This is a genomic window from Roseateles puraquae, assembly GCF_002205845.1.
GTDB classification, from domain to species: Bacteria; Pseudomonadota; Gammaproteobacteria; order Burkholderiales; family Burkholderiaceae_C; genus Pelomonas; species Pelomonas puraquae.
On sequence record NZ_NISI01000019.1, the window covers coordinates 1 to 57,313 of the forward strand.

The 57,313-nt window shown below is 64.8% G+C and carries 53 protein-coding genes and 3 pseudogenes; 18 read left to right on the forward strand and 38 right to left on the reverse strand.

What is annotated here, in order from left to right; translation table 11 throughout:
• The 10 genes and pseudogenes from CDO81_RS27855 to CDO81_RS27865 all read right to left on the reverse strand — a co-directional run.
• Nucleotides 1-154: helix-turn-helix domain-containing protein (locus CDO81_RS27855; RefSeq protein ID WP_144397409.1), on the reverse strand; the 154-nt coding region annotated here is incomplete at its 3' end.
• A 114-nt stretch (nt 155-268) separates the two neighbouring features.
• Nucleotides 269-2,527 (reverse strand): annotated as a pseudogene (locus CDO81_RS29340) (IS3 family transposase).
• A gap of 214 nt (nt 2,528-2,741) precedes the next feature.
• Nucleotides 2,742-2,999: pseudogene (locus tag CDO81_RS25740) on the reverse strand (transposase); the annotation flags it as partial.
• Between the two features lie 575 nt (nt 3,000-3,574).
• Nucleotides 3,575-3,961 (reverse strand): annotated as a pseudogene (locus CDO81_RS25745) (ATP-binding protein); the annotation flags it as partial.
• Nucleotides 3,958-5,472 (reverse strand): IS21 family transposase, encoded by a 1,515-nt coding sequence (gene istA, locus CDO81_RS25750; RefSeq protein WP_088486185.1) that lies wholly within the window; start codon nt 5,470-5,472, stop codon nt 3,958-3,960. The gene istA and the pseudogene CDO81_RS25745, both read right to left, overlap by 4 nt.
• Before the next feature lie 93 nt (nt 5,473-5,565).
• Nucleotides 5,566-5,790 (reverse strand): hypothetical protein, encoded by a 225-nt coding sequence (locus CDO81_RS25755; RefSeq protein ID WP_158218434.1) that lies wholly within the window; start codon nt 5,788-5,790, stop codon nt 5,566-5,568.
• 235 nt (nt 5,791-6,025) lie between these two features.
• Nucleotides 6,026-9,199, reverse strand: a complete 3,174-nt coding sequence (locus CDO81_RS25760; RefSeq protein ID WP_088486130.1) for an efflux RND transporter permease subunit — start codon at nt 9,197-9,199, stop codon at nt 6,026-6,028.
• An 11-nt stretch (nt 9,200-9,210) separates the two neighbouring features.
• Nucleotides 9,211-10,836 carry an efflux RND transporter periplasmic adaptor subunit gene (locus CDO81_RS25765; protein ID WP_088486131.1) on the reverse strand — a complete coding sequence of 542 codons (1,626 nt, stop codon included), beginning with the start codon at nt 10,834-10,836 and terminating at the stop codon, nt 9,211-9,213.
• A complete protein-coding gene (locus CDO81_RS25770; protein ID WP_241517162.1) occupies nt 10,833-12,170 on the reverse strand; it encodes a TolC family protein in 1,338 nt (445 codons plus the stop codon). The genes CDO81_RS25765 and CDO81_RS25770 overlap by 4 nt, the downstream gene beginning before the upstream one ends.
• Before the next feature lie 165 nt (nt 12,171-12,335).
• Nucleotides 12,336-12,794 (reverse strand): hypothetical protein, encoded by a 459-nt coding sequence (locus CDO81_RS27865; protein WP_144397410.1) that lies wholly within the window; start codon nt 12,792-12,794, stop codon nt 12,336-12,338.
• A gap of 177 nt (nt 12,795-12,971) precedes the next feature.
• Between CDO81_RS27865 and CDO81_RS25775 the strand changes: the two genes are divergently transcribed.
• Entirely contained in the window at nt 12,972-13,208 is a 237-nt protein-coding gene (locus tag CDO81_RS25775; RefSeq protein ID WP_088486133.1) for a DUF2789 domain-containing protein, read from the forward strand.
• A gap of 59 nt (nt 13,209-13,267) precedes the next feature.
• Here CDO81_RS25775 and CDO81_RS25780 read toward each other — a convergent pair whose 3' ends face one another.
• Complete coding sequence (locus CDO81_RS25780) at nt 13,268-13,720, reverse strand: MerR family transcriptional regulator (RefSeq protein ID WP_088486186.1); 453 nt, start codon at nt 13,718-13,720, stop codon at nt 13,268-13,270.
• 142 nt (nt 13,721-13,862) lie between these two features.
• Here CDO81_RS25780 and CDO81_RS25785 point away from each other — a divergent pair, with 142 nt between their 5' ends.
• From CDO81_RS25785 to CDO81_RS25865, 17 genes are all read left to right on the forward strand, one after another.
• Entirely contained in the window at nt 13,863-14,264 is a 402-nt protein-coding gene (locus CDO81_RS25785; protein ID WP_144397411.1) for a hypothetical protein, read from the forward strand.
• Between the two features lie 151 nt (nt 14,265-14,415).
• Entirely contained in the window at nt 14,416-14,817 is a 402-nt protein-coding gene (locus CDO81_RS25790; RefSeq protein WP_088486135.1) for a hypothetical protein, read from the forward strand.
• Between the two features lie 80 nt (nt 14,818-14,897).
• Nucleotides 14,898-15,083 (forward strand): DUF2933 domain-containing protein, encoded by a 186-nt coding sequence (locus tag CDO81_RS29000; RefSeq protein ID WP_277596081.1) that lies wholly within the window; start codon nt 14,898-14,900, stop codon nt 15,081-15,083.
• Nucleotides 15,080-15,730, forward strand: coding sequence for a methyltransferase family protein (locus CDO81_RS25800; protein WP_088486137.1), 651 nt, complete (start codon nt 15,080-15,082; stop codon nt 15,728-15,730). The genes CDO81_RS29000 and CDO81_RS25800 overlap by 4 nt, the downstream gene beginning before the upstream one ends.
• A 185-nt stretch (nt 15,731-15,915) precedes the next feature.
• Nucleotides 15,916-16,758, forward strand: a complete 843-nt coding sequence (ppk2, locus tag CDO81_RS25805; protein WP_088486138.1) for a polyphosphate kinase 2 — start codon at nt 15,916-15,918, stop codon at nt 16,756-16,758.
• Nucleotides 16,759-16,779: 21 nt separating this feature from the next.
• Nucleotides 16,780-19,227 (forward strand): heavy metal translocating P-type ATPase, encoded by a 2,448-nt coding sequence (locus CDO81_RS25810; protein WP_088486139.1) that lies wholly within the window; start codon nt 16,780-16,782, stop codon nt 19,225-19,227.
• Nucleotides 19,228-19,255: 28 nt separating this feature from the next.
• On the forward strand, nt 19,256-20,560 hold the full coding sequence (locus CDO81_RS25815; RefSeq protein WP_088486140.1) for an MFS transporter: 1,305 nt from the start codon (nt 19,256-19,258) through the stop codon (nt 20,558-20,560).
• Complete coding sequence (locus tag CDO81_RS25820; RefSeq protein ID WP_088486141.1) at nt 20,557-21,168, forward strand: LemA family protein; 612 nt, start codon at nt 20,557-20,559, stop codon at nt 21,166-21,168. The genes CDO81_RS25815 and CDO81_RS25820 overlap by 4 nt, the downstream gene beginning before the upstream one ends.
• A gap of 2 nt (nt 21,169-21,170) precedes the next feature.
• Nucleotides 21,171-22,055, forward strand: coding sequence for a TPM domain-containing protein (locus CDO81_RS25825; protein ID WP_088486142.1), 885 nt, complete (start codon nt 21,171-21,173; stop codon nt 22,053-22,055).
• Between the two features lies 1 nt (nt 22,056).
• Nucleotides 22,057-22,554, forward strand: a complete 498-nt coding sequence (locus tag CDO81_RS25830) for a TPM domain-containing protein (protein ID WP_088486143.1) — start codon at nt 22,057-22,059, stop codon at nt 22,552-22,554.
• 12 nt (nt 22,555-22,566) lie between these two features.
• Nucleotides 22,567-23,925: an MBL fold metallo-hydrolase RNA specificity domain-containing protein gene (locus CDO81_RS25835; protein ID WP_088486144.1), complete on the forward strand. Its 1,359-nt coding sequence runs from the start codon at nt 22,567-22,569 to the stop codon at nt 23,923-23,925.
• Between the two features lie 20 nt (nt 23,926-23,945).
• Nucleotides 23,946-25,466 (forward strand): thymidine phosphorylase family protein, encoded by a 1,521-nt coding sequence (locus tag CDO81_RS25840; RefSeq protein ID WP_241517164.1) that lies wholly within the window; start codon nt 23,946-23,948, stop codon nt 25,464-25,466.
• Nucleotides 25,463-26,353, forward strand: coding sequence for a ribose-phosphate pyrophosphokinase (locus tag CDO81_RS25845; RefSeq protein WP_088486146.1), 891 nt, complete (start codon nt 25,463-25,465; stop codon nt 26,351-26,353). Before CDO81_RS25840 ends, CDO81_RS25845 begins: the two co-directional genes overlap by 4 nt.
• Before the next feature lie 5 nt (nt 26,354-26,358).
• The gene (locus CDO81_RS25850) at nt 26,359-27,534 is read left to right on the forward strand and encodes a S1C family serine protease (protein WP_088486187.1); all 1,176 of its coding nucleotides are present in this window, start codon (nt 26,359-26,361) and stop codon (nt 27,532-27,534) included.
• 10 nt (nt 27,535-27,544) lie between these two features.
• Entirely contained in the window at nt 27,545-28,141 is a 597-nt protein-coding gene (locus tag CDO81_RS25855) for a VTT domain-containing protein (protein WP_088486147.1), read from the forward strand.
• Nucleotides 28,141-28,782 carry a DUF6629 family protein gene (locus CDO81_RS25860; RefSeq protein ID WP_088486148.1) on the forward strand — a complete coding sequence of 214 codons (642 nt, stop codon included), beginning with the start codon at nt 28,141-28,143 and terminating at the stop codon, nt 28,780-28,782. Before CDO81_RS25855 ends, CDO81_RS25860 begins: the two co-directional genes overlap by 1 nt.
• Before the next feature lie 199 nt (nt 28,783-28,981).
• Nucleotides 28,982-30,334 (forward strand): cytochrome C, encoded by a 1,353-nt coding sequence (locus tag CDO81_RS25865; protein ID WP_206602179.1) that lies wholly within the window; start codon nt 28,982-28,984, stop codon nt 30,332-30,334.
• Nucleotides 30,335-30,412: 78 nt separating this feature from the next.
• On the opposite strand, the gene CDO81_RS25870 is transcribed toward CDO81_RS25865, so the two are convergent.
• From CDO81_RS25870 to CDO81_RS27875, 27 genes are all read right to left on the reverse strand, one after another.
• The gene (locus tag CDO81_RS25870; protein ID WP_088486189.1) at nt 30,413-30,754 is read right to left on the reverse strand and encodes a CzcE family metal-binding protein; all 342 of its coding nucleotides are present in this window, start codon (nt 30,752-30,754) and stop codon (nt 30,413-30,415) included.
• 127 nt (nt 30,755-30,881) lie between these two features.
• Nucleotides 30,882-31,997 carry a hypothetical protein gene (locus CDO81_RS25875; protein WP_158218435.1) on the reverse strand — a complete coding sequence of 372 codons (1,116 nt, stop codon included), beginning with the start codon at nt 31,995-31,997 and terminating at the stop codon, nt 30,882-30,884.
• Between the two features lie 32 nt (nt 31,998-32,029).
• Entirely contained in the window at nt 32,030-34,531 is a 2,502-nt protein-coding gene (locus CDO81_RS25880) for an ABC transporter permease (protein ID WP_088486150.1), read from the reverse strand.
• Nucleotides 34,528-35,241 (reverse strand): ABC transporter ATP-binding protein, encoded by a 714-nt coding sequence (locus CDO81_RS25885; protein WP_241517165.1) that lies wholly within the window; start codon nt 35,239-35,241, stop codon nt 34,528-34,530. The genes CDO81_RS25880 and CDO81_RS25885 overlap by 4 nt, the downstream gene beginning before the upstream one ends.
• Nucleotides 35,238-37,667: a phosphoketolase family protein gene (locus CDO81_RS25890; RefSeq protein ID WP_088486191.1), complete on the reverse strand. Its 2,430-nt coding sequence runs from the start codon at nt 37,665-37,667 to the stop codon at nt 35,238-35,240. Before CDO81_RS25890 ends, CDO81_RS25885 begins: the two co-directional genes overlap by 4 nt.
• Before the next feature lie 108 nt (nt 37,668-37,775).
• Nucleotides 37,776-38,222: a hypothetical protein gene (locus CDO81_RS25895; protein ID WP_241517166.1), complete on the reverse strand. Its 447-nt coding sequence runs from the start codon at nt 38,220-38,222 to the stop codon at nt 37,776-37,778.
• Nucleotides 38,219-38,983: an outer membrane lipoprotein-sorting protein gene (locus CDO81_RS25900; protein ID WP_088486151.1), complete on the reverse strand. Its 765-nt coding sequence runs from the start codon at nt 38,981-38,983 to the stop codon at nt 38,219-38,221. The genes CDO81_RS25895 and CDO81_RS25900 overlap by 4 nt, the downstream gene beginning before the upstream one ends.
• A complete protein-coding gene (gene ftsH, locus CDO81_RS25905) occupies nt 38,980-40,854 on the reverse strand; it encodes an ATP-dependent zinc metalloprotease FtsH (RefSeq protein ID WP_206602180.1) in 1,875 nt (624 codons plus the stop codon). Before ftsH ends, CDO81_RS25900 begins: the two co-directional genes overlap by 4 nt.
• A 128-nt stretch (nt 40,855-40,982) precedes the next feature.
• Complete coding sequence (locus CDO81_RS25910; RefSeq protein WP_088486153.1) at nt 40,983-42,569, reverse strand: oleate hydratase; 1,587 nt, start codon at nt 42,567-42,569, stop codon at nt 40,983-40,985.
• A gap of 46 nt (nt 42,570-42,615) precedes the next feature.
• Nucleotides 42,616-43,746, reverse strand: coding sequence for an acetate/propionate family kinase (locus CDO81_RS25915; RefSeq protein ID WP_168928277.1), 1,131 nt, complete (start codon nt 43,744-43,746; stop codon nt 42,616-42,618).
• Nucleotides 43,747-43,757: 11 nt separating this feature from the next.
• Nucleotides 43,758-44,537 carry an enoyl-ACP reductase FabI gene (gene fabI, locus CDO81_RS25920; RefSeq protein WP_088486155.1) on the reverse strand — a complete coding sequence of 260 codons (780 nt, stop codon included), beginning with the start codon at nt 44,535-44,537 and terminating at the stop codon, nt 43,758-43,760.
• 10 nt (nt 44,538-44,547) lie between these two features.
• Nucleotides 44,548-44,766 carry a hypothetical protein gene (locus CDO81_RS27870; RefSeq protein ID WP_144397413.1) on the reverse strand — a complete coding sequence of 73 codons (219 nt, stop codon included), beginning with the start codon at nt 44,764-44,766 and terminating at the stop codon, nt 44,548-44,550.
• A 14-nt stretch (nt 44,767-44,780) separates the two neighbouring features.
• Complete coding sequence (locus CDO81_RS25925; protein ID WP_241517167.1) at nt 44,781-45,266, reverse strand: hypothetical protein; 486 nt, start codon at nt 45,264-45,266, stop codon at nt 44,781-44,783.
• On the reverse strand, nt 45,263-46,966 hold the full coding sequence (locus tag CDO81_RS25930) for a DUF3141 domain-containing protein (protein WP_241517168.1): 1,704 nt from the start codon (nt 46,964-46,966) through the stop codon (nt 45,263-45,265). The genes CDO81_RS25925 and CDO81_RS25930 overlap by 4 nt, the downstream gene beginning before the upstream one ends.
• A gap of 9 nt (nt 46,967-46,975) precedes the next feature.
• The gene (locus CDO81_RS25935) at nt 46,976-47,284 is read right to left on the reverse strand and encodes a heavy-metal-associated domain-containing protein (RefSeq protein WP_088486195.1); all 309 of its coding nucleotides are present in this window, start codon (nt 47,282-47,284) and stop codon (nt 46,976-46,978) included.
• 19 nt (nt 47,285-47,303) lie between these two features.
• A complete protein-coding gene (locus tag CDO81_RS25940) occupies nt 47,304-47,636 on the reverse strand; it encodes a DUF2933 domain-containing protein (protein ID WP_088486156.1) in 333 nt (110 codons plus the stop codon).
• A gap of 24 nt (nt 47,637-47,660) precedes the next feature.
• Nucleotides 47,661-47,945 (reverse strand): hypothetical protein, encoded by a 285-nt coding sequence (locus tag CDO81_RS25945; RefSeq protein WP_144397414.1) that lies wholly within the window; start codon nt 47,943-47,945, stop codon nt 47,661-47,663.
• Between the two features lie 789 nt (nt 47,946-48,734).
• The gene (locus tag CDO81_RS25950; protein ID WP_088486158.1) at nt 48,735-50,024 is read right to left on the reverse strand and encodes a phospholipase D-like domain-containing protein; all 1,290 of its coding nucleotides are present in this window, start codon (nt 50,022-50,024) and stop codon (nt 48,735-48,737) included.
• A 3-nt stretch (nt 50,025-50,027) separates the two neighbouring features.
• A complete protein-coding gene (locus tag CDO81_RS25955) occupies nt 50,028-51,290 on the reverse strand; it encodes an MgtC/SapB family protein (RefSeq protein WP_088486159.1) in 1,263 nt (420 codons plus the stop codon).
• On the reverse strand, nt 51,287-52,105 hold the full coding sequence (locus CDO81_RS25960; protein ID WP_088486160.1) for an alpha/beta fold hydrolase: 819 nt from the start codon (nt 52,103-52,105) through the stop codon (nt 51,287-51,289). The genes CDO81_RS25955 and CDO81_RS25960 overlap by 4 nt, the downstream gene beginning before the upstream one ends.
• A 15-nt stretch (nt 52,106-52,120) precedes the next feature.
• Entirely contained in the window at nt 52,121-52,501 is a 381-nt protein-coding gene (locus CDO81_RS25965; RefSeq protein ID WP_088486161.1) for a hypothetical protein, read from the reverse strand.
• 98 nt (nt 52,502-52,599) lie between these two features.
• The gene (locus CDO81_RS25970) at nt 52,600-52,956 is read right to left on the reverse strand and encodes a copper-binding protein (RefSeq protein ID WP_088486162.1); all 357 of its coding nucleotides are present in this window, start codon (nt 52,954-52,956) and stop codon (nt 52,600-52,602) included.
• An 11-nt stretch (nt 52,957-52,967) separates the two neighbouring features.
• The gene (locus CDO81_RS25975) at nt 52,968-53,456 is read right to left on the reverse strand and encodes a DUF411 domain-containing protein (RefSeq protein ID WP_088486196.1); all 489 of its coding nucleotides are present in this window, start codon (nt 53,454-53,456) and stop codon (nt 52,968-52,970) included.
• A complete protein-coding gene (locus CDO81_RS25980; RefSeq protein WP_088486163.1) occupies nt 53,437-53,961 on the reverse strand; it encodes a cupredoxin domain-containing protein in 525 nt (174 codons plus the stop codon). The genes CDO81_RS25975 and CDO81_RS25980 overlap by 20 nt, the downstream gene beginning before the upstream one ends.
• Before the next feature lie 64 nt (nt 53,962-54,025).
• Nucleotides 54,026-55,435, reverse strand: a complete 1,410-nt coding sequence (locus CDO81_RS25985; RefSeq protein WP_088486164.1) for a multicopper oxidase family protein — start codon at nt 55,433-55,435, stop codon at nt 54,026-54,028.
• Between the two features lie 15 nt (nt 55,436-55,450).
• Nucleotides 55,451-56,881: a TolC family protein gene (locus tag CDO81_RS25990; protein WP_088486165.1), complete on the reverse strand. Its 1,431-nt coding sequence runs from the start codon at nt 56,879-56,881 to the stop codon at nt 55,451-55,453.
• Nucleotides 56,882-56,890: 9 nt separating this feature from the next.
• Nucleotides 56,891-57,280: a hypothetical protein gene (locus CDO81_RS27875; RefSeq protein WP_144397415.1), complete on the reverse strand. Its 390-nt coding sequence runs from the start codon at nt 57,278-57,280 to the stop codon at nt 56,891-56,893.
• Nucleotides 57,281-57,313 lie beyond the last annotated feature (33 nt).

Genomic DNA, 57,313 nt, shown 5'->3' on the forward strand with positions numbered 1-57,313 from the left:
CCCGCTTGGCGTAGGTCGGCTCTTGGTCGCCGCTGCGCAGGTACTTCCTGATGGTGTTGCGAGACAGGCCGGTGCGTCGGGCTATCTCGCGGATGGACAGCTGCTCGCGCAGGGCCCACCGCCTGATGACACTCAGTGTCGCCACGTCAATCACTCCAGTGCTCCTGCCGCAAATTGCGGCAGGCTAGGTTGATACGTGGGTCAGGTTTGGACGGAAATCAGTGTGAGAGGTGGGTCAGGTTTCGGAGGAAATCAACACCCGGTTCTCCTAGACACCAGTGAGCCGTTGGGAATGGCGTCGTTCGAACTCGACCGGCGAAGTGTCGCCGGCGGTGCCGTGGCGCCGCTTGGGGTTGTAGAACATCTCGATGTAGTTGAAGACGTCGGCGCGGGCATCGTTGCGCGTGGCGTAGACCTGGCGGCGGATGCGCTCGCGCTTGAGCAACTGGAAGAAGCTCTCGGCCACGGCGTTGTCGTGGCAGTTGCCGCGCCGGCTCATGCTGCTGACCAGGTTGTGGTCGCGCAGGAACGCCTGCCACTCATGGCCGGTGAATTGGCAGCCCTGGTCCGAGTGCACCGTGACGGTCTGCTTTGGCTGGCGCCGCCATAACGCCATCAGCAGTGCATCCAGCACCAGGCCGGTGTCGATGCGGCTGCCCATCGACCAGCCCACGACCTGGCGCGAGAACAGGTCCACCACGACCGCCAGATACAGCCAGCCCTCGTGCGTGCGGATGTAGGTGATGTCGGTCACCCACGACTGGTTGGGCTCGGCCACCGTGAACTGGCGCTGCAGATGGTTCGGTGCGACCACAGCAGGCTGGCCGCCGCGCGCACCCGGCCGGCGCCTGTAGCCGGTCTGCGAGCGTAGCCCTTCGAGCTTGAGCAGCCGCGCCACGCGGTGCTTGCCGCAGCGCTCGCCAAGGTCGCGCATGTCCAGCGTCAGCTTGCGATAGCCATACACGCCGCCGCTCTCCAGCCAAGCCTGTTTGAGCAGACCGCTCAAACGCTGGTCATCCTTGGCCCTCGCACTCTGCGGTTCGGCCTTCCACGCGTAGTAGCCGCTGGGGTGCACCTGCATGACCTTGCACATGCGCCGAACGCTGTGCTGGGCCTCGTGCGCCTTGATGAACGCGTACCTCACCCGGACTGCTTGGCAAAGTACGCGGCGGCCTTCCTAAGAAACACCTTCCTCGACTGGCTGCAGTGCGAAGCCAAAGCGCGCAGCGCGTCGCTCAAGTTGCTTGACGACGCGTTCTCGGTACCGTTGCTCGTACTGGTCGGCTCCAGGGTCCTGGTACTGCATGCCGAAGCGCATCGCGCGGTAGAAGAGGATGGCGAGCTTGCGCGCCGTGGCGGTCACGGCCTTGGCCTTGCCGATCCGCGCAGCCAAGCGGCGGTAGAACGCGCCGAGGGCCGTCTCGGTGCGGCCGACGTTGACGGCCACGAGGCGCAACTGCGATGCGAGGCGGCTGGAGCTCTTGCGGGTGCGGGCGGAGAGCACCTTGCCCCCGCTGATCTTGCATCCCGGCGACAAACACAGCCACGAGGTGAAGTGCTTCTCGGTGGGCCACTTGCTGAGGTCGGTACCGCACTCGGCAATCAATGACAGCGAGATGCTGGGGCCGAGCCCGTGGATAGCGGTCAGGTCGGTGCCTGTCAGCTGGTACAGCATGGCCCGCACATCGAACTTCGGGGCGTTGGCCTGCTTGGTCTTGGTACGCGGCGCCGCCAGCTTCGTCTCTGGCTCAGGCCGACCGACGTTCAGCTGGCGCAACGAGCTCTCGATCTGCCGATCGCAGTCAGCGATGCGATCCTGGTAGGAATCAAACAGCGCAAGCGCTTGAGACAGCGCGAACACATGCTCAGGCTGGTAGTTGCCCACCAATGCAGACCGAATGGTCAGCAGGCTCTCACGGCAGCGAACGTCACGCATGGACGCAAGGACGTCGGGATCCCGTTCGCCTGCCACGATGGCCCGGATGATCTTCAGGCCGGTGACGCCGCTGATATCGCTGAGCACATGGTGCAGCTGAAGGTTCATCAGCGTCAGCGCCTTCTGCATGTGCTGCATGTGCGCTGCCGCGTACTCGAGATGGCGGTCTCGGATCCGCATGTAGGCTCGCAGCGCCGCGATGTCCCGGGCCGGATGGAAGCTCGGGCGCAGCAGTCCGCACGCATGCAGCCGTTGCAACCACTGGGCGTCGTTGACATCGCTCTTGCGGCCCGGAACTGCCTTGCAGTCACGGGCGTTGGCAAGCACAACGGTCAGGCCGTGCTCTTCCAAGATCTCATAGACCGGCACCCAGTACACGCCCGTGGATTCCATCGCCACGGTCGTGATGCCCACTGAGACAAGCCAGTTGGCCATCGCCTCGATATCGGCAGTGAAGCTCCCGAACGTTCGGACCGGATCGTCACTCAGCTCGGGTGCTACGGCGGCGACCTGGATACGCGCACCGATGTCGATGCCGGCGGCTCTGGAGTTGACGATCGGCAGTCCGAGCGTCTTTCCAACTTTGGACATGGCAACCTCCTGTTGGCAAAGCGCCGGACAGGGGAGCGGGTCAATCACTTTCCTAATCGGGGTCGCACAAGGCGCCACCACAGCTGGGTCCGCATGATCCCCAGGGGCCACGTTTTTTGACGGGGACGAGAGCCTCCAAAAAGCTGACGGCCACGGTCCGACTGGGTCAGTGTAGGTAGCTCGGTGTTTCTGTCCACTGGGACGGGGCCGCGCCACGATGGCCGTTTTTTAGGATGTCGCGCTCCTCGGTCACGCGCCGCAACTCGGCCTTCAAGCGCCGCAGTTCCTCGGCCTGCGAGACCTGAGCCAGCCTCTCGGCGGCCGGCGCCGAGTACGCCTTGATCCACTTGTACAGGCTGTGCTGGCTGACACCGATCCGCGCCGACACGTCGGCCACCCGGTGACCTCGTTCCGTGATCTGCTTGACCGCCTCGATCTTGAATTCTTCTGGGTAGGGTTGCTTGCTTTGCATGGCGCCTCCGATTGGGCCTCAGTTTGAGGCTCGAAGGTGTCTACTGGACCCGGGGCGATTCAGGTGGCGCATGACATCCCAATGGCATAAGCCAGCGTCTTCGATCGCATCGAACTCTCCTCGTTGTGGAAAACAACAAACCGGAAGAATTCGGCGAGAGGTCGGCTTTACGCGATAAGTGGGGTGCGTGAGGGACGGTCTCGCCGAATCAAGCGGCGAGAGTCCAGTTGGGGCGTTCTATCGCGTACGGGATGTGCAGCGAGTGTCGGCCGCGAGGCGCAGCAAGGAGCGGCTTGCCCGCGGGGAGTGCGAACTCAATGGAGTTCTGCATCACAGGATTTACGCAACCCAGATGACAGCTGGCGCAATCCGAATCATCGTCACCGGCAAACGCCTTCTTGTCCGGTGAAGATTGATCAGATGCCTTGAGCAACTTCCCTGGGTGCTTGTGAACGTGGTGACCGAAGTGCTTTACAGCGGCACCCTGTTCGTGCGCGCAGTAGCCAGCCGCCGCGCCCCAGACAAACTGGAACGGCAGCAGCATCAGCATGAAGATGAATGATCAGCACACGACTCACCCGCTTGCCGTGTCGCTGGATGGCCTCGATCCCGAGCGCCGTGGCCAGGTGCGTCTTGCCTGTGCCTGGCCCGCCGATCAGCACCACGTTGTGTGCGGCCTCGGTGAACTGGGTGGTGTGCTGCGTGCGCACCAGCACCTCGTCCACCGCGCTGGCTGCGAAGTCGAAGCTCGCCAGGTCGCGGTGCGCGGGGAAGCGCGCTGCCGTCATTTGGTACGCGATGGAGCGCACGTTGCGCTCGGCGCCCTCGGCGTCCAGCAGTTGTTCGATCAGCCGCTCGGGTTCCAGCGCCGCGTGGCGGCAATGGGCGAGCAGCTCCGGCCAGTTGGAGGCCATGCCGTGCAGCTTGAGCGCCTTCAGGCGCGTCACGATCTCGGTGCTCATGATCTGGTCTCCTGGGGTGTGCGCAGCGTGTGGTAGCGCTGCACGTCGGCGCGGGGCTCTTCCTTGAGCGCCGGCGCGGGCTGCATCAGCGCCCTGAGCTCGTCCAAGCTTGGCGCGCCGTCCTTGAGCCGGGCCAGGACGTTGAGGACGTGCTCGGCGCTGGGGCGCCCCGCCTCCAGTGCGATCTCTGCTGCCACCAGCACGGCTTCCAGGCCATGCACCGGCACGGCCGCCAGCACCTGTGCCATGACGCGGTCGCCACCCGCGTGGCGCAGCAGGTGGCGCTGCAGCGTTTGCAGCACCTCGGGCATCGCCTTGAAGGGTGCGCCGTTGCGCAGCGCACCAGGCTTGATCTGCACCAGCGGGATGTAGTGCTGCCAGTCGTAGAAGGTCAGGTCGCGCTCGAAGCTGCGGGTGTGCCGCGCCACCTCGACGCCGTCTGCCACCAACACCAGGGTGTCGGGGTAGGCTCGCAGGCTGAGCACGGCGTTCACGTGCCGCGTCGGCACGCTGTAGCGGTTGCGCTGGAAGTGCACCAACGCTGTCGCGGAGACGCGTACGGGTTGCTCGACGTAGCCGTCGAAGGGTTTGGGGCAAGGCATCAGCCGCGCCTGCTCTTCCTGCAGCACGTCGGCAACGGTCAATGCTGGCCACTCGGGGTGAGCGGTCTCGGCCCAGCAGGCGCGGCAGCGCTCGGCGAGCCAGGTATTGAGCGTGGCCAGGTCCGGCCAGCGCCGCTCGCTGGCTTCGCGCCAGACCTGGCGTCGGCGGTCCTGCACGTTCTTCTCGACGATGCCCTTCTCCCAGCCCGAGGCCGGGTTGCAGAACTCGGGCTCGAACAGGTAGTGCGAGCACATGGCCTGGAAGCGGGCATTGACCGAGCGCTGCTTGCCGATGCCGACCTTGTCCACGGCCGTCTTCATGTTGTCGTACACGCCTCGACGCGGCACACCGCCCAGCGCCTGGAAGGCGCGTGCGTGAGCGTCGAACAGCATCTCGTGGCCCTGCGTCGGGTAGGCCGTGAGCCAGAAGGCCCGGCTGCTGGCGAGCTTGGTGTGCGCGACCTCCAGCCGTCGGCGCAGGCCGCCCACGAAGACGTACTCGCAGCTCCAGTCGAACTGGAAGGCATCACCTAGCTCGAAGCTCATCGGCACGAAGGCTGCACGCCGTGGTGCTGCGTCCTGCTCGGCACGCCAGCCTCGCACCCAGCGGGTCACGCGGGCATAGCTGCCGGCGTAGCCTAGGGCGCATATCTGCTCGAACAGCATCTTGACCGTGCGCCGGTCGCGCACCGGCCGGTGCTGGTCGGCCTTGAGCGCCGACGCCAGATGCTCAGCCCAAGCGTCCACCGCGCTGGCGGTCTCTCGCTTGGGGTACTTGGGTTCGGTCACGCCTTCCTGGCGCAACCACTGCCGCACGGTGTTCCGGGACAACCCGGCGCGACGACTCACCTCGCGGATGGACAGTCCATCTCGCAGGTGCATTCGTCGGATCTTTGCCAACATGCCCACGCTGATCACTCCTGCTTCCCCTGCTCGTTCCTTGAGCAGGTCAGTGTGTTTTGCGTGGGTCAGTTTTGCGCGAGCATCACCCGGCTACGTGGGTCAGTTCACCGCGAGCGTCAACACGGAGGCAAACCCCAGCGGCACGACGGCCGTCCAGCCGACGTCCTGCATGCCTAGATACGCTGCGCGTGTTCCGAGTTCCGTGGTGCCCGACAGCCCCTTGAGTGCCAGGATGAGGTAGGCAGCGATCGCGCCCATCCATGCCAAAGAACAGGTCAGGTAGATGAGCAGCAGCGCTTTGCGCCAGGAGAGACTGAATTGCATGGCAGGCATGGGGTAGGCTGTGGGCGACACGGTATGAAGTGGCGCTGCTTGGGTCAATGGACATCGGCGCGCGGCCGTGCGTACCGGGACGTGGCGATCAGCCCCTGCACAGGATTGGCGGGTAGAGCTCTACGCTCGCCAATCGCGGGCGTCGGGCTGGCTGCGTGCCATGCTTGGGCCAGCGAGTTCGGAAGCCAGCTCCTGATAGCCGTAGCGGCGCGCCTGCTGAGAATCGCTATGCCATTCGTTGGAGCGTGTTTCCAGGATCATCATGGCCAACCCTCGAATCGCGTTTTAGCTGGCGCTGCTTGACTAGGGCGTACAGGGCGGGAATGACGCCCAGCGTCAGGATGGTGGACGAGATCATCCCCCCCACCATCGGCGCCGCGATGCGGCTCATCACCTCCGAGCCGGTACCCGTGCCCCACATGATCGGCAGTAAGCCCGCCATGATGGCCACCACAGTCATCATCTTCGGCCGTACGCGCTCCACTGCGCCCTCCATGACGGCAGCATAGAGATCCACGGCCTGGGGCGCGCGTCCTTCATGCCGGCAACGTTCCTGGGCCTCCGCCCAAGCGTGGTCCAGGTAGATCAGCATCACCACGCCTGTCTCGGCAGCAACGCCCGCCAGCGCGATGAAGCCCACCGCAACGGCCACGGACAGGTTGTACCCGAGCCACCACATCAGCCAAACACCACCCACCAGTGCAAAGGGCACGGACAGCATGACGATCAGCGTCTCGGTCAGGCGCTTGAAGTTCAGATAGAGCAGCAGGAAGATCGTCAGCAGCGTCACCGGAATGACGATCTTCATCTTCTCGACCGCACGCTCCATGTACTCGAACTGACCACTCCAAGTGATGTAGTAGCCCGCCGGGAACTTCACTTGGTCGGCGACGGCCTTGCGCGCGTCGGCCACATAAGAGCCGATGTCGCGATCCCGGATGTCGACGAAGATGTAGGCCGAAAGCAGCGCGTTCTCGGTACGGATGCCCGGCGTGCCTCGCGCCACAGTCACTTTGGCGACCTGCCCCAGGGGCACCATCGCACCGCCCATCGTCGGCACCAGCACCTCGCGCTCGATCTGCTCGGGGTGGGTGCGCAATTCGCGCGGATAACGCACCGTGACACCGAAGCGCTCACGCCCCTCCACTGTTGTCGTCACCATCTCGCCGCCTAGGGCGCTGCCGATCACGTCCTGCAATTCGCCAACCGACAGTCCGTAGCGGGCCAGTGCTTCACGGTCAGGCTCGATATTGAGATAGCTGCCGCCCGTCAGCCTCTCGGCGAAGGCCGAGGTCGTGCCCGGCACCGTCTTGACGACAGCCTCGATCTGTTTGGCAAGGCGCTCCATCTCGCCGAGATCCTTTCCGAACACCTTGATGCCGATCGGCGTACGGATGCCGGTGGACAGCATGTCGATGCGAGCCTTGATCGGCATCGTCCATGCATTGGACACACCGGGGAACTGCAGCGCCTTGTCCATCTCGGCGATCAGCTTGTCGGTTGTCATGCCCGGCCGCCACTGCTCCTGCGGCTTCAGGTTGATGACCGTCTCGAACATCTCCGTCGGCGCAGGGTCGGTTGCCGTGTTCGCGCGCCCCGCCTTGCCGTAGACCGATTCAACCTCGGGAAAGCTCTTGATGATCTTGTCCTGGGTCTGCAAAACCTCGGCGGCCTTGGTGATGGACATGCCGGGCAGCGAGGCCGGCATGTACAGCAGCGTGCCTTCGTTGAGCGTGGGCATGAACTCGCTGCCCAGCCTGGACGCGGGGTACCAGGTCAGCCCCAGCGCGATCAGCGCGAGCGCGATCGTCAACATCTTCCAGCGCATCACGCCGGCGATGACGGGGCGATAGGCCCAGATCATGAAACGGTTCAGCGGGTTCTTCGCCTCCGGCATGATCCGCCCGCGGATGAACAGCATCATCAGCACCGGCACGAGGGTCACGGACAGCAGCGCCGCGCCCGCCATGGAGAAGGTCTTGGTATAGGCCAGCGGCGAGAAAAGGCGCCCCTCCTGGGACTCCAGCGTGAACACGGGCAGGAAGGACACCGTGATGATCAGCAGCGAGAAGAACAACGCCGGCCCGACTTCCTGACAAGCCTCGAGCATCGCGTCGGCACGCTGACGCAGCGTGTGATCAGGCTGCAGTCTCTCGAGGTGCTTGTGAGCGTTCTCGATCATCACGATGGCCGCGTCCACCATCGCCCCGATGGCAATCGCGATGCCGCCCAGGCTCATCAGGTTCGAGTTCATGCCGAGCAGCTTCATTGCGCTGAAGGAGATCAGCACACCCACCGGCAGCATCAGGATCGCCACCAGTGCCGAGCGCACGTGCATCAGGAAAATGACGCAGACGGCTGCGACGATCAGGCTTTCCTCGACCAGCGTCCGCTTGAGCGTGTCCATTGCCCTGTGGATCAGGTCCGAGCGGTCGTAGACCGCCTGGATCGACACCCCTTCCGGAAGGCCGGCCGATATCTCGGCCACCTTGGCCTTGAGGTTGTGGATCACCTCCAGCGCGTTCTGCCCGAAGCGAGACATCGCGATGCCCGAGACAACCTCGCCCTCCCCGTTAAGTTCAGACAGGCCGCGCCGCTCATCCGGCGCCATCTCCACGCGGGCGACGTCGCGGACAAGTACAGGGGTGCCGCTTTCGCTCTTCAGCACGAGCCGCTCGATGTCATCGCGTCCGCGCAGATAGCCTTTGCCCCGGACCATGAATTCGGTCTCGGCCATCTCAACGACGCGGCCACCCACGTCGCGGTTGGAGTCCCGGATCACCTGCGACAGCTTCATCAGCGGAATGCCGTAGCTCTTCAGCTTCAGCGGATCGACGGTGACCTGGTAGGTCTGCACATGCCCCCCGAGCGACGCGACCTCCGCGACCCCCTGGGCCTTTGTGAGCTGATAGCGCACATACCAGTCCTGGATGGTCCGCAACTCGGCCAGCGTGCGGTCCTTGGCCAGCAGCGCGTACTGGTAGACCCAGCCGACGCCCGTGGCGTCGGGCCCCAGAGCCGGCGACACACCTTTGGGCAGCCGGCTGGCGGCAAAGTTCAGGTACTCCAGCACACGGCTGCGCGCCCAGTAGATGTCGGTGCCATCCTCGAAGATGACGTAGACGAAGGACGCGCCGAAGAACGAGAAGCCGCGCACGACCTTGGATTTCGGCACCGCCAGCATGGCGGTGGTCAGCGGATAGGTGACCTGGTCCTCGACGACCTGGGGCGCCTGGCCGGGAACTTCGGTGTAGACGATGACCTGCACGTCCGACAGGTCGGGCAAGGCGTCGAGCGGCGTCTTGAGCACAGCCAGGACACCCCCGAGCACCACGAACAGCGTCGCCAGCAGAATCAGGAATGGGTTCCGGCCGGACCACTGAATGACTTTGGAAAGCATGGGGCCTCCGTTCAGTGGCCGGAATGGGACGGGCTGTTCGCGTCTAGCGACGGCGTCACGGCCCTGCCGGATGCTGCTGAGGGCGTGATCGACGTCACGACGAACTCCCCTGGCTGTCGCTCGACGAACTCGAAGCGCACGGGCAACCCAGGCTTCAGGCCAGCCAGCAACGACGGATTGGCGGTCTTGAACTCCATCGTCATCGCTGGCCATTTGAGCGTCGCCACGGCGCCGTGGCTCAGTGTCAACATGCCGCTGCGCGCGTCGACGCTGTCGACCGTCCCTTCAGCCTTGTGGCCGATAACGGCCGGAGCAACCTTCGCAGGCGCTGCCGCCCCCGCGGCCGGGCTGCCATGGCCAGCATGTCCGCCGAGACCCCCAACCGCAGCCTTGAGGTTGCTCTCAGCGTCGATCAAGAAGTTCGCGGCCACAACGACCGCCTCGCCTTCACGCACGCCCTTGCGGATCTCGACGTAGTTGTCTGCTCGGTCCCCGATCTCGACCTCGCGCGGATCGAACCGACCTTCCCCCGCCTGGACCAGCACGATGCGCCTGGTGCCAGAGTCGATCACTGCCGAGTCCGGCACCGTGAGCACCGGCGCGCTCGCGCTCGCGCCCAACTCCACCTGGGCGAACATCGACGGCTTGAGCCGTTGGCCCGCATTGGACAGTTCGATCCGCACCGGCACGCTGCGGGTCTCGGCCTTGAGCGTCGGATAGACATAGCCAATCCGCCCCTCGAAGACCTCACCTGGATAGGCTGTCGCGGTCACGCGGGCCTTGGCGCCAGTCTTCACCAGCGCAATGTCCTGTTCGGCAACATCGGCGATGACCCAGACCGCCGAAAGGTCGGTGACCTGGTAAAGCATCTCGCCGGGCATGAACCGCATGCCCTGAAGGGCCTTCTTCTCGGACACGATACCCGCCACCGGCGAGATGAACGAGACGCTGCGCTTCGCCTGCCCGGACTTCGTAAGCGCCGCCATCTGTTGCGGCGACAGGTCCCAGTTGCGCAGGCGCGCCAGACTGGAGTCGGCCAATTGGCGCATGCCCGCCTGCGCCTCCGCGCCGGCCTCTTTCATGGCTTCCAGCCCTTGCATGGCGATCACGTATTCGCGCTGCGCCGACGAGAGTTCCGGGCTGTAGGCCTCGAACAGTGTCTGGCCCTTTGCCACCGCCTGCCCCGTGGCGTTCACATGCAGGCGCTCGACGTAACCCTCAAACTTCGCGGTGACAGCGTAGGTGCGGCGCTCGTCCGGCTCGATGCGCCCAGCGGCTCGGATGGTCTTCCCTAGTGGACGCAAGGCGGCCGGCTCGGTCCGCACGCCCAGCTTCTGGACCTTCTCGGTGCTCAAGCGCACCTGACCCGGGGTGGCCGCCACATCTTCCTCGCCGTCATAGACCGGCACGTAGTCCATGCCCATCGGATCCTTCTTGGGAACCGGTGATGTGTCGGGCAGTCCCATGGGATTGCGGTAGTACAGCAGCTTGCGCGCCTTCGGCGCAGTCGTCGTACTGGCTAATTCGGCAGCGCCCTGGGATGAGGCCACTCGGCCCGATTTGGCGCCCAGCCAGTAGCCACCTGCGCCAATAACGGCGGCCAAAGCGATGAAAAGCGCGGTCGAGGTGGTCTTCACAGATCTTCTCCAACAATGCGTTCGATCTCGGCCAGGCGCATCTGCGCCTCGACCTGCGACTTCAGAATCTCCTGTCTGGCTTTGCGGATCTGGCGTTGTGCCTCGATCACCATCGAGAACTCCGTCCTGCCGCTCTCATAAGCCGCCAGCGCAGATCGAAATCCGAGTTCGGACTGAGGCAGCAACTGCGTCGTCAAGAGCTGCTCGTTGCGATGCGAGGCCTCAAGGCCGGCGATGTTCGCGGCCAGGTCCCCGACCAGTTGCAACTGCAAGGCCTCCACCTTCGACCTCGCCGCGGCCGCCATGGCATCGGCCTCACGCTGCTCGCCGCGTCGGGCCTCCTTCTGCAGCGGGATGTTCATTTCGACCATGACGCCCCAGGTCGTGATGCGGGAGCCCATCTGCGACGGTGAAATTCCGACAGTCAGATCGGGGTAGCGATTGCGCTGCGCCAGATCACGCGTCTTCTGCGCCACGGCAACCCGCGCCAGTTCGGCCTGGATCTGCGGATTTGTACTGCGAGCTCGCTCAGCCAGTGCCGAAGCGTCGGCTGTGCTAAGCGTTGGCAAGACCCTCAGCGTCACGGCGTCAGCCAACGGCGCGCTGCTGTCGCGGGCCAGCAATGCGTTCAAGCGGGCGTTGATCTGACGCTTCTCGCTATCCAGCATGATCAATTCGGACCGCATCGCCGTCTGTTCCAACTGGGCTCGAATGGCATCCGCCTGAGGGGCGAGCCCGCTGGCATAGCGCACCTGGGCGACTTGCTCGATCCGCGTCATCAACCCGAGTTGCTCCTTTGCGAGCCGTTCGTTGCCGGCCGCGCGGAAGGACTCCGCGTGCGTGGCCTTGATGCGCGCCGCCAGTTCTGCCCAGACTGCAATGGCTCGGGCCTCGGCCTGGAGCGCGTCCGCAGCAGCAGCATCACGCTTGAGCTCACGCTTGCCCCACAGCGGCAATTGCTGCATCAGCGTGTACTTCGTCTCGCCTACCTTGGAGGGCAGCAGACTCGGAGCCGCGTCACGCCCGTAGTTGTTGACGTTCATCAGCTCGACGCGCAGCACGGGATCGTTCAGCGCCCCGGCGGGCGTGACCCGCTGGGCAGCCGCCTCGGCCTCCTCCCGCATGGCCCGTAACTCGGGGCTCTGTTGGCGAGCAAAGGTCAGTAGGCCTTGGACGTCGCTGCCCAAGGAAACATCCTGCGCTTGAACGGGGTTGACGGCCGACATGGCCAGCATCGCTGCGAAAAGGATGCGACGGATTGGGGCGGCATCGCCCATTGCGGCAGACCGCAATGTCCGGCCGACACGTGTATTTCCTGAAATCCCGATCGTCATTCATCATCTCCTTGCCCCGAGGAGTGCCAGCTGGCCAAGGCGGCTGCCGGGCTAAGGGCCGGTTGGATAAACCGCGGGCTGCACCGTCACACTGACGGGCACCGTCGCGCATAGATGGACAGGGCCGCAAGACCGGCCATGAGGGCCGACTCGGGCGCTGACGCGCTATAGGGCCAGCCGCAGAAAGACGATGGGAATAGGCGGAGGCTTCGCGCCATCGCGACGGGGCAATTCCAGCAACAGTGGCTCATCCGATTGCGCTGGAAGACTCGGCACCAGAGCGACAGCAGGCAGGGCGATCCATTGCAGTGAATCACCGAACGCCTTTTGCGGCAGAGTGGAAGCACCAGCCCGCTCGCAAAAGCTCTCGCAACTCGACTTGGCAGCATGCTCCTGACCACCCACAGCACCAGCCGCGGCGTGATGGTGGTTGCAATCTGCAACCATGGATGCAGGACTGGCATCGGTACCAGCAGCGACTGCGGTCAGCGATTCGCTCCGCCCCGCAATCTGCTGCGCCGCCAAACAGGCGTTTGCCACCCCGAGGCCAAGCCCGAACAGCCATACCAGCAGAACCCCGAAGGTCCAGCTGCGCAGTCGGTAGCGTTGGCGGAACAAAAACATGGTTCTGGAGCAGTTGCCTCGCAAGTATCAATCACCGACGATCCAGAGCGGCTTGCGTCATGTCAAATTTCGTGCAACTCGCCATCGAGGAGCAGCCACCCGGGATTGCGTGCAACGAACTGAACACACCAAGCTGAAAGCGCCGCGTTCGCACCATTGCCAGGGCAGAATCACTCCATGGAAAAGCCGTTTCATCGCTTGTCGGAACTGTTCTCCCAACTTGGATTGCCCGCAGATTTGGCATCTATCAGCGGCTTTATCGAGCGCCACTCCCCTCTCGCAGCCGGGACGCGACTTGAAGATGCCGGCTTTTGGACCGCCGCACAGGCCCAGTTGCTCCGCGACCTCATTGCGCAGGATGCCGATTGGGCTGAAGTGGCCGATCAGCTGAATTCAGCTCTCCACCGTCGTTGACCGTTGCACTCTGCCGCGCAGGCGCGCCAGAGTGCTGCAGCGACCGCCCACCTGACGATTCAGGCGCGCGAAGCGTCCGGCGACTGCGCAGCGGTCCTAAGCAGCGCAGCAATGATCGGGCAAGGATGCGCATGCCCGGTGGCTTCGCATTGATCCAGCAGATCACGCAGCGCCAACTGCATGCGCTGGAGATCGCCCAGCTTCTCATCAATCTGCTGGAGTCGCTTGCGGGTCACGCTTTGTATCGCTCGGCGGTTGCGCCCATCTTCGAGATCGAGGAGAGACGCCACCTCATCCAGCGAGAAACCCAGACCTTGTGCCCGCTTGATGAACCCGATCCGTTCAATCATCGATGCCGGGTATCGCCGGAACCCATCGGTTGACTTGGGAATCGGAAGCAGTCCGCGCCCCTGGTAGTAGCGGATCGTCTCGACACCGACGCCAGCCGCCTTGGCCAAACGGCCAACGGTCATCCGATCACCAGCCTCCACTGCATGTACAGCTTTCTTCATGTCCTTCGCAGAATAGGGCCGCACTCGGTAGGCGACAACTGACAAGCTTGATCGGGATCAACATCACACGGTTTTCCAGCGATAGCATGGGCCGCAATCGTAGGTGCTCAACCCAATGCGCAGCTTCATCCGCCCCAGACTCATGCGCACCACCATCTGGGTGGTGCTCGGGGCTTGGCTGTTCTCTTTCGCGGCGAGCATGGCAAATGCCTGTCTGCTCGAAGCTGAAGGGGTTCATGAGCACCGCCAACACATGGAGAACGCCGCTCATCGTCATGTCGAAGATGAGCATGGCGCAAACAGCGATCATCACGACGCCGATTCGTCAAAGGCGGCCTGCCTCAAGGTTTGCGACGGCGCCAAGCAGTCGCCCGTTCAGAAGCCTTTGACCCTCACATTCGATCTGGTAGGTGCTCCGGCATCGTCGTTCGAACCTTGGTCAGCAATACCGGCGATGGACCCGATAGTCGACGTCTACAGCATCCGCTCGCTGCCGCCCCCAACCCCGCCACCGCGGTTGTTGTTCACGCGCTTGGCGCTATAGCCCCTCTGAGTCCGCGTCGGAACGGAGCCGTAAGGCTTCCGTCTGCCCATGCATTGACTCCGTACCCAACTACGGAGTTGTGATTGCAAGTCGATTGACGCGCATTTCGCAACGCATCACTTCGTTCCCTCCCTGACTCGAGGAGCGCTCCATGGTTCTTTCACGTCCCGCCGCACTCGCTTGCGGCCTGATCCTGTTCGCAGTGTCTGCTGCCGCGCAGGAGGATCACCAGGCCCATCACCCCGCCAGCGCTGCTTCCGCTGCACAACCCGCACAGCGCATCCCTAGCACCGTGGGCATGGCTGAGCAGATGCAGTCGATGCACGCCATGCACGACAGGCTATTGGCTGCGAAGACTCCCCAGGAACGCCAAGCCCTGATGGCAGAGCACATGAAGCTCATGCAAAGCAGCATGAGCATGATGCAAGGCCTGAGGAGCAACCGCCCGCCCGCGAGCCCCGAAGCGCGCCAGCAAATGATGGAAATGCGCATGGACATGAGGCAGTCCATGATGCAAATGATGATGGACCGGATGCCCGAGGCATCCAAATGACCACGCAACGCACGACGCCTCATCGCAGCACAGGGGACATCCCGTCCTTCTGGCGTTCCCGCTGGTTCGTGGGGTTTCTGATGTTCGCTGTGGCCAGCCTCTACATGCTGGTCACAGAGCATCGTGCCCACTACTTGAGCGCGCTCCCACTCATCCTGCTTCTTGGATGCACGGTGGCTCATGTAGTGATGCGCCGCGGCCGAGCCGTTGACGGCCAGCAGCCGAATCGGCACGGTCCAGAGACACATCACGGAGAACACAAATGAATCACGACGCCCCTGGCTACGGCCTCTGGCTGCTTGTCATCATGAACTCGGCGATCTTCATCATGTTCGCCTTCAGCTTCTTCAAACCTCAGACCTCGCGCGACTGGCGGACCTTCGGCACGTTCGCGGCCTTCATTGTGGCGCTGTTCGTCGAGATGTACGGCTTCCCGCTGACCTTGTATCTGCTGTCAGGATGGTTGCAAACGCGCTATCCGAACCTGGATCTCCTGTCTCACAACAGCGGTCACCTCTGGTCCACCTTGCTCGGCGAAAAAGGAGACCCGCACTTCGGCCCGCTGCACATCGCGAGCTACATCTTCATCGGCGGCGGTTTTTGGCTGCTGTCTGCCGCGTGGAACGTGCTGTACCAGGCTCAGCGACGCGGAGTGCTCGCCGTCAGCGGCCTTTACGCTCGAATTCGGCATCCGCAGTATGTGGCGTTCGTCGCCATCCTGCTGGGCTTCCTGCTGCAGTGGCCGACGCTGCTGACCTTGCTGATGTTCCCGTTCCTGGTCGTGATGTATTCGCGGCTGGCGATCAACGAGGAAACGGACATGCGCAGGCAATTCGGTGCCGAGTTCGATGCCTACGCTGCCCGGACGCCTCGCTTCTTCCCGTCTCTTTCCAGCCTGCGTCGAGACTCCTGAGATGAAGATCGGATCACGCTCCTGCAATACCCACACGCCGTACCTTGCTGCAGCCTACGGATGTTTTGGGGCCGTACGCGCTGCGGACGTTCCCGCATTCGCAAGGCCGAGCCCGCAAACCCATCTGCCCACCGTGTCAGCGCCTCGGCGCGTCGGTGCGCACGCCGCTGCCTGAGGGAGGTTTCATGGCAAAGACCAAGAAAGAGCACACGAAGAAGGCCCGCCACGGCACCCCGGAACCCGACCGTGACGAGGCCGTCACGCGATCGATCAGCCAGGAAGACTACGAAGCGCAGCTGCACATGCTGCAGGTCGAACTCGTGAAATTGCAGCGCCACTTCATCAAATGCGGCGACCGCATCCTGATCCTTCTCGAGGGTCGTGACGGCGCTGGCAAGGACGGCAGCATCAAGCGCTTCGTCGAGCATCTCAGCCCGCGCGAGACCCGTGTCGTCGCGCTCGGCAAACCCTCGGACCGTGAGCGCAGGGGGTGGTACTTCCAGCGCTACGTACCGCACCTTCCCGTGGCCGAAGAGCTCGTGCTGTTCAACCGCAGTTGGTACAACCGGGCCGGCGTCGAACACGTGATGGGCTTCTGCACGCCCGACCAGCATGAGGAGTTCATGGGCTCGGTGCCCAAGTTCGAAGAAATGCTCGTCGGGTCTGGCATCAAGCTGCTCAAGTACTACCTCGACATCGGCAAAAAGGAACAGATCCGCCGACTGGAGGACCGGCAGCGCGACCCGCTCAAACAATGGAAGTCGAGCCCGATCGATGCCGTAGCGGTCAAACACTGGCGGGCGTACTCGGAGGCGCGCGACACCATGCTCACGCGGACGCACACCGCGGTCGCGCCCTGGCGCGTCGTTCGCGCAGACAACAAGCGACTGGCCCGGCTCAACTTGATTCGCGACGTTCTCTCGCGGCTGCACTACGCCGGCCGCAAGGACAAGCTCGTTCGTCCGGACACCGACATCGTGTTCGAGTTTTCGCCCGATTGCCTGGAGGCGGGTCGTTTGGCCCGCTGAAGAAATTTTCAAGGACCACCCATGAAGACAAGCACCGTAGAAGTCGGCGAACTGGTCTCGAGCCTCAGTGCTGCCGGCGTGCAGCGCAAGCTCGCGGCATTGCCCGGCGTTCATCACGCCGACGTGAACTACGTCGCCGGAAGCGCCACAGTCCACTACGACGAAGCACTCGTCACGCTGCAGGAAATACAGCGACACATCGTCGACTGTGGCTATCACTGCCGCGGAGAGATGCGGCCTATTCACGTCTGTCCACCAGTTGATCATGCCGGCCACGACCATGGCGACCTCGCCGCCCACTCTGAGCATCAGGGGCATGCGCACGCGGGCCACGCTCCCCCGTCGACACCGGTGCATGCAGAACATCCTGGACACGGGGCGAACGCCGACCATTCGGGACATGGCGACGCGCATGCGATGAGCGACATGATGCACGACATGGGCCACGCGCCGGGCATGTCGATGCAGGATATGGCGAACGACATGCGCAAGCGCTTCTTCGTGGCGCTGGCCTTTGCGATCCCGGTATTCCTCTACTCGCCGATGGGCAAGATGTTTGGCGACTTCGCGACGCCGTTCGGGATGGACCGGAACCTGTTCCTCTTCGTCGTCGCGACCGGAGCGATCGCCTATCCCGGTTGGCCGTTCTTCGTGGCTGCCTGGCGGGCGGCACGCAACCGGGTCGCCAACATGGCGACGCTGGTGGTGCTGTCGGTTGGCACCGGCTATGTCTTCAGTGTCGGCGCCACCTTTTTCTACCGGGGCGAGGTGTTCTACGAGGCGGCCGCGGTGCTGCTGGTGTTCATCCTGCTGGGCCACTGGCTTGAGATGCGGGCCCGAGCTGGCGCCTCCGACGCAATCCGCGCGCTGATGGACCTCGCTCCGCCGATGGCGACGGTGATGCGAAACGGCGCCGAGACCAAGGTTCCCACTTCCGACGTGTTGGTCGGCGAAACGGTGGTCATCAAGCCCGGTGACAAGATCCCCGTGGACGGCAAGATCACCGACGGCGCTTCGCAGGTCGATGAATCGATGCTCACGGGCGAATCGATGCCGGTGAAGAAGGTGGTCGGCGACGCGGTGATCGGCGCAACGATCAACAAGAGCGGCAGCTTCCGCTATCAGGCAACCAAGGTCGGCGCCGACACTGCGTTGGCGCAGATCGTGAAGCTGGTTCAGGAGGCGCAGAACTCCAAGGCACCGGGCCAGTTGCTTGCCGACCAGGCCTCGCAGTGGCTCGTGCTGGCGGCGATCGCGATCGGCCTGACCACCTTCGCCGTTTGGTTCTGGGTGCTTGGCCAGCCGCTGCTGTTCGCGCTCACGCTGACGATCACGGTCTTCGTCATCGCCTGCCCCGACGCGCTCGGCCTGGCCACGCCGATGGCCATCATGGTCGGTACCGGCCTGGGGGCAATGAACGGCATCCTATTCAAGAACGCCGCCGCGCTGGAGAACGCGACCAAGCTGACGGTCGTGGTCTTCGACAAGACCGGCACGCTGACGCTCGGACAGCCCGACGTCGTCGAGATGGTTCCCGCATCGGGTGTGACCGAGACACAACTGCTCGGGACCGCTGCTGCGGTGGAAAAATTCTCCGAGCACCCGCTGGCACTGGCCGTGCTCAAGCGCGCCGGCCCGGACATCGCCGAGACCGCGAGCGCATTTACCAATATTGACGGCCAGGGTGCGCGCGCCCAGATCGGCGACGAAGTCGTGCTTTTGGGCAATCGCAAGCTGATGGAAGCCGAGCGGATCGATCTCTCCGAACTGGCTGCCGAGGCGGCTCGCCTTCAAGGCGGCGGGCGCACCGTCGTCCATGTGGCACGCGCCGGACGCCTGATCGGACTGATTGCGATTGCCGACGCCGTACGCCCTACGTCGAAGGCCACGATTGCCAAGCTTCAGGAGCGCGGCGTCAAGGTCGCCATGATCACGGGCGACAACCAGGCTACTGCCATACGCATCGGCAAGGAACTCGGCATCGACATCGTGTTGGCCGACGTTTTGCCTGGCCAGAAGGCCTCCAAAATCAAGGAGCTGCAAGCCCAGGGCCACAAGGTCGGCATGGTCGGCGACGGCATCAATGATGCCCCGGCGCTCACGCAAGCCGACGTCGGCTTCGCCATCGGCGCCGGCACCGACGTCGCCATGGAAAGCGCGCAGGTCGTGCTGATGAAGAGCGACCCCTTCGACGTTGTCGGCGCGATCGAACTGTCGCGTGCGACGCTGCACAAGATGCACCAGAACCTCTGGTGGGCCGTGGGCTACAACCTGATTGCCTTCCCGTTGGCTGCCGGCGTGCTGTATCCGTTCACGCTGTCGCCCGAGATCGCCGCGTTGTCCATGTCCGGGAGCTCGGCCATCGTCGCGATCAACGCGTTGATGCTCAAGCGCACCAAGCTGGCTGGCATCCGCGCGGCGCGGCCTCGTGCGGCGGGCTCCCCCGACCTGCAGAGCGCTTCGATCTGAGGCTCGCCATCTGACATCACGACCGGACATGGCCACGCTGACCTCCATCCCGTTAGCGAACACGTCGCCTGGCGACCTGAGGCGCATGCAGCTGGCATGGCTGGCCGCGGCCGTGTTCGTCGTGTCGGCCGGCTACGGTGCCTTGATGCCGCTGCTGCCGGGCTGGCTGCGTCCCCTGATGACCGACAACGACCCGACTTCGGTTTCACGCCATGTCGGCTATCTCAGTGGTATCTACACAGCGGGTGTCCTCGTCGGTGCACCGCTGTGGGGATTGCTCTCCGATCGTTTTGGACGTGCACGCGTGCTGCTGCTTGGGCTGCTCGGCTATGTGGCCAGCTTGGTCTCGCTGCTGCAGCCAACATGGGCTGGCGTAATCGGGATCTATGCGCTACGGGGCGCGACCGGCTTCTTCGTCGCCGCCGTGGTCCCCATGGTGCCGGCGCTTGTCGCCGAACACACGCCGCCATCGGCGCGAGCCCGGCGATTCGCCTGGCTGGGAGCAATGTCCCTGCTGGGCTTCCTCTTCGGTCCCGGACTGAACGCCGCCGCGGACCGGCTCGCTCGCCTTGCCGCCTTCGGCGGAGGACCGGCTTGGTCCCCGGCGCCCCTCGTCATCGGCCTGTCGGCCGCGCTTGGCGCGCTGATGATGCTCGGACTGGTCCTCACGCTCCCAAGCGCGCCCTCCAGCAAGGTGAGCGAACAGCCAGAACGCGACCGAGAAGTCGGGGGGCAGTCGGCCACTCTTTGGCTGATCAACGGCGCGGTGATGTTCGTGCTCGCCGGTTTCGAGCTCGGCATCGTGCTCCAGGGTGAGCAGCATCCGGAACTGTCTTCACGCGACATCTCGCTGATGTTCGCCGAATGCAGTCTGGTCATGCTCGCCATCAACGCGCTGCTCTTCTTCACCGGCCTGCTCGAACGTGCAGATCCCCGCAGGGTCATGGGCGCGGGCATGGTGCTGGCCGCCGCCGGGCTGGGCATGCTGGCCCGCCACGCCAACGAGGCCTGGATGTATCTCGGCGTGAGCTTCACCGCCGCCGGCACGGGCATCGTGCTCCCGACCGTCTCCTACCTCGCCGCCACCTCGGCACGCCACCGACTTGGTGTGGCCATGGGCGGCCTGGCCGCTGCCGCGGGCCTCGGACAGACGCTCGGTTCCGCGGCCATGGGCTGGCTCTTCGGCGCCATTGCCCAGGACAGCTTCGCGTGGCTCGCCCTTCCCTTGCTGGTGATTCTGGCCGCCGTGCTGATCCGTTCGGGTTGGTGGCCGGCCAGGCTTGCTCCCCCACCCCAGTCCCCCTCCTCTACATCCACGGAGTTCACACCATGAGAATCGTTCTGCAGGCCCTACTGGCGGCGTTGTTGCTGGCTTTGACCGGATGCGGCTACAACGAGTTCCAGCGACTCGACGAGCAGACCAAATCGGCCTGGTCCGAGGTGCTGAACCAGTACCAGCGGCGCGCCGACCTGATCCCGAACGTCGTCGCGACGGTGAAGGGGGAGACGAACTTCGAACAGGAGACGCTCACCAAGGTGGTCGAGGCGCGAGCCAAGGCCACCTCCATCCAAGCAACCCCAGAGCTGGTCAACAACCCGGAAGCGTTCCAGAAGTTCCAGGCCGCTCAAGGCGAGCTGTCGGGCGCCCTGAGCAGGCTGCTGGTCGTCAGTGAGAACTATCCGCAGCTGAAGGCCAACCAGGCCTTCCAGGATCTGCGGGCGCAGCTCGAAGGCACCGAGAACCGCATCACGGTTGCACGGGGGCGCTTCGTGAAGGCCGTGCAGGACTACAACGTGCTGACGCGCAGCTTTCCCACCAATCTGACGGCGATGCTGTTCAGCTACCCCGTCAAACAGAACTTCACCGTCGCCGACGAGAAGTCCCTCGCCACCCCGCCCAAGGTCGATTTCGGCGGCCCGGCGCCCGCCGCCAGTCGTTGATCATGGCTACCGCAGCATTTCGGCGCCCCGGCACGCTGCGGCCGCCCCGCATTTTGCTCGTCTGGCTTCTTTGTCTGTTGGTGACGCTGGCAGCTGCCCAGGAACTCGTCGCCATCCCACCGCTGCAAACGCGCGTCACCGACCTGACCGGAACACTGTCTGCCGAGCGGATCGCGGCTTTGGACGCTCAACTCCGCGCATTCGAGGAACGCAAGGGTGTCCAGATCGCGGTGCTGATGGTGCGGTCCACGCGGCCGGAGGCGATCGAGCAGTACGCCCTTCGGGTCGTCGAGCAGTGGAAGCTCGGCAGGCGCAAGGTGGATGACGGCGCGCTGCTCCTCGTCGCCAAGGACGATCGCGCCGTGCGTATCGAGGTCGGCTATGGCATCGAGGGGACGCTGAGCGACGTCGTGGCACGGCGGATCATTGACGAGACCATCACGCCGCGTTTTCGCCAGGGCGACTTCTATGCAGGCATCGCCAGCGGCATCGATCAGGTCATGCGGGTGGTCGACGGCGAGCCCCTGCCCGCTGCCCAAAGGCGAGCGCGCGGCACAGCGAATGACATCGGCCAGTCCTGGCCCTTCCTGTTCGTCATGGCGTTGTTTCTGGGCGGGGTCGCGCGGCAGATGTTCGGCCGCCTGCCCGGCGCGGTTGTTGTCGGCGGCCTGCTGGGCGTCGGAGCCTGGCTGGTCGTTGGCACGCTCGCCATTGCAGGTGTTGCCGGCCTGGCCGGGTTCCTCGTCACGCTGCTTGGCATCGGTATGGGCGGCCACGGCGGCACCTACGGCCATCATCGCGGCGGAGGCTGGCCCGGAGCTGGTGGTGGCGGTTTCCGCGGAGGTGGCGGCGGCTTTGGCGGCGGCGGCGCCTCGGGAAGGTGGTGACATGAACTTTCGACGCATCGTTCGCCACTTGGCGAGCACCGACCGCCAGTTGCGCCGGGCCTTTCCCGCGCACACGCTGGCCGCCATCCAAGAGGCGATCCGCCATAGCGAAGCCGAGCACAGCGGCCAGTTGCGCTTCGTGGTCGAAGGGGCGCTGGACGGCGCCCCGCTCTGGCGAGACCAATCGCCACGCGACCGCGCGCTGGAACTGTTCGCCCATCTGCGCATCTGGGACACCGAGCACAACAGCGGCGTGCTGGTTTACCTGCTGCTGGCCGACCACGCCGTCGAGATCGTCGTCGACCGGGGCATTCATGCCTGCTGCGATTCCGGCGTCTGGCAGCGGATCTGCCGAAGCATGGAGTCCCAGTTCGCGGCCGGGCGCTTCGAGGCCGGCACCATGGATGGCATCGCGGCCGTCAGCCACTTGTTGATGCGCCACTTCCCCCCGAACGCGGACGGCCGCAACGAGCTGCCCGATTCGCCCCTGCTGCTCTGATTGGAGACTCTTATGCAACTTCAGTTCCTCGGCGCCACCGGTACGGTGACCGGCTCGAAATACCTTCTGCGCCACGGCGACTCGACACTGCTGGTGGATTGCGGCCTGTTCCAGGGCTTCAAGCAGCTCAGGCTGCGCAACTGGGAGCCGCTGCCCGTCGCGGCGAGTGCCATCGATGCGATCGTGCTGACGCATGCCCACATCGACCACAGCGGCTACGTGCCGATGCTGGCGCGCCAGGGCTTCCGCGGCAAGATCTACTGCACATCCGCCACGCACGAACTCTGCAAGATCCTCTTGCCCGACAGCGGCCATCTGCAGGAGGAGGAAGCGGAGTACGCCAACCGCCATGGCTTTTCCAAGCACCAGCCGGCGCTGCCCTTGTACACACGCGAGGATGCCGAACGCTGCCTACATCTCTTCGCACCACGCCCCTTCTCCGAGGACTTCGAGGCGCTGCCCGGCCTCATCGCCCGCCTCGAACCCTCCGGACATATGCTGGGTTCGGCCTTCGTTCGCCTTGACGACGGCCAGCGCTCCGTGCTCTTCTCGGGCGACATCGGCCGCCCCAACGACCCGGTGCTGCGCCCACCGGTGCAGCTCGATGGCGCCGACTATCTGCTGGTGGAGTCAACTTACGGCGACCGCCGGCACGAGCCGTCCGATGCGCTGGAGGTGCTCGCCACGGTGATCAATCGGACCGCCGCGCGGGCCGGCGTCGTGGTCATCCCGGCCTTTGCGGTGGGCAGGGCCCAAAGCCTCTTGTATGCGATCTATCAGCTCAAGCAGGAGGGCCGCATCCACAACCTGCCGGTCTACCTTGACAGTCCCATGGCGACGGACGCCACGCGCCTCTACCACGCCCATCGCGCGGAGCACCGCCTGTCACCCGAGGAGTGCGAAGGCATGTGCCACGCGGCGACCATCGTGAACAAGGCCACCGACTCCATGGCCCTGAGCGCGCGACGCGGCCCCATGGTCATCATTTCCGCCAGCGGCATGGCGACAGGCGGGCGCGTCGTACACCACCTGAAGGCGTTCGCACCGGACAGGCGCAACACCATCCTGTTTGCAGGCTACCAGGCCGGCGGCACGCGTGGTGCCGCCATCGTCGGCGGTGCCCCGAGCGTGCGCATCCATGGCCAGGATGTCCCGATCCGGGCCGAGGTGGCATCGATCGACAACCTCTCGGCCCATGCAGATGCCGAGGAAATCCTGGCCTGGCTGCGTGGCTTCAAGCAGCCCCCGCAGCGGACTTTTGTGACCCATGGCGAGCCATCGGCAGCCGACGCTTTGCGCGCAAAGATCGAGCACCAACTGGCTTGGCCGGTCGCTGTGCCCGAATACCTGCAAACGGTGGAGCTCGCATGAGCTTGGGATCACATTCAGTCATGCAAGGCGACAACACCTTGCGCGCCTGGCGCACGGGCATCGACACGTATCAGGAGTTCGTCGTCTACATGCGACGAGACTGCCCTGCCTGCCGCTCCGAGGGCTTTACTACGCAGGCGCGGGTGCTGCTGAGCGCGGCCGGGCAAAGAAGCATCGTGGCGACCCTCAGCGTCGTTGAAGCCGAATGGTTGTCGAGCGGTGATGCTGGCCTGTCCGAGTCCGCCTGGGCTGCCCTGGGTGCACAGCCGGGCGAGCCGATCACCGTCAGCCACGCGCCGCCGCTGTATTCGCTCAGTCATGTCCGCGCAAAGGTCTACGGGCACAAGCTCGGCGATACAGAATTTGCAGAAGTGATCTCCGACGTGGCAGCCGGGCGCTATTCGGACCTTCACCTCGCGACCTTCGTGACTGCCTGTGCTGGAGACCGGCTGGACCTGGCAGAGACGGTGTCGCTTACCAAGGCCATGATCGCTGCCGGCGACCGCATCGACTGGGGCCGCCAGCCCGTCGTGGACAAGCATTGCGTGGGTGGCTTGCCCGGCAATCGCACGACCCTGCTGGTAGTGCCCATCGTGGCGGCTTGCGGCCTCACGATCCCCAAGACCTCCTCCCGCGCCATCACCTCGCCGGCAGGTACGGCAGACACGATGGAAGTCCTGGCACCGGTGGATCTCGACATCGCCAGCATGCGGCGTGCCGTAGAACGCACGGGCGCCTGCATCGTCTGGGGCGGCTCCGTGCGCCTGAGTCCGGCCGACGATGTGTTGATCCGTGTCGAGCGCCCGCTGGACCTGGATAGCGAGGGTCAGCTCGTGGCCTCGGTGCTGTCCAAGAAGGCCGCGGCGGGATCGACGCATGTCCTCATCGACCTGCCGGTGGGCCGGACCGCCAAGGTCCGAAGTGAGGCGGCGGCGACGTCGCTCGGACGCCGGTTGCAGGAAGTCGGCGCAGCGATCGGCTTGCACGTGTCCCTGCGGTTGACCGACGGCGAGCAGCCGGTGGGCCGCGGGATTGGCCCAGCCCTGGAAGCTCGCGACGTGCTGGCCGTTCTGCAGGGTGCGGCCAACGCGCCCGACGACCTGCGCCAACGCGCACTGTGCCTGGCTGGCGACATCCTCGAGATGGGCGGCGTGGTGCCAGCGGGCAGCGGACTGACGCTTGCGAACCAGGTGCTGGCAGATGGTCGAGCCTGGGCGCGCTTCCAGGACATCTGCGCTGCCCAGGGCGGCATGCGCGAGATCCCGGTTGCACCTCACCGCCAGGCAGTCGATGCCCATGCGTCAGGACGGATCGTGAGCGTCGACAACCGCGTGCTGGCGCGCGCCGCGAAGCTGGCGGGCGCGCCGACCGCGCCGGCGGCCGGGATCGATGTGCATGCCCGCCTGGGTGAGTACGTCGAAAAGGGACAGGCGCTTTTCACGCTCCATTCCCAGGCGCCCGGCGAACTCGCCTACGCAATGAGCTATGTGGCCTCGCGTCCGCCGATCTTCCAGATTTCGCCGACCGGAGAAAGTCAATGAGCCCCCTCGTCTTCCACCTGCCAGGTGACGAAGTATTTGCCGATTCGTTTGTCGATGCAGTTCGCGCCGACCTTGGCGCGCTGTCGTTGCATCGCTTCCCCGACGGGGAATCGCTGGTGCGGCTCGACGCGGACGTGGCGGGTCGCGAAGTCGTTCTCGTGGCCAGCCTGGCTCGCCCGGACGACATCACCTTGCCCCTGCTGTTCGCCGCAGATGCGGCGCGCGACCTGGGCGCCTCTCGCGTACTGCTCGCCGCCCCCTACCTTGCCTATCTGCGCCAGGACCGGCGCTTCCACGCGGGCGAAGCAATCACCTCGCGCACCTACGCGGCATTGCTGTCCAATGCTTTCGACGGCCTGGCAACCGTCGACCCGCACCTGCACCGCTATCACTCGCTGGATGAGATCTACCGCATGCCAACGCGCGTGGTGCACGCCGCCTCGCCCATCGCCGATTGGATCCGTGCAAATGTCGAACGGCCGCTGCTGATCGGCCCCGACGACGAAAGTGAGCAGTGGGTCTCGGAGGTTGCCGAGGGCTGCGGCGCACCGTTCACGGTGCTGCAGAAGACCCGCCGCGGCGACCGCGACGTCGAGGTCAGCTTGCCCGACGTCTCTGGCTGGAGTGACCGACAGCCGGTCTTGGTGGATGACATCGTCTCCAGCGCGCGGACGATGATCCAGGCCGTCGGCAGCGTGCGCCGCGTCGGGTTGGCGCCGCCCTTGTGCATCGGCGTTCACGCGTTGTTCGCGCCGGGCGCCTACGCCGAACTGCGCGCAGCCGGTCCGAAGGCTGTCATCACCTGTGACACCGTACCGCATGCCTCGAACGGCATCAGCGTCGTGGCGCCGCTAGCGCGCGCGATCGAGGACCTGCTGGGGAGATGAGCCGCATGAACCGCGACTACAGCCCCGGCGGCCCGTCGGTCCTGCGCAGTCTCTGGCTGGTTCTCGCTCAAGCAATCACCATTGCGGTTGGGGTGTTGCTCGCCTGGCGTGCTCTGGGGCCCGCTCCGGCCGGCCCATCGCCCGCCCCTGACGTCGTCTCGGTACAGGAGGCCCCACACCCTGCGTCTGTAGCCTCGATTCAAAACAGGGTTGCAACTGCGAGCCTGGAGGGCGGCTTCCGCACAGCCGCCGCCAAGGCCTCAGCCTCGGTGGTGAACATCTACACCCGGAAGACTCCGCCACGCCGGCTGCCGAACTGGCTACGTCCCGACGGCGGTGAGGACGGGGCGACACAGGGGGCGTCGAGCCTCGGGTCGGGAGTGATCGTCGCCGCGCAGGGCTATATCTTGACCAACAACCATGTGGTCGAGGGCGCCGACGAGATCGCGGTCATGCTGCCGGGCGAAAAGGTGGCGGAGGCCCGCGTCGTCGGCACCGATCCCGAGTCCGACCTCGCGGTGCTTCGCGTCGAGATCGCGGGGCTGCAGCCGATCACCTTCGCCGACCCCGCCTCTGTGCAGGTGGGGGACGTGGTGCTCGCGGTGGGTGACCCCTTCGGCGTCGGCCAGACGGTGACTCAAGGCATCGTCAGCGCCACCGGCCGCAACCGCCTGGGCATCAACACCTTCGAGAACTTCATCCAGACCGACGCAGCGATCAATCCAGGCAACTCTGGCGGCGCACTGGTCGACACCTCGGGCCACCTGGTGGGCATCAACACGGCGATCTACTCGCGCAGCGGAGGCTCTCAGGGCATCGGCTTCGCGATTCCGGTGAGCCTGGCACGCCAGGTCATGGAGCAGATCATCGCGACCGGCCGCGTCAGCCGCGGCTGGCTGGGTGTAAGCGCTCGAGACGTGATCCATGAAACCACCGGTGCGGCCGCCGGTGCGGCGCTGGTGGCTGTGCAACGGGACGGGCCAACGGACCAAGCCGGACTGAGGGCCGGCGATACCGTGCTGGCAATCAATGGCAAGGAGATTCCCGACACCGCGGCGCTGATCAACGAAACGGCGGCCATCAAGCCCGGCAGCCAAGCGCAGTTCAAGGTCCTGCGCGGGCGAGAGGCCACCACAGTTCTTGTCGAACTCGGGCAGCGGCCTGCGGTTCGCAAGCGTTGATTGCCGACCGATGCTGCGCAGGACGATAGAAAACCGCCTGTTGCGCGCGCTGTCGGCACGCGCCGACCGGCCGGCCTTTCCCCTTGTGGTGGCCGGGGCCGCAGCCGCAGCCACGCTGTCGATGTCGGTGCCGTTTGCTGGCCTCCTGGTTGCAGCGGTGCTGTTGGCGCCGCGACGCTGGATCGCCATTGCCTGCGGCGCCAGCATGGGTGCAGCGGCCGGAGCACTGGTCCTGTACCTGGTGTTCCACCATCTGGGCTGGAACCGCTTTTTCGCCAGCTACCCCGATATCGTGCAATCAACGGCTTGGCGGGATGCAACCGACTGGCTCACCCGCTACGGGGTCGGCAGCCTTCTGGTCATCGCGGCCCTTCCGCTGCCACTGACGCCGGCGCTGATATTTGCCGCCATCTCGCGACTGCCGGTCGGCGAGGTGATCCTCGCGCTATGGATGGGCAAGCTCGCCAAGTACCTCGTGTACTCCTGGGCCACGTCGTATTTTCCGGATCGCCTGCTGCAGCGCAGCCAACGTCAATTGCAGGATATGGGCGCGCTCCTGTCCCGTATCCGGCACCAACCCACACTACCGACCAAGGAATCCCGCTAATGTGTTTCTCCGCCGAAGCCAGCTTCACCGCCGGCGCCGTGCTGCTGGTGATCGGCGCCGTCACGGTGCGGCAGGCGCGCTCTCGCCGCGAAATGCCCTATGCGCTGATTCCTCTGCTGTTCGCGCTGCAGCAATTGCTGGAGGGCGCCCTGTGGCTGACCTTCCCGGACCGGGCACCGGCGCTGAACGCATGGCTCACCCAGGGCTACTCGTTGTTTTCTCATGTGCTGTGGCCTATCTACGTGCCGTTGGCCGCGCTCGCGATGGAGGATCACCCGTTGCGGCGGCGCATCCTCATAGCCATCGCGGTGGCCGGGTCACTGGTCGGCCTCTACCTGCTTGCGACGATGGTCCGCGTGCCCATCGTCGCGCGCGTCACCGGTCATCACATCCTCTATGACTCGCCGCACTTCTACGTTCTGGCGACGATGGCGCTCTACCTCATCGGGACCAGCGTCAGCCTGATGTTTTCCAGCCATCGCCGCGTCAAGGTCTTCGGCGCCGCCGCGTTCGCTTCTGCAGTCGCGGCATACGCGTTCTACGCGACCTGGTTCATTTCCGTGTGGTGCTTCTTTGCCGCCCTGCTCAGCGTGATCGTGGCCTGGCATTTCCGCGTACGAACTCAGCCAAGCATGGCCTGACTGCAGGGCTTGCCGCCTGGACCAAGCCGACCCACGTCGCCAATGTCCAGTCGACCGCCCTTTATCGACCTGACGGAGGCGCCATCCGCATTGGCTAGGTTTGATGTGGCGCAAGGACCCGTCGTGCCGAAGCAATGACATTACCGAAGCTGCCACTTCAGCAGTCCATGCGTCTAGCAACATGATTACGGAGACAATCATGGCCTTTGCGTATCGGATTCCACCCCTAGCTCGGTTCACTCTGCAGCTTTGTTTCCTGCTCTCTGGGCTCCTGCTGCTCGCACCGCAGACCGCCCAAGCAGTCCCAAGCTTCGCGCGCCAGACCGGCATGCAGTGTGCCGGCTGCCATACCGCATTCCCGCAGCTGAACAGCTTCGGGCACCAGTTCAAACTGCGCGGCTACACGCTGGGCAACGCGAATGCTGAGGCTCCCTTCCCGGCGAACCTTCCGGTGTCTGCGCTCCTACTGGTCACGCGCACATCCACCGAGAGCACCTCAGGGGTTGACGCCGAGATGCTGCCGCGAGATCGACAGGCCATCGCGCAGACAGCCGGCGTCTACTACGCGGGACGGATCAACGAACGCACCGGTGCCATGGTCCAGTACAGCTACGACGGGATCGAACGCCGATGGGGCGTCGAGATGGCCGACTTGCGGTTTGCGGACTCCACCGAGGTGGCAGGCGGACGCGAGCTGCTGTTCGGGGTGACGCTCAACAACGCGCCGACTCTCACCGACGTTTGGAATAGCACCCCGATGTGGAGCTTTCCCCACGTCGATTCCGCGGGCGTGATGCCAATTGCCAGCACCATGCTCGACATGCAACTGAACTCGCAGGTCGGCGGAATCACAGGCTATGCGCTGTTCGACAACCTTGTGTACGCCGAGGCTGGCATCTACCGGTCTGCGAAGTCCGGGGTGATGAGGCCGCTGGGCTTGGGCGTGGAGAAGACACACGTCGTCGATGGATACGCACCCTACTGGCGCCTCGCACTTCAGCGCGATTTCGGAGCCCATAGCGTTTCAGCGGGCGTCCTTGGTCTGAATGCCCGGGTGCTGATGGATCCCAACGACCCAGCGATGGCCAGCGACAGATTTCGCGATATCGCCATCGACGCCCAGTACCAGTACGTCGATGGCGAACACGCTTTCTCTAGTCAGGTGCTATACATGCAGGAGCGCCAACGCCTGGTGGCCAGCGTCGCACAAGGCATGGCGACCAACGAAGGCAACACCCTCAAGACCTATCGAATCACCGCACACTATCTTTATCGCCATATGCTGGGCGGGGGGCTGCAGATCTTCTCGACCCGTGGGTCAATGGACCCCATGCGCTACGGGATGGGTCCAGGCATGGGCAGCATCAACGGCAGACCAGACACCACGGGCTGGATTGCCGAGTTCGACTACTTTCCGGTCGAGAACGTCAAGCTGGCCCTGAGACACACGGCCTATCGCAAGTTCAATGGTGGAACGGTTGACTACGACGGATTCGGCCGCAATGCCAAAGACAACGGCAACTGGTTCTTGATGGGATGGCTGATGTTCTGATACTGAGCGAGCAAGGCGCGAAGAAGCCCGTCGGCGCCTTCACTCACCATAGCTGGAGCGACGCGCCGAATCGATCAATCAGTTTCGCTCTGTGTCGTTGCGGCTGACGTACACCACCAGTTCCTTGCTCGCGAAGCCGGCAGGCGCGACCTTTCGAAAATCGACAGCACGATGACTGACAACGTCGAAGCGCCAGGTGAAGGTCTTGTCGCCATTTCGAAAGGTGATGGTGTCACCGCACTTGGCGTTGATGGCCTCGACGCTGTTCACGTCAACGACTCGCGTGGCCTGCTCGGCGCTGTTCGGACCTCCATACCACGAACGCCCGTTGTTAAAGGTATCGGGTTGAGTAGTCGCGGAGGCGAGGACTGATGCGCTCAGCAGGATGGCAGCGGTACCAAAGGACTTGAACTTGGACATGATGATCTCCGACATGAAGCACCGGCGCTGCGGGGATCGCATCACTCGGTGTTCGCTTCATGAACAGGACTCTAGGAAGCAGCGCTGAACGGCAAACCGTCGGCAAGATGACGGTTTTGTCAGGGCGTCAAAAGAACCACTGAGCCTGCGCGAGGGCGGCGCCTGGCATCCGGCCGTGCTCGCTGCGGGGGCCGCCCCCGAAAGACCGCAGGCCCACGGTCAGTTCCACGTCTGCCCGCCACGACCACACCAGGCGGGTGTCGAGCCCACGGCTGCGGTCATCGACGTTGACGGCGACATAGGTCGACCATTTCAGCAATGGCGTGATGTCATAGGACGCGTACAAACCGGCGTAGCGCGTCGCCAGACTGGTGATCCGTCCTGCGCGCAGCCCGACCCAGTCGTAAGACGCGAGATCCCGGGAACCGGCCCCGTTTCCGTACAGCTCCGCGCTCAGCGTGAGCCCGTTGGCGAAGGCATAGTCAGCGCCCACCATCCACCGGCTGAATCCTGGCCCAGCCTGCGGGGTGAGCCTGGCGGCCTCCGCCCGCACGCCGGCATTGCCGATCTGGCTGGCGATGTCCGTGCCGAGAATCTTCAGCCCTGCCAGGTGCCCCCCCACGATGGAGCCGTCCACGCCCGCCATGTTGCCGTGCCACTGCAACGCCCGGTTGGCGGAACCGCGCAGGGGCGACGGGGCGTAGACAAAGGACGCACGGGCCAGCGGCCCGAGTTTCGCTTCGAGCAATGCAGCATCGACGCCCACTCGCTCCTCGCGCTCCAGCGCCAGGGGATTCACCGGATTCAGGATGTCCAGCGGACTCCAGAACCGGCCCGTTCCCCAGGCGATGCGCTGGCGTCCAAGCCGAAGATCGATGTCCCAACGGCTCAGCGTGAGTGCGCCCCGGTGCACCCAATGGCGCCCATAAACGTCGCCGCGTTCAACGTAGTTCGCATCGGCCCGCCAATACTGTGCCGGCGGCACATCCTTCTGGGCGTGGAAGTCTGTACTGTCAAGATAGCTGCCCAACAGCACTTCGTTGTCGTACTGCAGGTCGACTGCCACGCCCGGCATCAGATCACCCTTGGCTTCGATGCGCAGCCGATTCAGGTTCAGTAGGTACGGCTCCCCCGTCGAGGCCCTGGACCGCAGGCCGATGGATTTGAGGCTGCCCGACCATTCCAGGGCCCGGGCAGGCGAAGCGGCCATGCCACCGATCAGCCCGGCTGCCAGCAGGGCCACGCGCCAGCGAGTGTTGCGCGGTCGGCTCATGCTCAGCCGTGCCTGATTGCCGCACTTGGGTCGAGCCTGGCTGCACGCACCGCCGGATACAGCGACACGGCCACGCTCGCCATGAAGAGGCCGACCCCGGGGCCCACCAGGTTGCCGGCGACCAACCGCGGGTAGACGATGCCTGTCAGCCCCGGAATGGCGCTGTAGTCACGGTAGAAGCCCGACAGATCCAACCCGATGGTGCCAAACAGCGCGACAACCGCCGCACCGACCGCATAGCCGATTGCAGAGGCCACAAGCATCAACGCCACCGTTTCGTAGACCACCATGCGCACGATGGCGTCGGGTGGCGTGCCCAGGGCCATCATCACGCCGAACTCGCGCGTGCGCTCCGCCACCGCCATGAAGACGGTGTTCATGACCGCCAGCGCCACCACCAGGAAGAAGACCGCGACGATGACCGTACGGATGGAGCGGACCAGTCCAAGCATGTCGGCCACACGAGGAAGCAAGCGTGGCCACGTTGACGCGATCAGGCCCGCCTTCGCCAGCCCAGGTGCCAGGCGCGCGGCCGCAGCATCCACATCGGCACGGTCCGACAGCCGCAGATTGATTGACGAGACGCGCTGGCCAAGGCCCAGCATGCGCTGCGACGCTGCCAGCGTGACGAAGACCATCGCACCGTCGAACGCGCTGCTTTCGGTGGCGAAGATGCCGCGCACCCGGAAGGCTGCAGTACCCAGCTCGCCGGCCAACCCCGGCGCCATCAGGACCAACTTCTCGCCCAGCCGGATACCCAGCTTCTCGGCCAGGCGTCGGCCGATGACGATGTCGCGGTCCGCGCCCTGCTCCAGCGCGCGCCCTTCCACAAACGTCCGGTGCAGGATGGTGATGCCACGTTCGAGCGCCGGATCGACCCCGTACAGCAAGACTCCCAAGGACTTCGTCGCACTGGTGGCGAGGGCTTGAGCCTGCACCCGAGGTGCCGCCGCCAGGATGCCGGGCTGATCGCGCACGGCGGCCAGTGCGGCGGAACCATCGAAGGCGAGTTCCGGCGCCAGGTCGCGCCGAAGACCTTCGCGCTCGATCTGCAGATGACCGGTGACGTAGCGCGTCGAGTTGTCGACCAGCTGTTCGCCGAAGCCATCGAAGAAGCCGTAGAGGAATACGTAGGCGACGATGGCGAAGGAAGCCCCGAAGACCGTGATCGCGCTGCGCTTGCGATTGCGCAGCAGGTTGCGGCCGGCAATCCGGGCGAAAACTGGCAGGATCGACTTGCGCGAAGCACCCTGCCGCTCGCGCCGACGGCCGAAGGCTCTCTCGCCAACGCCGCGGATCGCGGCAACAGGCTCAAGCGTTGCGGCGCGAAAGGCTGGATACAGCGCCATGACCAACGCGATCAGCAGGACCAGCAGCGAAATGACCAGGCTGCGATCGGCTCGAACGACGGGATATATGACATCGGCCAGGCCAGGCATCGCTCGTAGGCCGGCCTCGAAGGCGCCCAGATCGATGCCTGCGCGCCCAAAAGCCGCCGTCGTGCCGACCCCGACGATATTGCCGAGCAGCAGACCTGCCGCTCCAAGCAACAGCGCCTCGGCGACAACGAGGCGGAACAGCATCGACTGGGTGGTGCCGAGCGCCAGCATGATGCCGAACTCGCGGGTGCGCTCGAGAACGGCCATCAGCACCGGATTGGCCACGCCGGCGGCGACCATCACGAAGAAGATCGTCAGAACGACGAAGCCCATGACCTCGTGGAAGCGGATGCTGATCGCCACCATGGGCAGCAATACAGGCCAGCCGATCACCTCGTACGCGCCGCCCGCTCGAGCGGAAAGCGACTGTTCGGCCGCGCCCATCGCGCCGCGATCGCGCAGGCGTACCGCCACCGCGGTAGCGGCATCCGGCGCGGAGAGAAACTCCCGCATCGCTGCCATGGGCATCACGGCCACGTAGCCGTCCAGGTCGTCGATCTTGGTGCGGAAAACGCCGCGAACCGGAACGCGTGCACTGGCCACAGAGCCATCGAAGGCCTGTCCCACAAGCACCAGCTCGTCTCCGGCCCGCAGCGCCAGCGCCTCGGCCATCCCCTCGCCGATCAGTACACCGCTATCTCCAGTGCCATTGAAGCCGCGGCCGTCGACGATGGCTTTGAACAGATCCGTGACACGGGCCTCCCCCGCCGTATCAACGCCGAAAGCCATGATGCCCCGAGATCGATCTGCGCGGCTCGCCAGCACAGTGGTCTCAAGACGCAGCGTCGCGGCCACCACCGAGGGGTCGGCCGTGACCTGATCCAGAAGACGTGCGCCTGTCTCGATCGCCCGGTCCAGACTGGGGTCGTCGTGGTAACCCTTCAGGTGCAGCTGAAGGTCGGCTGCAAAGTAGCGGGTGGTGTTGTTCACCATCTGCCGGTTCATGCCGTCGACGAAGCCCCACAGGAAGGTCAGCGCGGCCAGCCCAACAGCGATCGACAGCACCGTGATGACGGAGCGACGCCTGTTGCGCATCACATTGCGCGAGGCCAACGTCCAGATCATGAGACCGGCTTCCGTTCATCGGCCTCGATTCGGCCATCGCGCAGCCGGATGACGCGGCGCGCTCGCTCAACCACCATCGGATCGTGCGTCGAGAACACGAAGGTCGTGCCCTGCTCCTCGTTGATCCTGCGCATCAGGTCCATCAGGGCCGCACCGGAGGCCGAGTCGAGATTGGCCGTCGGCTCGTCCGGCAGCACGATCGCGGGCCGGGCGGCGATGGCCCGGGCCACCGCGACACGCTGCTGCTGACCACCCGACAGTTCGTTCGGCCGGCGGTGCTCCATGCCTTCAAGCCCAAGCGCATGCAGCAGCCGCAGCGCTTCGGAACGCCGCCGGCTTTCCTCCACGCCCTGCAGCAGCATCACGTACTCCACGTTCTCCAGCGCGGAGAGCACGGGCACCAGGTTGTATTCCTGGAAGACGAAGCCGATGCGGCGCAGCCGAACCTCGGCCAGCGCCTTGCGGCCGAGCGCGCCGATCTCTTGGTCTCCGATCCAGATGCGGCCGCTGGTCGGGCGGTCTAGCCCCCCGATCAGGTTGAGCAGCGTCGTCTTGCCGGAGCCCGACGGTCCGACCAGGGCGACGAAGTCGCCCTCCATGATCTGGACGCTGGTCTCGTGCAGCGCCGGAACCGGGATGCTGTCGCGCTGGTAGATCTTCGTCGCCCGGTCAGTGCGAACGATGGCTTGGCGCGTCGGCTGGGGCATCATGAGGCCGCCATCACACTGCGCGGATCACCGTCACCACGCACCGCGGCCAATTCCTCGACACCAAGAATGCTGGCCGGATCAATGCAGAGGGCATCTGCCGCCTCTGCCACGATATGCGCCCAGGTGCTGCGGTTGGCGAACAGCATGCCCGGCACATCGAGCGTGCCGCCGCGAGAGATGTAGCCCAGCGCGCGGGTCTTCCGTGGCCCGGTGTCGATGGCGCGCAGTACGCCGAGTGTCGGCTCGGGCCGCATATGGGACGCGATGATGCGCACGCCGGCCTCAGCAGGGAACAGCCGCTGCCGCGTGGCGTCGTCTGCCACGAACTCCCGCTCGCGCGCATCGCGCGGCATCCGGAAGCGGCCGGGTTCTATGACGCAGGTGACCGCCGTGCGATGCCCACGGGCGTCGAGACGCTCGGCTGCCCGCAGCGCCTGCTGAAGCTGGTAGGCACCGATCGCAATCAACAGCACGTCCGGCGCGTCGCAAGCCTTCACGACGCAAGCGCCCTGTGACACGAGACGCTCCGCCGACTCGCCAGTCAGCAGGCTCGCCATCGGCCGCTTGGGGACGACGAAGGTCCAAAGCTGGCCATGGGTGGCGTAAGCTGCGCGCAGCGCTGCTGTGGCGCTGTTGGCATCAACCGGGAACATCACGCGCGCCGTGTCGGACATCTCGCCGAGCAGCGCCTCGGCCAGCGTCGGATCCTGGTGCGATTGCTCGTTCTTGCCGTTCTCCCAGGTATGCGACGTCGCCACGGTGACGACCGACAGCCAGCCCGGGGGCACACCGGCCTCGGCCTGGTGGCGGGCAAACAGGATCTCCTGGCGCAGCGCACCGAGCATCTTGACCGCGAAGGCCTCGTAGGACACCACGAGATTGATGCCGCCCTTGTTGCCAAGCGCCGCGCTGACCACAGCCTCTTCGTTGAGAGCCGTGATCACGGCGCCGTCCACCGCCTCAGCCAGGCCGGGCTCGGGAATGAAGACGCGATGCTTCAGCAGGTCCAAGGTCTGTCCCATGCGGTTGCTGCGCAATTCGTCGGGGTTGCCGACGCGCGGGCGCAGCCGGGGATTGGCCTTGACGATGTCGACAAACGCCATGTCCAACGCCGCCATCGGCGCGACCTCGCCTCCACCGATAGCGTGCCAACGGGGCTCGGGAAACGTGGGCGCGTCGACGCACCTGTGGGCAAGCGGGTGGTCACGCTCAAGAGCCCGGTGCTGTTCTTCATGCCGGCAGAGCACGGCCAAGGCCTCGTCGAGTTCATCGGCGGGCACGAACAAGGCACGGGCACCCTCGTTGAACTGCTGCCGCGCGCACGGGTCGATGCGGGGATTGCCGTCCAGCGGCAGGTTGTGCGCGGCATTAGTCCCAGCGCCGGGAAAGCCGAATCCCTTGGGTGCCTCGGCGATCGTGTAGTGCAGCGGAACGGGATAGTGGATGCTCCCGGTCGCGACCGCTGCCGCGCAGGCTGCGAGTCTTTCCTCCATGGCATGCACGGCCCACGCGAACGCCGCCGGGTCCGTACCGTCGATCTCCATCGGGTCGAAGCCGTTCAGGCGCAAGTGCTCATGGAACCACTCCTGCCCGCCTTGCTGTTGCATCGTGCTGCGCTGCTCGATGCGCCGGCCATTCAGGATCATGAAGGGGGCGACGAAGCCGCAGTCTTCAGCTCGCCACCACCGCGGTGCCCAGTCGCTCCCGCGCTGCTCCTCGAACGCACCGTCGCTGAGGAACACCACCAGGCGCTCACCAGGCAGAGGCATGTGCACATACTGCAGTTCGGCGAAGCCGAGGTAGCCGCCCTCGGACAGGCCGCCGGCCGTGTTCGTCCCGACATGGCTGCCGAGCGGGGATGCCGGCCGGCCGGCCGCGTCGATCGCATAGCTGTAGAAGTCGCGAGCGAAACGGGTCAGGCCGCTTTCCGTGCGGTTGTAGCGCTCGGCATGGCGCGGCGTCATGTTGCCCACCAGCAGGTTGCAGGCATCAATGCCGGCCACGCAATGCCCCTGGCCCATCAGCCAGCTCCGGGTCAGGCCACTGAGTGCATTGGCCGTGAGGTAGCCGACATAGGCTGGCACGATGTTCAACGAGCCTCCGGTGTGGCCTTCGGGCGTCTCCTTGAAGTCCTCCGCCGCCAGCTCGCGCCCATCGGGATAGACGCTGGCGGCATAGGTCATGTGCACCGTCAGCCACATACCGGCAACGGTCAGGCGGTCTGCGGCCCACAACGTCCGATAGACCGCCGCGGCATTGCTCGCCTTTCCTTCGGCGACGAGAACTTGCGCGAGATCGTGAACACGAAGTTGCGTGAGCTCATTGTGGACGATGGGCCCATAGCCACGGGCCCAGCGTTCGAACTCAGCGTCGGACTCGCGAAAGCGTCGCACCCTCTCGGCGACCCAGGGAAGACTGTGATTCATGGTGAGCATCCAGGGATCCGGAAATTGAAGGGATGGCCGGCCGACGGGAATGCCGTGGCAGCACACAGGCCCGAAGGTGGCGGATCGATCATCAGAGCGGCGGACACCTCAGGCCTCCCGCCCGTACAGAGCCAAGGCGGCCAGCCAAAGCAGCACGGGCGCCAGCAGCAGCCAGCGGAAGTCGGAGTGGAGGACGAAGTTCATCACTGCCATCAGCCCCACCGTCGACAGCCCAGCCAGGGCGATCACCCATGCCGTACCCCTGGGCCGAGCGGGTAGCACGCGGCGGGCCACGAAGAATGTCAGCACGCCCGCACCTGCCATGAATCCCCCCATGACCGTGAAGACGATGCGCAGCCAGGCTTCCAGCCCGGGAGCCGTCTCCCTCAGCCGATCGAGCGATACGCCAATGAAGCGCGGATCTTCTGGCAGCAACGGGGGGCGCAGGAGAATGAAGTAGATGCCCAGGCCGACGAGCCAGGCTCCGCACAGGGTCAGAAGTCCTGCGGCGATCCGCGACGCAGGGGTCCGGCCGGGAGGTCGATGCGCGCTCATCGCTTCTGAAGATTGCGTTGGCTGAAAATCTCGTCGTCAACAGGACGGTCGAACGTGGCGTCCTTGAGCACGACGACGGTCGAATTGCCCGGCTTGGCATCCGGCCGCATCTCCCAGCGCGTCGGCAGAACCCTGTCGCCGACCTTGCGCACATCGGAGAAGGCCAGCACACGCACACGCTCGCCGCGTTCGCTGAAGTACTCCTGCTTCAGCGGCACCGCGTCGGCGCGCCGCACCCAGTAGACGATGCGCCCCCAGACCACCGCCGCTTCCGGTTTGGGCACGGCCTCGACCTGCACGACCGCCTCGCCGTCGACCTGCGTGGTCCCGACGACCCTTTGCGAGTAGTCGTCAAGGATGCTGCTCTCCTTGACGAGATCGTCGTTTGTGAAGTCGGATCCCATCCAGGGCTGCAGCATCATCGACGGTGGGATCTTGACGATGCGCTCCACGTTGGGAAGGTAGTTCCACATCTCCGCGCCGATGCGCAGCGAACCGATGCCGGCCTCCTTGGCCGGAGACACGATTCGCACGAAGGAGCGCTTGGGCCTGTCCATCCACAGACGCAGGCCCAGCGTGCGCTGCCAACGCGGTGTGGTGATCGTCATCTCGTACTCGCCCTGCACCGTGCGCCCCCAGAGCAGCTTCTCGACCCGGTCAAGGATCTCCCGCCCCTCCGAAGGCTGGGCGCGGGCACCCGCAACGGCAAGGCAGGCCAGCGCGGCACCCGCCGATCGAAGCCAGGCGCGGCGCCCGCTCACGACGCATCCCCACGAGGTGAGGCCACCGACCCGATGAGGCCGTCCAGCATCTTGCGGTCAACGACCTCCTTCTCGAGCAACAGCGCGGCCAGCGACTCGAGCGTCTCGCGGTGTGCCCCAAGCGTCTGCGTCACCCGTTCGCGGGCCTCGTCGAGCAGTTTGCGCACCTCGGCGTCGATGGCCTCGGCGGTGCGCTCGCTGAAGGTGCGCGGCTCCGGCAACGTCGGCCCGTTGAGGAACAGCGGCGCCGGACGGGCGTCGTAGGTCGCCAGGCCGAGCGCTTCGCTCATCCCATAGTGGGTCACCATGTGGCGGGCCAGATCGGTGGCGCGCTGCAGATCGTTCTCCGCACCGGTCGAGACATCGTCGAAGACCAGTTGCTCGGCCACCCGCCCGCCGAGCAGAACGTCCAGCCGGTCGAGCAATTCGCTGCGGCGCATCAGATAGCGGTCCTCGGTCGGCAACTGCTGGGTGTAGCCCAGCGCCGCGATGCCCCGCGGGATGATCGATACCTTGGCCACGCGGTCGGCGTTCTTGCGATGTTCGGCAACCAGCGCATGGCCCGCCTCGTGGTACGCGACGAACTTGCGCTCGGTCGCGTTCATCACGCGGTTCTTCTTTTCGAGGCCAGCGACGATCCGGTCCAGCGCCTCTTCGAAGTCCTGCATGTCCACCGCGTCCTTGCCACGCTTGGCGGCACGCAGCGTCGCCTCGTTGACGAGATTGGCGAGGTCAGCACCGGCAAAGCCAGGCGTGCGTGCGGCCACCGCAGTCAGATCGACGGTCGGCCCAAGCCGGACGTTCTTCACGTGCACCTGGAGGATCTGGCGTCGCCCGTTGAGGTCGGGCCGGTCCACCGCGATGTGGCGGTCGAAGCGCCCCGGACGCAGCAGCGCCGGGTCCAGCACCTCGGGGCGGTTGGTCGCGGCCAGGATGATCACGCCACGATTGGTGTCGAAGCCATCCATCTCGGCGAGCAACTGGTTCAGCGTCTGCTCATGCTCCTCGTGTCCACCTGACAAGCCGACGCCGCGGGCCTTGCCCAAGGCGTCGATCTCGTCGATGAAGACGATGCACGGCGCCTTGGCGGCTGCCTGTTCGAACAGGTCGCGCACGCGCGCGGCGCCGACGCCGACGAACATCTCGACGAACTCGGAGCCGCTGAGCGACAGGAAGGGCACGCCGGCCTCCCCGGCCACAGCCTTGGCGAGCAGCGTCTTCCCGGTACCCGGCGCGCCGACGATGAGGACGCCCTTGGGAATCTTTCCGCCCAGTCGCTTGTAGCGGTCGGGATTCTTCAGGAACTCGACCACCTCCATCAGCTCCTCGCGGGCCTCGTCGATGCCGGCCACGTCCTTGAACGTGACGCCGGTCTCGGTCTGCATGTAGACCTTGGCCTTGCTCTTGCCGATCTCCAGCATGCCGTGCCCCATGCCGCCGCCCATGCGCTTCATCAGGAGCCACCAGATACCAAAGAACACCAACGCTGGCGCCACCCACGAGATCAAAGCGCCGAGCCACTTGCTCTCGCGCACGCCGCCATAGCGAACCTTTGCCGCATCGAGCTGCGCCACCAGCCCCGGATCGTTCAGCAGCACGGTGGCAAAACCGTGTTCGGCACCCGAGCGCTTCAGCGCCTCGACCTTCTCCTTCGGCAGGATTTGCTCCAGCCCGTCGACCTTCAGCTTGCCCGTAGCGATGCCGTCGGCGATCACCACATCTTCGAGTTTGCCGGCTCCCAATGCCTGCTTGAACTCGCTGTAGCTGAGCGTCTGCGTATGCTGCGTCGCGAAGAACTCCTGCACCAGGATCATCCCCACGAGTGCGGCGAGCACATACCACAGCGAGAACACCTGTTTCTGGTCCATCAACCCATCTCCCTTGAAGCGACGCTGTCGCGTCCAGACCGTTTCGGCCAACAACCTTTGGCGGCCCTCCGGTAGCAGCCGCGATAGTCCGGGCGCATCACCTTCCCACCCCTCCCGACCGAACTCCGACCTCAGCCCATCAGCGTCCTGAAACTCGCCAGTGCGGCCGCCGGGTCGGCTATGCCGTGGTAGATCTGCGGAATCTCGTTGTCCAGGCCGAGCAACCCGTAGACCGCATGCATGGCGCCGCGTACCGAGTACTCGACGGTGAAGACCACATCCTCGGGAATCTCGACGTACTGTCCGAGCAACGCGAAGTTCGTGGCCCCCTCCGGAATCACCGGCGGTCGGTCGGCCTTCTCCCGTCGCTCGAACTCGCTGGTGATGTAAGGCATCATCACGGGAATCGTCGTCGTGGTCTTCTGCACTTCCTCGCGGATGTCGTCAAATCGCAGGTGATGCATCAACTCGGCCAATATCTCGCGACCCGTGGCCTGGGCCATGGTCTTGGTGATGTAGTCGCCTTTGTTGTCGACGAACAGCCCGTAGCCCCACAACGTGAAGACGTCGCTGGGCTGGCCGGCAAAGTGCGGCGGGTGCGGCACCACTATCGACATCAGCCAGCTTGAATCCTTGAAGGTCATGAGGCCTCCTGTACCTGGTGCGTTGCCGGTGAATTCCTCGATGCGACGGACGAGCGCGGGGCTGCGCATCGTCATCGTGAACGAGGCCCACTTGCTCTCGTCGACGTTGCCACAGAAGGCGTTCGGCCGCCCAAGACCGGCTGTCTTGCGGGCCATCGACTCCCAAAGCGTCCATGCGCCGTCGCGCTTGTCGCGCACGAGCTCCGGCGCATGGTCATCATCGCCATAGGTGGCATCGGCCGTCATCGACCCGATCGTGATCAGCGCCAAATCCGAAGGGCTAAGGCGGTACGTGACCAAGTCCCCGCGACGCTGCGCATGCAACGCATCAACGCGACGCTGCGCGCCTTGCTCGACGAAATCGACGTCGACAACCTTGGTCTCCAGATCGAACTCGACCCCTTGGCCACGCAGCCAGCTTTCCACAGGCCGAACGATGGCGTCGTACTGGTTGAGCGACGTCCTGCGAACACCGGCCAAGGTATGGATGCGCGGGAATTCCTGAAGAAAACGCAGCATGTATCTCTTGAGCTCGATCGCGCTGTGCCAGTTCTGGAACGCAAATGTCGTGCGCCACATCGCCCAGAAGTTCGTATCGAAGAAGTGCGGCGAGAAGCAGTCCTCGATGCGCTTCGTGTGCAGCACGCGTTCTGGTGTGGCCAGCAGCCTCATCAGCTCGAGGCGGTCCTGGAGATTGAAGCCCAGGTCGCTCGCGTCAAGGATGCGGCGGTCGCGGTCGATCAGGCGTGCCTTCGAATTCGAGCGCCACTCATCGTTGAACACCCAGGTCTGCTGCTTGACCGACTTGCTGGCATCGTCCAGGGATGGGATGCTGTCGAGCACGTTCCAGAGGCACACGTATGTCTCCTCGGTCAGCATCCGGCCGCCCCGAGAGACGAAACCCTTGACAGGGTCGCCTGATCCGTCCAACGCGCCGCCGGCAAGTGGAAGCTCCTCGATGATGCGAACGTTGCTGCCCCTGAAACCGCCATCGCGGATCAGCAGGACAGCGGCGGACAACGATCCGATTCCGCCACCAACAAGATAGGCTTTGCGGTCTTCATTGCTTTGCATGGTTTGACTCACTTTCTGAATGGAGATTTCAATCCGCAGCCCTGCGTCACAGACCCGTGCGGCGCAGCACCGACACCGTTTCGCGTGCGATGACTCGCTGCTCACGCGCCCGTACAGCCAGAACTGCGACCCGCGACTGCGGCGCCTGCAACTCGGCGGCTTCGTCGGATACACCAAAGGCTTCGTTGCGGCGCTCGTCGAGGCATATGCCAAGGAACTCCAGACCTTGAAGAATGCGCCAGCGCAATGCAGGCGAGTTCTCGCCGGCCCCGCCCGTGAAGGCAACGGCATCACAGCCGCCCATCGCCGCTGCGTAGGCTCCGATGTACTTGCGCACGCGATAGGCATGTACTTGCAGCGCCAACAGTGCTCCAGGGTTCCCAGTGCACGCAAGAGCCTCAATCTGGCGCAGATCCGCGCTGACAGCCGACAGGGCCTTCAGCCCACTGTCGTGGTAGAGCGCCGCTTCAACCTGTTCGTGATCCATGCCGAAAGTTCGCATGACGAAGCCGGGGATGCCCGGATCCAGGTCACCACTTCGACTGCCCATGACCAGCCCCTCCAAAGCCGTCATTCCCATCGACGTGTCGATGGAGCGGCCTCTTTCGATAGCGCAGACGCTCCCGCCATTGCCAAGGTGACAACTGACAATGCGCAGGTCTGCCGGATCACGCTCCAGCGTGGCGCTCACAGTCTCGAATACATGCTGATGAGACAGCCCGTGAAAGCCGTAGCGGCGCACGCCGGCATGCCGCCAGGCTTGCGGAACGGCGTAGGTCGCAGCGCGCTCAGGCATGCTTGCGTGGAAGGCCGTATCGAACACCGCCACCTGCGGCAACCCAGGCCAACGCTGGCGCGCCAAGCGAATTCCGGCCAGCGCCGCGGGGTTGTGCTGAGGCGCCAGCGGCGTAGCCAACTCAATCGCTCGCTCGACGCTCGCGTCGATCAGAGCTGCCTCGCTCAGTCTTGGCCCTCCGTGCGCGACGCGGTGGCCTACGGCTGTGATTGCAGTCACGCCCGCAGCGCGCAGCCGGCGCCCGACTTCGTCGAACGCTGCGGCATCCACGGCGGGATGCTCAATCACGGAATCTGTTACCGACACCGTCGACACGACGTCGAAGGCGGCGAACTTGAGCGTCGCGCTACCAGCGTTGAACGCGAGAATGTGCGTTGCCATCGCCCGGCCCATCAATGAAACGCCATGCCCTCGATGTGGAAGCCGGCATCTACATGCATCACCTCCCCCGTGATCGCTGACGCGTATTGGCTGGCGAGTAGCAGCGCAACACGACCGACTTCACAGCCTTCCACGACTCGTCGCTGCGGCGATCGGCGCGCAGCTTCGTCGAGCAATTCATCGAAGTGCTTAATGCCGGAGGCCGCCCGCGTCCGCACCGGACCTGCCGATATGGCGTTGACACGGATGCCGGCCGGACCGAGTTCATGCGCGAGATACCGCACCGAAGCCTCCAGCGCGGCCTTGACGGGACCCATCACGTTGTAATGCTCGACCACCTTCTCCGCTCCGTAGTAGCTCATGGTGGTGAGGCTGCCTCCATCGCGCATCAGCGGCTGGGCCAAACGAGCCATCCGGATCAGGGAATGGCATGACACCAGCATCGCCTCAGCGAATCCGGGGCCCGAGCAGTCGATGAGTCGCCCCTGCAGATCCTCTTTGCGTGCCGACGCGATGGAATGGAAGACGAAGTCGATCCGTCCCCAATGGTCGCGCAGGGCTTCGAACACGGCCTCAAGCTGGCCGTCCTCCATGACGTTGCAGGGGAGCAGCAGTGCCTGCACCTGCTCGGCGAGCGGCGCAACGAAAGGCCGAGCCTTTTCGCTGAAGTAGGTCATCGCCAATTCGGCCCCTGCGCTTCGGAAGTGCTGCGCGGCCGACCACGCCAGACTGTCGGCGTTGGCGACACCCACCACGAGACCACGTCGACCGGAGAGATCAATGATTTCCATGGACTCGCCTCTACCTGGAGGGACCATCGCCCTGATCGCCTTCGACGCGAATCAGCAGGTACAACAGCGCGACACAAACGCCGAGCAATAGCGCATGCCACCCCCAGCCCCAAGCGTGGGCACGGTGCTCGGCGAGCATGAGCGCCAGCGCGACCACAGCGAAGACCCAGAACACCAGGGCAGCCCACGCGCGTCCGGCCTGAGTTCGATTCAGTGATTGACTCTTCATGGTTTTTCCTCATCTCAGCGTTCTGCACGGTCGGGCGACCACGCAGAGAACGCAAACTCGATGTCTTCCTGGCGCTGCGCCAGGCGCACCCTGACCTTGAATCGATAAGGGTCTTCCTTGTCCATTCCGAACGCCTGCCCGTAGCTCACCTGTTCGTTGATCTTCATCGGCGCGAGGTATTTGGGCGCGGCGTCTGGGATGCCGATCTCGCTGACCTGGGTTCGAACGACGGTGTCGTCGATCCGGCGCCCCGTCGCCATGTCAAAGAGCGCCACCACCAATTGGTGAACCTCCCCGCCAGCCTTCGGCACCCCACCATGCAACTCCTCGACGTCATGCGTGTGAGCCACGACCGCAGCGGGCACCAAACCCCAGTACAGCACCACCCCGGATCGGTCGAAGCGTTGCTGAGCGGCTGAAGGTGTGCTCCACATGAGCAGGGGCAGCAGTGCGGCCACCATGCCCGCCTTGCACCGCAGTCGATACGAGCGGCCGCTCATCGCGGCTCCTTGTTTGAACTCACACTTGGGCTTGACCAGGTGGCGTAGGTTTGCGTGAACAAGGCCTCAGCCCAGAGATCCCGCTGGATTCGCCAGGCGGCCAAGGCTTCGCCGACACCTTCGGCGCCGGCGCGCTCAAGGCGGTACCAGGGGTTTTGCTCTCGCGAGGCGTCTGGCGCCCCAAACCGGCCAAGGGCTGCGGCAGCCCAAGGCATCCAAGCCAGAACGGGTATTGCGCGCTCCGACCAAGCCATCCGACTGGCGCGCATGGGGTGCAACGGGCGAAGCAGGCGCGCGACACCCGGGCTCACCGCAGCCTGAATCACCGGCGACACCCATTGCGCGTAGAGACGTTCAAGAGCCTCCGACATGGCCCTGACGCTGTCGAATCCTGCCGGCGCCGGTTCGAAGGTGAGATCCTCGATGCGTCGAGCCTCGAATCGCGCAGCAGGGGAAGCCTCGGGCGACGGGGGCGCTTCCAACACCATTTCATACAACCCCGGGGCGAGGCGCTCGATCGTCTGGGCATGATGCAGGATCGCGCGGTGCTCTCGCCGAGCAACGTTTGCAGACACGAAGATGCCGAGATGCCCGACCTCACGGTGGGTGAGATAGACGATGCGCTGCCCTGCATCGACCAGCGACTCGGTCGACGGGTAGACGGCCGGCAGCCATGCCAACGCTTGATTTGGCGGCGTGATGTTGTCGCCGAAGGAACAGAAGATGACCATCGGCGTGTGGATGCTCTTCAGATCCGCGCGACAGTGCTCGTCCACGACCACCTTTCCGTCTTCCAGCAGATTGCCGACGAACAGATCGCGCGCGATGGCAAGGATCTCCTCACGCCCAAGGAAGTAGAAGCCGTTCCACCAGCGCTCGAATTCCAGGAATCGGTCCCGCTCCACGTCGGGCTGCGCAAACAGCGTGTCGTACTTGTGAAAGATTCCCTCGGGCCGCAGGCCCTCGAAGTTCTGGACCAGCCATGCACCGTCGAAGGTGCCGCCGCCCAGGTCGGACACCCAGTGCGCGGGCCACACTCCGCCGGTGAAGCCGCCCAGCAGCCGCATTGGGTTCACACCGCGCTCGCCCGCCCAGTACGACAAAGGCGATCCGTTGAGCACCGCAAGACCTGCGCGGTGGTGGCAATGGGACAACGCCAGCGCCAGGGCCCAACCTCCTTGGCAGTTGCCATAGACAATCGGACGCCTACCGCGGTGGCGCAAAGCCACGATGTCGATGAATGAAGCCAGCGACCGGATCACCGCTCCGAGGGTCTGGCCCTCGACCGGCTCAGGGTCGAAGACGACGAAGTACACAGGATGCCCCTCCAGCAGAGCCATCCCGACTTCGGAATCGCGCTTGAAGCCGCCGATGCCGGGCCCATGTCCCGCGCGAGGGTCGACGACCATCACCGGAGCCGCGCCCTTGCGGACATGACGCTCGAGCGCATCCGTGCCGCACCGCGTCACACGGAGCAGCCGGTAGTTGCAAGGAGGCTGGAGATCGCGACCATCTGCGATCTGCTCAGATTCGAAGTGCAGCAGCGGCGGCATACCTGCCGCTTCGTGCTCGGCCATGTTGGCTGCCCGCTGCCGCAGCGTATCCGCGGTTTCGACAGACCGCCACAGCATGTCGAGCCAGTACGCCCCAAAAGAAGCGTCCGGCGCGGCATTCCCCGGCTCCTTGATGGTCGCGCTCATGTCATCGCCCTAGTGGCAGCAGCAGCCGCCATGGCCCTTCGTGCCATGGCCCGATTTGGAATCGTGGCAGCCCCCCGGCCGCGGCGAGCCTGCGGAAGCGGGGGCCGATGACGCCGACGCCTCATAGCCCGCATCCGACAGCGCGCCCAGGAGCGCCGGCACATGCTGCCCCGCCTGCTCACCCGTCACTCGAGCGGTACCGCTGGCCAGGTCGACCTGTACATCCGCCACGCCCGGCACCCGCTTGAGTGCCTTGGTGACCGACGCGACACAGGATCCGCAGGTCATGCCTGCAACTTTGATTTCGGTGGTTTCCATGCTGTTCTCCAAGATTCGGTCAGTGATGGTGGCCGCCATGACCGCCGGCGCTTGGGGGGCGGGCCGAATCTTGACCAGGGCGACGGGTTGTCCGGTCGTCTGCATCGGAAGACGGGGCATTGCCATGTCCTGCATGGCCTCCGTGCCCCCCATGACCTCCGTGTCCGAAGACGTGCATCAACGGGCAGGCCAGAATGAAGAGGAAGGGCAGCAACTGCAGAAGATGGGCGTTGTGGCGGTAGAACATCCAGGCCACGGCTGCGGCCAAACCCAGCCACAGCAGCCACTGGTTGATGCGGGACCAGTTCGGGCGGCTTTGACGGCCCTGTCCCGGTTCATTTGACAGATTCATGACGTTGCTCCTTGACGAGGCGGGTTACTGGTTCTTGTGAACCTTGCCGTGGTCGTGCAGGGGCTTGGCTTTCGCCTTGGCCCCCGAGGCTGCGTTCTCTGGCGCACAGGGCATCGCCTTGCTCGACGGAGCATTGCGCTCGGCTCCGTGGTCATGGCGCTTCATGCCGGAACCACACTCCGACGGCATGGAGGCCGCAGAGGCAGCGACCGGTGCCGCAGCGGTCTTGCCGTCTTGGGCGAACACAGCTCCGGCAGAGAGGGCGATGGCGAGCGCCATCGAAACGGTGGCGAACGTAGAGGTACGCATGGCAAAGGCTCCTTCATGGAGTGGTAGGAAAACAAGGGGGATACGCTTGGCATCGACCGGGTGCCGATGCCTGAAGCAAGGAACGACGTTCCACCCTCCGCCAGCGCACTCGGGCGGACGGCGAGCGTCAGGGCGCGCTAAAGCGCCAACCGCAGGAGCGAGATGCGCAAGGGTGGCCCCACGCCGCGTCGCTCAAACGTGCCGTTCGATCGGCCTGAAATGCGTGCTGGCTCATCAACCAGGGCAGCCGGTTGGCCAGAGAGAAGGGCTATCGGCTGGACGCTGCCGCTCACATCGGGCGTGTACTTGCACGAGGGAGTCGATACCGACAGCTTGTCGCAAAAGTCCAGACAGTTGGCTTGGGCGCCTTCTTCGTCCTCGGGCGCCCCGTCATGACCATGGTGTGTCGCAGCGTGCGCCGAAATCGTCTCGGGGGGGGCGTCATGGTGATGATCGGCCGTCTGCAACGCGCATGCATGCACGACACCCACGGCGATACCGAAGCACCACAGCAATAGCACTCGGGAGGCCCAGCGGCGGAGACTGCGACGGCTGCCAAACATGGTCAGTTACGAATCCTGTCTTCCATGAGGTCAGGATAGGCATCAGCCCCCCACTCGCCATTGATGTGGATCAAGCCGCATTCCGTACTCGGCTACGGAGTCCGGACTGGCGGTCTCTTCAGCGCGCGTACGTGTTAGCCGCAACTTCCTGTCCAAAGCCAAGCGCCAGCCTGGTGCATTCGATCCGACAGCAATCGCGAGAGCGCAGTTGCCCATGTCGGGCAGATCATTGCTGCCGTTCCAGCACGATTCCCAGCAGCGCCAGTGCACGCTCCAACATGGGGCGAGCGCGCCAGTCCGCCATCTGAATCGCCAAGCTGGCTGCCCAATGCTGATGAAAGCCCTGCACCAGGGCCTGCACGGCCTCGGCGTCGACGAGCACGACGTTCACCTCGTCATTCAGGCCGAATGAGCGGTTGTCGAAATTGCTGGTCCCGACAACCGCCAGGCCATCGTCGATGACCAGCAGCTTCGTATGGTTCATGCCCGGCTGGTACTCGGCAATTTCGACGCCGGCCTCAAGCAGCATCCCGTAACGCCGTCGACTCGCCCGGCGCGCGATGGGGTGGTTGTTGTGTCGCCCCGGAACGAGTACTCGCACGCTGACACCGCGACTCGTCGCACGTTGCAGCTCTGACCGCATGCTGCGATCTGGCAAAAAGTAGGGCGACTGGATCAGCACGGATCGCCGGGCGCTGGCGATCGCGAGTTGGAACAGCATCCGCGCGCGCGTTGCCTTCCCCGCGGACGGTGTGCCGGCGACCACGATGGCCTGACGCCCCGAGGCGGCGCTGGGCGCCAGGGCCCGACAGTCAGGAAAGGATCCAGCGTCTGCCAGCAGTTCACCGGCGCTTTCCAGCCAGTTCTCCGCGAAGACGGCCTGCAACGACGACACCACCGGGCCTTGCAGCCGCACCATCGTGTCTCGCCAAGGCGGAAGGCCCGCCTGTGGCTGGTCCCACCAAGACGCTATCCCGGCGCCCCCGACAAATGCCTCCAGCCCGTCCACAACCAGCAGTTCCCGGTGCGTGCGGTTGTTGAACCGCTTGAGCGTGTACCAACGCACCGGCTGGTACCACGCCACCTCGCCACCGGCTGCGCGCAGCGCGGCAAAGTACCGGTCCGGTGTGTTCCAGCAGCCAATCGCATCGACCACGATCCGCACTCGGACGCCTGCCTTCGCCCGCTCGGCGAGCGTGGACAGGAACCGATCGGCGATCCGGCTGCGGCGGAAGATGTAAGCCTCGAGATGCACCGTACGCCGGGCCTGCATGATCGACTCAAGCATGGCCTGGTAGAAGCCCTCCCCGTCGGGAATCACTTCGATCCCCGTCGCATTGCCCACCGGCGCATCCGCGAGCGCAGCGATCAACCCCAGCAGTTCGTGGCTTCCCGGCTGTGGTGGCATCTCGTTCACCGTGTAGCGAAGTCCCGGCTCAGCCAGCACAAGCAAAAACAGCACGCCCAGCAACGCCGCGCTGGCAAGCAGCAGTCCATGCCAGAGCTCGAAGGCCATGTGCTACGGCACCAGGAAGGCGACGACCATGCCGGCGGCAGCCATCGCCAGGTAGGCCGGAAGCACCTTCAAAGCCAGGCCCCTTCCGTCCAGCGAAGTCATCAGGCCAAGCTTGGTCAGCTGATTGACCGTCGCGGCGATGAACAGGGCGAACGTCGCAACCGAAGCAGCTACCGAACCCTCGAGCACCATGCGTCCGATGGAGAGCGTGATCGCGTCCACATCCACCAGCCCCGACACCGCTGCCGTGATGAGGACGCCGGCGTCGCCCAGGCGATCCGCAAGAAAGCGACCAGCGAGTATGACGCCTGCCAGGAACGCCCCGAACTGGAGCGCTGCACTGAGCTTCAGCGGATTCCCGACATTCAGATCAGGCAAGCCTTCGGCGACCGAGCGCTTCGCTAGAAGCGCACCGAGAATGCCCCCCGTCACGGCCATCGCCGCGAAGGTGAGGATCGGCCCCGATCCCAACGCAGGTGCCACCACCGCAACAAGCACCGCCATCCGGGCGAACATTGCAGAACAGGCCAGGATTGCTCCACCAGCAGCCAATGCGCGCCAAGCTGGCGTCTCGCGGGCCCAGCGTGCAAGCGTTGCCGTTGTGGCCGTGCTGGACACCAATCCGCCGAGCAACGCCGTCACCGTCAATCCCCGCCTTGCGCCGAGCCAGCGCATCAGAACGAACCCGGCAAACGAAAGCAGGGCCAGCAGCACGACCGCCCACCAGAGCCTATAAGGATTCAGCGCCTCGTATGGCCCGAAGCCCCGATCGGGGAGCACAGGCAACACGACGACGCTGATCAGCAGGAGCTGCGTGCCACTGTTGAGTTCAGCCTCAGAGAGCTTCCCTATGCCGGTATGCAGGGGACGTTTGAACTGAAGCAGTGCCAGCACGACCACGGCCACCACGGTTGATAGCGTCCATGCCCCGCTCGTCGCCAAAGCCCCGATCACGAAGGTTGCGAGCGCGGCGACGAAAGTAGTCAAGCCCATCACGGCGTGCATGCGTGCCGTGATCAGGTAGCCGGCCGTCAGCAACAGGCCGACCAGCACGAGCAGCGCGATGAGTACGACCGCTCCCCAACGCTGCGCGAGAAGCCCGCCCAGGCCGCCCAGCACCCCGATCAACGCAAACGTCCGCAGCCCGGCCACGCGGTGCCCGTCGGGCAGATCCCGCTGATGCCAACCGCGTTCCGTGCCGATCAGCATGCCTGCAGCGAGGGCAAGCCCGAGACCGGTCAGCGTGGCGCTGTCGAGGTCGTTCATGACGCCACCGATGGAAGCGCATTCAGCCAAGTCAACATGCGGTCCAGGCATTGCTGGGGCGCCTTCAGCCAAGGATGATGGCCCTGCCCTGGGAGCATCTCGAGCTGCCACGTCTTCCGCCCGGCCGTCAACCGCCGCGAGCCCTCGGGCGGTGCAGTGGAATCTTCAGAGCCGTGAATTACCAAGACTGGTATATCAGGCTTCAAGTGCGTCGCCTCGCGCATGAGATCGTGGCGGTAGACGACTTCCCACAACGACGTGGTCGACGATGCCATATTGTGTTCCACGAGATCCTCCGCCACTTCGCGCGGCATGTCGGCCAACAAGCGAGGCAGCAGCCTGCCGGCGACGCGACGGGTGATGAGGCAGGCCAATGCGGTCGCCCAAATGTTGGTGTAAATCCAGCCACCGGGCTGCCGCGCGAACCAGGTCGCGGCTCCGGCCATGCCTTTGAAGCACGGGGGGCTGATGAGCACCAGTCGGACAACGCGTTCAGGCCACCGGGCCGCGTATGCAAGGGCAAGCGTCGCCCCCATGGAGTGGCCGACCAGCGTGATGCGGCCCTCCCCTGCCAGCGAGGCATCCAGTGCATCAAGATGCCGCTCCAGCGTGTAGCGCATCCAGGGGCGGGGCGACGCGCCGAATCCCAGCAGATCCACCAGGACGCGTCGGTGACCCGGAACGGTGAACGGTACGGAGCCACAGGTCCAGTAGCGATGCGTGCCACCCAGCCCGTGAAGCATCACCAGAACCTCGCTGCCCTGCCCATCCTCGAATCGACTCAGCGCGATGGGCTTGCCTGGTCGGGCGAACATCGATGCGCCTGAGCTTCAGCGCTGCAGGCGCATGTCCAGACGCACCGCGTCAGCGGACTTGTTCGTCCACATCCAGCAGTACGTCTCCTGCACACCGACCTGAAGCACTCCGTCACTGGCGGTGGCCTGGGTCAGCTTGGCAGGAAACTCAGCGGACTTGCCGACGTGGAAGTGGACGTTGAAGTCCAGCGGCGCCGCGGCACTGAAGCGCCAGCGAACCGACTCGCCAGCCTTCAGGCCACCACATACCTCGACAAACTTCCCGGCCGGGACGGACAACCCGCGCGCGAACGCGCCGGAATCGTCCCAGGCAATCTCGACAACGTGCTGCGAAGCCAGCGACGGACGCGCCAGCACCATTGCCAGCACGATCAGCGACATGCGTGCAATCAACATGAATCCCTCCAGGTGGCTGCGATCTATGCTGTCGGCGCCGCCGCCGCCAGCGGCGGCGCGCTCCGAACAAGGCGGTCTGTGTAAGCCGGGCGGCAGAACTACTTGCCGGCGGGCTGGATTTCTGTCACGACGATAGCGCCATTGATCTTGTCGGCCTTGAAGCGCACCTTGTCGCCAGCCTTCACCTGATCCAGCCAGGCGGGATCCTTGACCTGGAACACCATCGTCATGCCCGGCATCTCGAGGTTCTTAATCTCGCCATGCTTAATGGTGATCTTCTTGGTGTCCTTGTCGACCTTCTTGACCTCACCATCGGTCAACTCAGCAGCAATGCCCGTCGACGGCATCTTGCTATGGTCCATGGTCTGAGCGCGCACGGGCAGGCTCAGCGCGGCGCCGGCGGTGAGGGCCAGGCCGACGAAGGCGGCAAGAGGCAGGTTCTTCGAAGCTTTCATGGGGATCTCCTTCAGGGGTAGTTTTGATAAACGCGGGTGCTGCCGTCTCTGGCCACGAGCAACACTTGATACGGATCCTTGCGGCCACCGTATTCGGGGCTGTCCATGCCCGGCGAGCCGATGGGCATGGATGGAACGGCCAAACCCAGCGCTTCCGGCTTTTCCTTGAGCAGACGCAGGATCTCGCGGGCGGGGACATGGCCTTCCACCACATAGCCAGCCACCTCAGCGGTGTGGCAGGACGCAAGCTTCTCGGGCACGCCGAGCCGCCGGCGCGCGCCGATGTTGCCGATTTCCCGCACCTGTACGACCAGACCGCTCGAGCGAAGATGTTCGACCCAGACCTTGCAGCAGCCACAGTTGGGGTCCTTCCAGACGGTCACCAGCGGCTGCTTTGCGTCAGGCCGCGCCAACGCGAGGCAAGGGAGCGCAAGCCCGGCCAAGCCCAGACTTAGACCCAGCACCAGCCGGCGCTGACGTTCAGTGCTTGTGATCGGCATGGCCATCTACCTTTGCAGCGCCGGCCTTGCCGGCGACGTTGACCGCACCCTTCATACCAGCGTCGTAGTGGCCGGGTTGCAGGCATGCGAAGTCGATCTTGCCGGCCTTGGTGAACTGCCACACGATCTCACCGGTCTTGCCCGGAGAGACGGTGACCATGTTGGGGTCGGCGTGCTCCATCTCCGGGTTCTTCTTCATGACCTCGTAGTGTTCCTTGAGCTCCTTCTCGGTGCCCAGCACCATCTCGTGCTTGACCTGGCCGGAGTTCTTCACGACGAAGCGCACGGTTTCACCCTGTTTGACGTCGACGCTCGAAGGGGTGAAGCGCATCGCGTCGGTCATGTCGATCTGGACGGTGCGCGTGGCCTTGCCTGCAACACCAGGCTTGCCGATGGCGTCGCTGTCGTGGCCGTGGCCGCCGGGGTGATTGCCGCTAGCCAAAGCAGCGCCGGAAATCAGCGCGAAAGCCAGTGCCGAGAGTGCGCGGGGGGAGATGAATTTCATGACTACTTCCTTGGGATGTCGTTTCAGATTGGCGGGGTTGAACAACGGGTTCGGGTAGATCGGATCAATGGCCGGAGTGGCCAGTGGGCTTGCGGACATTGACCTCAGATGGAGGGGCGGGAGTCTTGCGCGGCATCGACTGGCCACCTTCAGCGGCGAAGCGTGCCGGTTCAGGCAGGGCTCCGCTCCACTCGAAGGCCACCTCGCCCTTGGGGTGTTGGTACCAGCCCGGATCGCTGTAGTCGCCAGCCTTCTGGTTCTTGCGTACCTTGACGATCGAGAACATGCCGCCCATCTCGACGCCCCCGAAGGGGCCCTGGCCAGTCATCATGGGCAGGGTGTTGTCGGGCAGCGGCATCTCCATCTCGCCCATATCGGCCATACCGCGCTCGCCCATCACCATGTAGTCGGGAACCAGCTTGGTGATCTTCTTGGCCACGCTGCGGTGGTCCACGCCAATCATGGTTGGCACGTCGTGCCCCATCGCGTTCATGGTGTGGTGGCTCTTGTGGCAGTGGAAGGCCCAGTCACCTTCCTCGTCCGCCAGGAACTCGATCTGGCGCATCTGGCCGACGGCCACGTCGGTGGTGACCTCATACCAGCGCGTGCCTTTAGGTGTCGGTCCGCCGTCCGTGCCCGTCACCAGGAACTCATGCCCGTGAAGGTGGATCGGGTGGTTCGTCATCGTCAGGTTGCCGATCCGGATGCGCACCTTGTCGTTCTTGCGCACGTTCAGCGTGTCGATGCCCGGGAACACGCGACTGTTCCAGCACCACAGGTTGAAGTTCGTCATCGTCATGATCTTGGGCGTAGCAGCGCCCGGGTCGATGTCGAAGGCATTGAGCAGGAAGCAGAAATCGCGATCAACCGCCTCGATCAGCGGATGGTTGGTCTTCGGATGCGTGACCCAGAAGCCCATCATCCCCATCGCCATCTGCGTCATCTCGTCGGCGTGCGGGTGATACATGAAGGTGCCGGGGCGGCGCGCCACGAACTCGTAGACAAAGGTCTTGCCCGGCTGAATGGACTTTTGGTTCAGCCCGGCCACGCCATCCATGCCATTGGGCAGGCGCTGGCCATGCCAGTGGATGCTGGTGTGCTCGGGCAGCTTGTTGGTGACGAAGACGCGCACCCGGTCACCCTCGACCACTTCGATGGTGGGGCCCGGCGACTGGCCGTTGTAGCCCCACAGGTGAGCCTTCATGCCGGGAGCGAGTTCGCGCACCACGGGCTCAGCCACCAGATGGAACTCCTTGACACCCTGGTTCATGCGCCAGGGCAGCGTCCAACCGTTGAGCGTCACCACCGGGTTGTAGGGTCGACCGGTCTGCGGCAGCAGCGGCGCCATCGTGTCGGGCTTAGTCTGCAGCACCGGTTCAGGCAGTGCCGCCATGGCCACACGGCTGACCGCAGCCGCGGAGGCCGCAGCAGTGATGGCACCGGCACTGCGAAACAAATCACGTCGAGAAACCATTCTTTTGCTCCTAAATCATTTGGCGGGGGCAGTAGCCCCAACGATTTCGGCAGAGGCACCCCCGCCGCCCAGGCTGGGCGAGCCCACCATCGCCATGTCGAGATCGGCCTTGGCCATCCAGAAATCGCGTTGTGCGTCGATGGCGGCATTCACGGCAGCAATCGAAGCGCGTGCGTCTGCCAACAGCTCGAACACGCTGATGAACATCCCGTTGTAGAGGAGACCGTTCTCCTCTGATACTCGCTTTGCCGTTGGGACGATGTCGTCGCGGTAATGGCGCGCGATGTCATAGGCGCTGCGATAGCCCAAATAGGCCTGCCGCACCTCGGAACGCGCATCGATCGCCGTCTGCGCGGCGCGGTGTACGCTCTGCATGTACAGCGCCTCGCTGCGAGCGACCCTCGCCGCGCCCCAGTCGAATAGCGGGATTTCGACGCTCACCGCATAGCCCGTCTGGCGAGGTGCATCGTTGAAGGTGTTGCGCTGGTAGCCGAACTCCAACACGTTGATGAAGCGCGTCACCTTGGTCAGCCCAAGGTTCTTGGCAGTCGCCTCGGCCTGAAGCTTGGCCGCCTGAACATCCAGGCGCTGCGCCATCGCGATGTTCTCGATGTCGGGTTGATCTTTCGGCTCCGCAGGCAGATCAGGCAGCCGCTCAGGCAGCGTGAACTGCATCTGCGCACCCCACAGTCCCAGCAAGCGCACCAGGCGTTCGCGAGACCCCACCCTTGCTTGCTCCGCACGCGCAAGATTGAGCGTCGTCTCGGCAAAGAAGCCGTGCTCGCGAGCCTGCTGCAGCTTGGTCCAATTGCCCGCGAGAGCCAGGCGCTTGGCCAGTTCGGCACCGGCGTCGGCCGTTTCACGGACGTCGCGCATGTAGCGCGATGTCTGCTCGGCGGCCACGGCGGCGTAGTAGGCCTTGCGGGTCTCGGCGGCCAGCGACAGCATCTCCATGGAGACTGCACGCTGCGTGGCGGCAAACCGCCGCGCCTCGAGCTGGCGGGTCAGGGGCAACGCGATCAGGTGTGCCAGGTCAAATGAGAACGTGCGGTCGATCTCGCGCGCATCGCCCTGGCGCAGCTTGGCGAAGCTGAAGCCCGGGTTGGGCAAGCGGCTGGCCTGCACCAACTCGGCTTCGGCGATACCCAGCTCCTGGAAGCTTGCCTGCAGGCCTCGGTTGTTCAGCAAGGCGATCTGCACCGCGCTATCCGCGGTGAGCGGCTGTGCGAGCAGTTCCGAGACGCGGGTGGAGACGCGGTCCTGATCGGCATCGGTCTTGATGGCCTCGACGCTTTGGCCGAGGTGCTGCTTGGCGACCGCCTGGACAGGCTGCATGCCGCCATCGGCGCTCAGCGTGGCGCAACCTGCCAGCAGCAGCGGGGAGACGGCGAGCGCCACCAATCGCAGGCGTCGCAGGACGGGGTAAGTCGGGGAAGGCGTGGTCATTCGTCGTCCTCAATTCATCTTGTGGCCTTGATGCCCTGCGGGCTGAGGCTTGGCGGCCTCGCTCTTCGGCACAGAAGCCGGCGCCGCCGGCATATCGGGTGCATCCGGTTGTCGAGCCTCCTTGGCATAAACCCGCCAGCCGCCGATGCGGCCCACGTTGTTGTTCGTGTCGACCCAGGGGGCTGGCTCCGTGTCGGCATAGGGGCGATAGCCCAGCATCGGGGAGCGATAGATGAGTGGCGGCACCTCGACTCGCGGGTCAGCGGCGTCTGCGCGCTGTCTCTGCGTGGCGGGCTTGGGTGCTTCCGCAGAGGTTTGAGCCTGCGAGGTGGCCGACAGTGCAAGGGCGAACGTTGCCCATGCGGCGGCTACGCGATGGCGCGTGAAAACTTCAATCATGATGATCCTGCTGTTGAACCGCCGGACGTCCCG

Bases quoted from the DNA above. Each gene is read 5' to 3' on its own strand.
- CDO81_RS25870 (WP_088486189.1), bottom strand. From the start codon at position 30,754: ATGTCCAAGTTCAAGTCCTTTGGTACCGCTGCCATCCTGCTGAGCGCA.
- CDO81_RS25825 (WP_088486142.1), top strand. From the start codon at position 21,171: ATGGCTACCGCAGCATTTCGGCGCCCCGGCACGCTGCGGCCGCCCCGC.
- CDO81_RS25775 (WP_088486133.1), top strand. From the start codon at position 12,972: ATGGAAAAGCCGTTTCATCGCTTGTCGGAACTGTTCTCCCAACTTGGA.
- CDO81_RS27865 (WP_144397410.1), bottom strand. From the start codon at position 12,794: ATGTTTTTGTTCCGCCAACGCTACCGACTGCGCAGCTGGACCTTCGGG.
- CDO81_RS25830 (WP_088486143.1), top strand. From the start codon at position 22,057: ATGAACTTTCGACGCATCGTTCGCCACTTGGCGAGCACCGACCGCCAG.
- CDO81_RS25845 (WP_088486146.1), top strand. From the start codon at position 25,463: ATGAGCCCCCTCGTCTTCCACCTGCCAGGTGACGAAGTATTTGCCGAT.
- CDO81_RS25760 (WP_088486130.1), bottom strand. From the start codon at position 9,199: ATGCTTTCCAAAGTCATTCAGTGGTCCGGCCGGAACCCATTCCTGATT.
- CDO81_RS25810 (WP_088486139.1), top strand. From the start codon at position 16,780: ATGAAGACAAGCACCGTAGAAGTCGGCGAACTGGTCTCGAGCCTCAGT.
- CDO81_RS25785 (WP_144397411.1), top strand. From the start codon at position 13,863: ATGCGCACCACCATCTGGGTGGTGCTCGGGGCTTGGCTGTTCTCTTTC.
- CDO81_RS25980 (WP_088486163.1), bottom strand. From the start codon at position 53,961: ATGAAATTCATCTCCCCCCGCGCACTCTCGGCACTGGCTTTCGCGCTG.
- CDO81_RS25895 (WP_241517166.1), bottom strand. From the start codon at position 38,222: ATGAGCGCGCATCGACCTCCCGGCCGGACCCCTGCGTCGCGGATCGCC.
- CDO81_RS25985 (WP_088486164.1), bottom strand. From the start codon at position 55,435: ATGGTTTCTCGACGTGATTTGTTTCGCAGTGCCGGTGCCATCACTGCT.
- CDO81_RS25790 (WP_088486135.1), top strand. From the start codon at position 14,416: ATGGTTCTTTCACGTCCCGCCGCACTCGCTTGCGGCCTGATCCTGTTC.
- CDO81_RS25850 (WP_088486187.1), top strand. From the start codon at position 26,359: ATGAACCGCGACTACAGCCCCGGCGGCCCGTCGGTCCTGCGCAGTCTC.
- CDO81_RS25815 (WP_088486140.1), top strand. From the start codon at position 19,256: ATGGCCACGCTGACCTCCATCCCGTTAGCGAACACGTCGCCTGGCGAC.
- CDO81_RS25960 (WP_088486160.1), bottom strand. From the start codon at position 52,105: ATGTTCGCCCGACCAGGCAAGCCCATCGCGCTGAGTCGATTCGAGGAT.
- CDO81_RS29000 (WP_277596081.1), top strand. From the start codon at position 14,898: ATGTTCGCTGTGGCCAGCCTCTACATGCTGGTCACAGAGCATCGTGCC.
- CDO81_RS25865 (WP_206602179.1), top strand. From the start codon at position 28,982: ATGGCCTTTGCGTATCGGATTCCACCCCTAGCTCGGTTCACTCTGCAG.
- CDO81_RS25835 (WP_088486144.1), top strand. From the start codon at position 22,567: ATGCAACTTCAGTTCCTCGGCGCCACCGGTACGGTGACCGGCTCGAAA.
- CDO81_RS25890 (WP_088486191.1), bottom strand. From the start codon at position 37,667: ATGAATCACAGTCTTCCCTGGGTCGCCGAGAGGGTGCGACGCTTTCGC.
- fabI (WP_088486155.1), bottom strand. From the start codon at position 44,537: ATGGAAATCATTGATCTCTCCGGTCGACGTGGTCTCGTGGTGGGTGTC.
- CDO81_RS25925 (WP_241517167.1), bottom strand. From the start codon at position 45,266: ATGAGCGGCCGCTCGTATCGACTGCGGTGCAAGGCGGGCATGGTGGCC.
- CDO81_RS25910 (WP_088486153.1), bottom strand. From the start codon at position 42,569: ATGCAAAGCAATGAAGACCGCAAAGCCTATCTTGTTGGTGGCGGAATC.
- CDO81_RS25885 (WP_241517165.1), bottom strand. From the start codon at position 35,241: ATGATGCCCCAGCCGACGCGCCAAGCCATCGTTCGCACTGACCGGGCG.
- CDO81_RS27870 (WP_144397413.1), bottom strand. From the start codon at position 44,766: ATGAAGAGTCAATCACTGAATCGAACTCAGGCCGGACGCGCGTGGGCT.
- CDO81_RS27875 (WP_144397415.1), bottom strand. From the start codon at position 57,280: ATGATTGAAGTTTTCACGCGCCATCGCGTAGCCGCCGCATGGGCAACG.
- CDO81_RS25770 (WP_241517162.1), bottom strand. From the start codon at position 12,170: ATGACGATCGGGATTTCAGGAAATACACGTGTCGGCCGGACATTGCGG.
- CDO81_RS25915 (WP_168928277.1), bottom strand. From the start codon at position 43,746: ATGGCAACGCACATTCTCGCGTTCAACGCTGGTAGCGCGACGCTCAAG.
- CDO81_RS25755 (WP_158218434.1), bottom strand. From the start codon at position 5,790: ATGCAATTCAGTCTCTCCTGGCGCAAAGCGCTGCTGCTCATCTACCTG.
- CDO81_RS25820 (WP_088486141.1), top strand. From the start codon at position 20,557: ATGAGAATCGTTCTGCAGGCCCTACTGGCGGCGTTGTTGCTGGCTTTG.
- CDO81_RS25930 (WP_241517168.1), bottom strand. From the start codon at position 46,966: ATGAGCGCGACCATCAAGGAGCCGGGGAATGCCGCGCCGGACGCTTCT.
- CDO81_RS25950 (WP_088486158.1), bottom strand. From the start codon at position 50,024: ATGGCCTTCGAGCTCTGGCATGGACTGCTGCTTGCCAGCGCGGCGTTG.
- CDO81_RS25975 (WP_088486196.1), bottom strand. From the start codon at position 53,456: ATGCCGATCACAAGCACTGAACGTCAGCGCCGGCTGGTGCTGGGTCTA.
- CDO81_RS25780 (WP_088486186.1), bottom strand. From the start codon at position 13,720: ATGAAGAAAGCTGTACATGCAGTGGAGGCTGGTGATCGGATGACCGTT.
- CDO81_RS25970 (WP_088486162.1), bottom strand. From the start codon at position 52,956: ATGAAAGCTTCGAAGAACCTGCCTCTTGCCGCCTTCGTCGGCCTGGCC.
- CDO81_RS25935 (WP_088486195.1), bottom strand. From the start codon at position 47,284: ATGGAAACCACCGAAATCAAAGTTGCAGGCATGACCTGCGGATCCTGT.
- CDO81_RS25880 (WP_088486150.1), bottom strand. From the start codon at position 34,531: ATGATCTGGACGTTGGCCTCGCGCAATGTGATGCGCAACAGGCGTCGC.
- CDO81_RS25940 (WP_088486156.1), bottom strand. From the start codon at position 47,636: ATGAATCTGTCAAATGAACCGGGACAGGGCCGTCAAAGCCGCCCGAAC.
- ppk2 (WP_088486138.1), top strand. From the start codon at position 15,916: ATGGCAAAGACCAAGAAAGAGCACACGAAGAAGGCCCGCCACGGCACC.
- CDO81_RS25855 (WP_088486147.1), top strand. From the start codon at position 27,545: ATGCTGCGCAGGACGATAGAAAACCGCCTGTTGCGCGCGCTGTCGGCA.
- CDO81_RS25800 (WP_088486137.1), top strand. From the start codon at position 15,080: ATGAATCACGACGCCCCTGGCTACGGCCTCTGGCTGCTTGTCATCATG.
- CDO81_RS25945 (WP_144397414.1), bottom strand. From the start codon at position 47,945: ATGCGTACCTCTACGTTCGCCACCGTTTCGATGGCGCTCGCCATCGCC.
- CDO81_RS25990 (WP_088486165.1), bottom strand. From the start codon at position 56,881: ATGACCACGCCTTCCCCGACTTACCCCGTCCTGCGACGCCTGCGATTG.
- CDO81_RS25955 (WP_088486159.1), bottom strand. From the start codon at position 51,290: ATGAACGACCTCGACAGCGCCACGCTGACCGGTCTCGGGCTTGCCCTC.
- CDO81_RS25860 (WP_088486148.1), top strand. From the start codon at position 28,141: ATGTGTTTCTCCGCCGAAGCCAGCTTCACCGCCGGCGCCGTGCTGCTG.
- CDO81_RS25965 (WP_088486161.1), bottom strand. From the start codon at position 52,501: ATGTTGATTGCACGCATGTCGCTGATCGTGCTGGCAATGGTGCTGGCG.
- CDO81_RS25840 (WP_241517164.1), top strand. From the start codon at position 23,946: ATGCAAGGCGACAACACCTTGCGCGCCTGGCGCACGGGCATCGACACG.